The following is a 43477-nucleotide window of genomic DNA, read 5'->3' as shown; positions in this document are numbered from 1 at the left end:
ACGAAGCGGCGCCGCTCATGGCGCATCGCCACGATCATGTGCGTCAGGCTCGAGATGTCGTTGCCGCCGCCGGTGCCCGGCAGCCGCGTCTTCGGGTTCGCCGGGTTGCCGATGTAGGAAGAGTTCAGGTTGCCGTACTTGTCGATCTGTGCGCCCCCCATGAAGCCGACATCCACGTAGCCGCGCTGCAGCAGCAGCAGCACCTCGGTGCTGCTCAGCACCATGTTGGCCCGCTTGGTGCAACGCTGTTCGTTGGTCGACGGCGGCAGCTTGCCGGGCTCGATGATCGGACCCACCACGCCGCCCTCGAACAGAATGGTCAGGCCCGGGCAACGCAGGCCCTGGGCCAGCGTCGCGGCCAGGAGCGGCACGCCCACGCCGGCGAACACGATCTGCCCCTCGTTGAGCAGGCGAGAGCTCATGACGGCCAGGATCTCGCTGGCGGTGCAATCGACGGTCTCAGTCATTCAGCATGCTCCTTCCGCGGCGCGCCGCGTCCAGCAATTCGTCCAGTCCCAGCAGGTTCAGGTAGTCGTTCCACGACTTCGGCTGACGGATGTAGCGCTCGATGTAGTCCTGCATCGCGGCCACCGGGTCGGCGTTGACCAGCGAGGTGTAGTAGTCCATGTGCTTGAACAGCGGCTCATAGACGTTGCTGCATTCGTGCGGCGCGCAGCCGTAGGGCACCTCGACCACGGCATCGACGGCAAAGAACGGAATCTTGGTCTGGTCCGGGGAACGGCGGATCTGGTCGTTCGAGACGATCCGTTCGGTCGTCAGGATCACCCGGTTGGCGGCCATGGCCAGGTCGATGTCCATGAACTGCAGGCCGTCCATCTGGGCATTGCCGTAGGCGTCGCAGCGCTGCACGTGGATGATCGCCACGTCGGGGTTCAGGGCCGGCACCAGCAGCACGTCCTCCTGGGTGAAGGGGCAGGCGATGGTTCGGGCTTCGGGCCGCAGCTCCAGCACGTCCGAGCCGAGCATCGAGCGCATCGGCAGAAAGGGGACGCCCATCGCTCCGGCGCGAAAGCGCATGCCCATGGCCAGGTGGCTCCACTCGTCGTAGCGCGCCTGCTTGCTCTCCACGTAGTGGCGCATCACCTTCGAGATGCCCCAGACGATGCCCTGGCTGAACCAGCTGGTGATGATGTGGTCCGAGACCCCCGAAGCGAACAACAGGTCGCCCTCGCTCGAGACGATGCTGCGCGAGACCTGCAGATGCTTCTTGCGCTCGCGGATCAGCTGCCAGATCATCGCCGTCGGCGTGCGCGACAGCGTGCTGCCGCCGATGCCGACCTTGTCGCCGTCGTTGACCAGCGCGGCTGCATCCTCGAGCGACATGACTTTCTCTCGCAAGCTGCGGTCGCGCTGCGCGAGCTTGGCCCTGAGTTCGAGATAAGGTGTACCTTCCATATTGCCTCCTGCTTTCCCCACAGATGCTGTGGATGTGTTGACTACCGCTTAGCCCCTGTCTTTCCGTTGAACGCCTCGACCAGCGCGTCCCAGGCCGGTACCGACGCCTGCAGCCGGCCCCAGAAGGCCTGGTCCCTTCGAGCGTCGAACTGGTCCACGGAAATGCCTTGTTGCTCCACCCAGGTGAAATAGCCGAGGTTGAAAATCCTCTTGCGCTGCGAATGCGTGAGTTCGAGCAGGTGGTCGGCCTCGATGCCGCCCAGATGGCGCGCGAAGAGCTCGCCGGCATGGACCTCGTCGAAGCCCTGCGCATAGTGGCGCTGCACATAGCGCTGCCGTTCGCTGGCGTACATCCGCGCGCTGTCGGTGGCCACGGTGACGATGACGTCGTCGGCGCCGAGGTCGAAGTGCTTCGCCACCTTGATCGCCGCGACCACGTTGGCCCAGCCCGAGATGCCGATGGCCGCCAGCGCCTCGACGCACGCCGGGTCGAGCTTCTGGCGCTGCACCAGGTAGCGCTTGCCGACATCCGAATTGAACAGCTGGTTCAGTGCGTCCGAACTGCGATCCGACACGCCGACAGCGACGTCGGTGTTCATCACGTTGTGGATCAGCGGGATGTGCTTGTCGCCGATGCCCTGGATGTTGTGCTCGCCATAGCCGTTCTCGAGCAGGGTCGGGCACTCGCTGGCCTCGACGGCGACGATGCGCGCGCCGTGGCGCTGCTTGAGGTAGTCGCCGGCGGCAAGGGTGCCGGCCGACCCGGTGGCCGACACGAAGGCCGCCAGCCGCAATGCGGGGGTCTCGACCTGCAGAGCGGCGAACACGCGCTCCATCGCGCGCCCGGTGCAGTGGTGGTGCACGAGGTAGTTCCCGAACTCGGAGAACTGGTTCAGGATCACGTTGTCCGGCACCGCCGCGAGCGCGGCGCAGCGATCGTAGATCTCCTTGACGTTGCTTTCCGTTCCCGGCGTGCGAACGATGTCTTCCGGCGCCGCGACCCAGCGTTCCAGCCAGTCGAAGCGCTCCCTGCTCATGCCGGCGGGCAGCACCGCGATGCCGCGGCAACCGAGGATGCGCGAGATGGCGACGCCGCCGCGGCAGTAGTTGCCGGTCGACGGCCACACGGCCTTGTGCCGGCCTGGATCGAATCGCCCCGTGACCAGGCGCGGCACCAGGCAGCCGTAGGCGGCCAGCACCTTGTGCGCGCCGATCATCGGAAAGCGGTCGCCCAGCGCAATGACGATCCTGGTCTTCACGCCGGTCAACGCCTCGGGCAGCACCAGGTGGCCCGGCACGCCGGTCGGGTGGGTGCCGACGGCATCGTTGAACCAGTGGACCCGCCACAGATTGGCCGGGTGCGGCTGTCCGGGATCGACCTGCGCCAGCGCGGCGAGGCGCTCCGGCGGAATCGTCTGCGGGTCGGCCAGCTGGCTCAAGGTCGGCAGCGCCACGCCGGCCTCACGCAGGCAGGCGTGCGCCTTCGAGAGCGTCTGCTCATCGACCACCTCCGGCGAAATATTCAACTGGCTCATGGCGCTCCTGGGCTGGTTCTGGCGATCGGCTCTTCGGCATCGTATGATGCCATCAGCTGGTCGTCCTATTATTAGTATCTTATCAGCGAGTGTGGACCCAGGCAAACGACGGCTTGTCGGTGAAAACCATGAGTCGGCGCGCGACTCAGCGATATACAGTAGTCCTATTGTTAGATAGATAGTTTGAGTGATTATGCGATAGCTCGAATGCGACGGCATCCCGCCGGACGATTCGCCCCCTACCCCTCTAGGAGCGGAAGATGAAGCAAACCTGGCTGAGACCGAGCCTGGTCGCCGCGGCAGCGTGTTTTGCCGTCGCTGCGGCAGCCCAGTCCAACGTCATCAAGATCGGCGTCAACCAGCCGCTCACCGGGGCGGTGGCGGCGTCCGGCAACTTCGTGACCAGCGGCGCGAAGATCGCCGCCGACGAGATCAATGCCAAGGGCGGCATCAACGGCGCGAAGATCGAACTGATCATCGAGGACAGCAAGAGCAATCCGACCGAGGCGGCCAACGCCACCGAGAAGTTGATCGTGCGCGACAAGGTCCCGGTCATCATGGGCGCCTGGAGCTCGACCTACACGCTGGCCGCGATGCCCAAGCTGATGGAATACAAGGTGCCGATGGTGGTCGAGACTTCGGGGGCCGACAAGATCACGACCTCGGGCAACCCCTATGTGTTTCGCATTTGCCCGACCAACGACATGGAGGCCAAGAGCTTTGCCCGCCATGTCGAGCCGCTGAAGATCAAGAAGGCCGATCTGCTGGTCGTGAACAACGATTGGGGCCGCGGCTCGGCCGAATCCTTCCAGCGCATGCTGGAGGCCAAGGGCGTGAAGGTGGGCCGCGTGCTGACCATGGACGCCTCGGCGCAGGACATGACCTCCCAGTTGTCCCAGCTCAAGGGCACGGATGCGGACACGCTCTTCGTCACCACGGCGGTCGAGCAGCTCACGCTGGTGCTCAAGCAAGTGCAGTCGCTGGGCCTGAAGCGCCAGATCATCACGCTGGGCGGCTCGCAGAGTCCGGACCAGTTGATCGAGCACGCAGGCTCCGCGGCCGCGGGCACCATGCACAACATGATGTTCGCGCCGTGGGCGCCCGACGCCTCGGCCGATCCGGCCACCGCCAGGGCCTTCATCGCGGAGTGGAACAAGCGCAAGTACGACAAGTCCGGCCTGACCGAAGGCTTCCGCGGCTATGACGGCATCCGCACCATCGCCGCGGCCGTCGCCAAGGCCGGCGCCGCCGATCCGGAAAAGATCCGCGCGGCCCTGTGGGACACCGAGCTGACCGGCCTGGCCGGCAAGATCAAGTTCGAGAAGGTCGGCCCCCAAGGGCGCGAGAGCGGCCAAAGCACGCCGAACACCTATCTCGTGAAGATCGACAACGACAAGATCAGCATCGTCAACTAGCCGACTGAATCGCCGTATCGCGTCCGGGTGGACCGTCGCATCGACGACGGTGCGGTCCGGGCGTGGCCCCGTCCGTCGTGGAATCAGCGCTTTCCACGATCGTTTCGTTCTTCCAGCGCGTGCGAGAAACCAAGTGGACCAACTCATCCAGCACATAGCCAATGCGCTGATCCTCGGAGGCACCTACGCGCTCCTGGGGATCGGCCTCACCTTGATCCTCGGGATCATGAAAGTCGTCAACTTCACGCATGGCGAGCTCTATGCGTTCGGCGGCTTCATGGCCTACTACTTCGTGTCCAGCCTCGGATGGAACTTCTTCCTCGCGATGGGCATGGCCATCATGCTGGGCATCCTGCTTGGCGCGCTGATCGAGCGCGTCTTCCTGCGCCGCATGCGCAGCGCCGACATCGACTCGACCATGGTGGTCATGATCGGCTGCTGGATCGCCATGCAGAACATCGCGCTGCTGGTCTGGGGCGGCGTCGCCAAGTCGGTGCCGACGCCCTTTCCGACCGAGCCGCTGGTCATCGGCCCGGTGTCGATCTCCTGGCTGCGCCTGTTCGTGCTGGCCGCAGCGCTGTTGCTCATTCTCGCCACCTACGTGCTGATCCATCGCAGCCCGCTGGGCAAGGCGATGCGCGCCACCTTCCAGGACCGTGACACCGCTTCGCTGATGGGCGTCAACATCAACGCCATCTACACCGCCACCTTCGCACTCGGCTCGGGGCTGGCCGCCGCCGCCGGCGCGCTGCTCGGGCCGGTCTTCGTGGTCACCACCACGATGGGCAACACCGCCGCCCTGAAGGCCTTCGCCATCGTCATCCTGGGCGGCCTCGGCAGCATCCAGGGCGCGGCGATCGGCGGCTTCATCCTGGCCTTCGCGGAAGAGCTGGGCTCGGGCTACGTCTCGTCGGGCTACCGGGATGCGATGGGCTTCATCCTCATCATCCTGGTGCTCATGTTCAAACCCACCGGCCTGTTCTACGTACGCGGGGAGCGCATCGGATGAAAAACCTCAGAATCAGCCTGCTGCTCGTGGCGCTGCTCAGCGTGCCCCTCTGGGTCACGGACCAGTACTACCTGCACATCGTCATCACGACCGGCATCTTCATCATCGGGGCGATGAGCCTCAATCTGCTGCTCGGCTACACCGGCCAGCTGAGCCTGGGCCATATCGCCTTCTTCGGCATCGGCGCCTACACGAGCGCCCTGACCTCGCTGGGCTTCGACATCCCGGTCTTCTGGGGCGACGGACGCATCGTCCACGCCCCCTGGCATCCAGCCATCGGCATCCTGCTGGGGACTTTCGTGGCCGGGGTCTGCGGCTACATCGTGGGCAAGCTGTCGTTCAAGATCCGCGGCGCCTACTTCGTGATCGTGACAATCAGCTTCGCCGAGGTGGTGCGACTGGTGGCACTGAACTGGGTCGACCTGACGCAAGGGCCACTGGCATTGAGCAACATCCCTCCGCTCGGCTACAACCTGCCGCTGCTGGGCGAAAACGTGTTCTGGAGCAAGCTGCCGAACTACTACCTGGTGCTGGCGCTGGCCGTGCTCGCCTACGTGCTGATCCGCCGGGTGGTTCATTCCCGCATGGGCAGGGCGATGATTGCACTGCGCGAGAACGAGTCGCTGGCGACCTCGGTCGGCATCGACGTGACGCGCTACCTGGTGTTCGCCGCCGTGATGTCGGCGGCCCTCGCGGGCGCGGCAGGCAGCCTCTATGCGCACTACATCCGCATCATCGACCCGGACATCTTCCTGTTCATCTACACGGTGACGATGGTGATCATGGTCGTGACGGGTGGCAAAGGCACCCTGGCCGGACCGATCGTCGGCGGCGTCATCTTCGGCGTGCTGCCGGTCGGGCTGCGCGCGGTGGCCGCGCCCGAGGTGCAATGGGTGGTCTACGGCATCGTGATGGTGCTGATCGTCTTCTTTCTGCCGCGCGGCATCGTGCCGGCCGTGTGCGACTTCTGGGCCCGCAGGACCGGGGGCATCCAGCGCCACCAGCGCACCACACCGGCAGCGCCGGCGGAAGCGCCGCCGCCCGAGCCGACGGCCAAACTGAACGGCGCAGCCGGCTGACCATGCAAGCAACCATGAACCCCTCGACCCGACCCGCCACGCCCGCCACCCGCAGCGGCAGGAAGATCCTGTCGATCGACCATGTCGCCGTGCATTTCGGCGGCCTGGTGGCCATCTCCGACATGAGTTTCCACGTCGACGAAGGCGAGCTGGTCAGCCTGATCGGCCCCAACGGCGCCGGCAAGACCACCGCCTTCAACGTGGTGACCGGCTTCCTGCGCCCGACCAAGGGCGAGGTGCACTTCCGCGACATCGCGCTGCACAAGCTCAAGCCGCACGAAGTGGCCGGCGTGGGCCTGGTCCGCACCTTCCAGAAGACCAGCCTGTTCACCACCAACACGGTGTTCGAGAACGTGCTCACCGGCCTGCACCGCCACGGCAGCGCCTCGGCCTGGTCCACGCTGCTGGCGCTGCCGGGCATGCGCCGCGAAGAGGCCAGGCTGCGCGAGGCCGTCTGGGAGACGCTCGACTTCGTCGGCATCGGGCACCGGGCCAACGAACTCGGCGGCTCGCTGCCCTACGGCGAACAGCGCCTGCTGGGCGTGGCCGTGGCACTGGCGGCCAACCCGACGCTGCTGCTGCTCGACGAGCCGGCCGCCGGCATGAACCCTTCGGAGACCGGCGACTTCATGGCGCTGCTGGCCCGGATCCGCAAGCGCGGCATCTCGATCCTGCTGGTCGAACACGACATGCCGCTGGTGATGGGCGTCTCCGACCGCATCGTGGTGCTCAACTACGGCAAGATCATCGCCGACGGGTCGCCCGCCGAGATCCAGGCCAATCCGGAAGTCATTCGCGCCTACCTCGGCCAGGGGATCAAGCATGCTTGAGATCGACAACATCGTCTGCCGCTACGGCAAGGTCGAGGCCATCAAGGGCGTCTCGCTGAAGGTCCGCAAGGGCGAACTGGTGACGGTGATCGGCGCCAACGGCGCCGGCAAGTCGTCCACCCTGAAAGCCATCTCGGGCCTGTTGCCGCCGGCCAGCGGCACCATTCGCTTCGAGGGCGTGGACATCACGCGGGCCACGCCGCAGCGCATCCTGTCGATGGGCATCGCCCACTGCCCGGAAGGCCGGCGCGTCTTTCCGCAGATGACCATCCAGGAGAACCTCGAGATGGGCGCCTACCGCCGCAAGGACAAGGCGGGCATCACGGCCGACATGGCGCGCATGTTCGACAACTTTCCGAAGCTCGCCGAACGGCGCTACCAGATGGCCGGCACGCTGTCCGGTGGCGAGCAGCAGATGCTCGCCATCGGCCGCGCGCTGATGTCCCGGCCCAGGCTGGTGATGTTCGACGAGCCGTCGCTGGGCCTGGCGCCGAACATCGTCGAGAAGACCTTCGAGATCATCCAGAAGGTGCGCGCCGACGGCGCCACGGTGCTGATGGTCGAGCAGAACGCCTACGCGGCACTGGACATGTGCGACCGCGCCTACCTGTACGAGTCGGGCTCGTTGGCGCTGGAGGGGACGGGCAAGGACATGATCCACGACCCCCACGTGCGCAAGGCCTACCTGGGCGGCTGATCCGGGGCCGGGCTCGGCCGGCGCACACGGACGCCGGCCGCTTGGCGGACATCAATCGGGCAACGCGAAGTCCACGAAGATGTCCTGGCCGACGATCTTCACGGGGAAGACCGCGATCGCCTCGGTCGCGGGCCGGCAGGTGGCCCGGCCGGTGCGGATGTCGAAGCGCGCCTGGTGCAGCGGGCACTCGATCTCGCAACCATCGAGATAGCCTTCGGAGAGATGCGCGCGCTCGTGCGAACAGATGTCGTGCGTGGCGTACACCTCGCCATCGACCTTGTAGAGGGCGATCGGGCGGCCGCCCGCGTGGACGCCCTTCACCTCGCCCTCCGTCACCTCGTCGACGCCGGCGGCGCGCTCCCAGCCCGGGCTTGCTCGTTGCTCGTCCATGTCGGGCCTCAGATCGGGTAGACGATCGAATTCGGAACCAGTTCGCTGTCGAAGACGCAGATGCGCTCCCTGAACTTCAGCCGGCCCTCCTCGCTGACGATGGTGTCGACGTAGCGCCCGGTATTGAACACCTCGGAAAAGGCATCGAGCTTGGTACGCAGCACGATATAGTTGGCCTCGGCACGGATCACGCCGTCCTTGCTGCCGAGGATCCTCGGTGCGCCCACCACGTGGCGCTGCATGTAGGGCGCGTGGAAGATGGTCTCGTTCATGCCGTAGACGCGGTCCTTCAGCATGGCCTTGCTTTCGAGCGCCAGCGCCGACATCTGCAGGCCGGCGTCGAAGTTCTCGCGCGAGACGATGCGGTACATGCATTCGTCGGTAAAGAAATCGGGCCACTCGTGGTACTGGGTGTCGTCCACGCAGCGGACATAGTCGGTGTAGAGGTCCTGCACCGCGAATCGGGTCGTCGCATCCATTGTCAGATCTCCATCACTTTGCGGTAGTACTCGTACATGCCCCGGATCAAGGTCTCCGAGATATGGGTGTCGGTGTCGGCGACCTCGCGCCCGCCCAGCTCGCACAGCGACTCCGCCTCCGCGTTCTGCGATACGCCCTCCTCCACCAGCCCGATGATCTCGCTGTCGTCCACCGAGACGAAGCCCGCCGGACCGAACAGGTTGGCCTGGCGCAGCCGGCGCTGCGTCATCTCCGGCGAGTCGTCGGCGAAGCCCAGGTGGGTCCAGATGTAGTCGAAACTGCGCGGGCCGCGCGGAATCACCTGGCGCACGGCGACCGAGTTGATCTGCTGCTGCATGATCACGCTCGGGAAGATGCTCTGGATGACGGCGGTCGGGCCGTTCCACCACCCCTCGGTCTCGACGTCGAGGAAGCGGCCGTCGTTGAGCGTCATGTTCTCGCGGTAGCTGCTGACGCCGGAGGTCGCCTCGCCCTTGCCGCCTTCATTTCGCACCGTGACCATGGCCGAGTGCCGATGCTGGTCGTCCATGACATTGGCCGATTCATTGTCGGCACGCCACAGGCCGTAGTTGACGAACCAGGTGTGCAGCAACCCCGGGTGGTAGCAGTCCTTGAGGTTCTCGTGGATCAGCTTCCAGTTGCCCGGTACGCGCTGGCGGTTGTAGCCCAGCACCTTCAGTTCGCGGCCGTCGAACACGCGGTCGAAGTACTTGAGCATGGTGGTGCCGAGAAACTCCTCGAAGCTCGGCACCTCCGGATGGAAGCTCGCGAAGATCACGCCGTTGCGCACCGCGACCTGCAGCTTCGTCAGGCCATGGCTTTCGCGCTTGAAATCGGAGGGCATTCCGCCCTTGCCCTTGATGCCGCGCATGAACGGCACGCCGAGCAGGTTGCCCTTCAGGTCGTAGCTCCACTGGTGGTAGGGACAGACGAAGTCCTTGCGATTGCCCGTGTGCGCCTGGCAAAACTGCGCCCCGCGGTGGGCGCAGCGGTTCTCGACCACGTTGACGCTGCCGTCCTCGTCGCGCACCACGATCACCGAACGCTCGCCGATCCAGCTGCGCTTGTAGTCACCCGCGCGCGGAATCTCGGACGTGAGCGCCACGTAGCTCCAGTGCGGACCGTTGAAGATCCGCTCCTGCTCGCGACGATAGATCTCCGGGTCGGTGTAGAGCCAGAACGGCATGCGCGACGAGCCGGTCTGGTGCCAGCGGCGTACGAAGGAAATGGGTTGAGGACTGTTCATCGTCTGCTCCTTGGAATGCGTCGGCGCCTCGCGGCACCACAGGTGGGCGAAGGGGTGTCGGGAACTCAGGCCAGCCACATCGGCATCGCCTGTGCCAGCGCGCCGGCGCACTCGGTGCGGGCACCGTTCAGCGCGAAGCCGCGCAACTGTCCGGCTTCGTCGCGAAACAGGGACTGCACGCCGCTGGCATCGGATTCGGTGTGCCACTCGCCCGACACGTCGATCGGCGGCGGGCACACCACGGACGGACAGGCCGGCGTCTTGACCACCACCGGCATCGGCGCATAGCGAACGGTCGCGGCCTCGCCCGCCAGGTTGGCGGCAACCACCTTGGCGGCCGCCCCGATGGGCGCGATGTAGGGCAGCCACAGGCCATCCACCTGCGCGCAGTCGCCCAGTGCGTAGACCTGCGGATCGCTGGTGCGCAGGCCGGCATCGACGCTGATGCCGTGCGCCACGGCGAGCCCGGCCGCACGCGCCAGCGCGGTGCGCGGGCGCAGGCCGATGGCGGACAGCACGAGGTCGGCGTCGAACGCATCTCCGTTGGTGCAGAGAATGCGTACGCCCTCGCCTTTCGCCTCGATGCGCTCGACGCCGGTGCCGAGGTGCCAGTCGACGCCGGCCCGCTGCAGCGCGTCGTGCATGCAACGGGCGTTCGCGGCCGGAAGCAGGCGGTTGAGCGGCAGGCCGGCGATATCAATCACCTTGACCGCGAAGCCGGCATGCACCAGATCGTTGGCGAATTCGCAGCCGATCAGTCCGGCGCCGAGGATGGCGACCACCTTGCGGCCCCGTGCCGCGGCGCGAAAACGACGGTAGTCGCAGAGGTCGTTGACGCTGAGCACTCGCGCCAGCGACGCAGCATCCAACGGAAGACGCACCGGCTCGGCGCCCAGGGCCAGAACCAGGCGGTCGTAGCCGAGCCGGCCTCTGGAGGTTTCAAGCACGTGGTCGGCCAGGTCAAGTTGCGTGACCCGCGTATCGCTCCATACCTCGCCCTTGATCTGTGCGGCCATCGCCTCGGCGCTGCGCGAACTCAGTTCGGCCACGGGCGCGCCGAGACGAAAGGCTTCGGACAGCGCGGGCTTGGAATAGAAGTGGCCGTCGTCTGCCGAGACCACGACCAGGCGGGCCGTCTTGTCGCGCTTGCGGACCTCGCGCGCCACCGAGTAGCCGGCGAGCCCGCTCCCTACGATCACGATGGACTGCATGCGACTTCCTCCGGCCACTGCCTCGATGTCTTGCGCGTCGGACGGCATCGCTGCGCCGTCCTTGGCAAAAATGTAGGCGGCCGCATACCATACGTAAATCGCACGAGGTCGATTCATGGTATTCAAGAAAACAGATATTGCAGATCTCGACCTGAAGCTGCTGGTGGCCTTCGAGGCGGTGCTGACGCAGCGCAGCGTCACGTCCGCGGCAGACCGCATCGGGCTCAGCCAGCCGGCCATGAGCACCTGCCTGGGCAAGCTGCGCAAGGTGTTGAACGACCCGCTGTTCGTGCGCACATCGCGCGGCATGGAGCCGACGCCCTTCGCCACGGAACTGGCGGAGCCGATCCGCCACGCCTTGCATCTGATCCGCCAGACCCTGAACCGCGACAAGCATTTCGACGCGGCGACGTCGACGCGCACCTTCCGGATCATCATGACCGACATCGGCGAACGGGTCTTCCTGCCGGCGCTGCTGCAGCGGCTCAGCGAAATCGCGCCGGGCGTCAACCTGCACACGGTGCAGTTGCCGATGAAGGAGATGCGCGCGGCGCTGGAATCGGGCGAGATGGACCTGGCGGTCGGCTTCATTCCGGACCTGGCCGCCGGCTACTACCAGCAGCGGCTGTACAACCGCTCCTATGTCTGCGTGGCCCGCAGCGACCATCCGGCCATCGGCCGCACCCTGAGCCTCAAGCAGTACCTGGCGGCGTCGCACGCCATCGTGTCGGCGCCCGGCACCGGCCATGACGTGGTGGAGCGGGTGCTGAGCGAGAAGGGCTACACGCGCAGGGTGGCGCTTCACGTCACGCATTTCCTGGCCATCCCGCTGATCGTGGCCAACACCGACCTGGTCGTGACGATTCCGACCATGCTGGCCGAGTCCTATCTGCCGACCAGCAACATCAAGCTGCTGACCCCGCCGCTGAAGATGCCGGTCTACGCCATCAAGCAGTACTGGCACGAGCGTTTCCACGAAGACCCGGCCAACCGCTGGCTGCGCGAGCTGTTCAGCCAGTTGTTCACGGATTGAAGGGCCGTGCCGGCTCGCCTTCGCCGCATCATGGTGTTAAGATTCTATTGATAGAACCTTTACATCGGACTGCGACGGAGAAAGCACGCATGGTCAGCATCACCTACATCGAACCGTCAGGCCAGGCGCTGACGCTTGAACTGTCCGAGGGCTGGAGCCTCATGCAGGGCGCGGTGGCCCACGGGGTCGACGGCATCATCGGCGAGTGCGGCGGCTCCTGCGTCTGTGCGACCTGCCATTGCTACGTGGAGACGGATCGCCTGGCGCAGCTGGCGCCGCCGAGCGCCGAGGAAGGCGAGCTCCTGGACTGCGTGGCCGCGGAACGCAAGGCCAACAGCCGGCTGGCGTGCCAGATCAAGGCCAGCCCCGCGCTGGAGGGACTGGTCGTGACCATCGCGCCCTTGCAGGGCCTGGGCGTGTGATGAAGCACATCGTGATCGTCGGCGCCGGCCAGGCCGGGCTCCAGGCCGCGGAGACGCTGCGCGCAGGTGGCTTCGACGCACCGATCACCCTGCTGGGCGAAGAGGCGCATCTGCCCTACCACCGCCCGCCGCTCTCCAAGGCCTGGCTGGCCGGCAGCCTGGGCGCGGACCAGTTGGCGATGCGCACCGCCGCCGCGCTGGAGCGCAAGCAGATCGCCGTGCGGACCGGCACCAAGGTCGTCTCCATCGATACGGCGGGACAGTCCGTCGCCCTGGCCGACGGCAGCCGCCTGGGCTATTCGGGCCTGCTGCTGGCCACCGGCGCCACGCCCCGGACCCTGCCCTGCGCCGCAGCGGCGACCGGCGCCGTGCGCGTGCTGCGCTCGCGCGACGATGCCGATGCGATTTCGGCACGCCTTGCGCACTGTGCGCAACGGGGCCTTCCGCTGATCGTGGTCGGTGGCGGTTTCATCGGCCTCGAAGTCGCCGCGACCGCGCGCCAGCTCGGCGTGGCAGTGACCATCCTCGAAGCCGCGCCGCGCCTGCTCGAACGGGTGCTCGCCCAGTCCTTGTCCGACTGGTATGCACGGTTGCACCTGGGCCATGGCGCGCGGGTGGTGCTGAATGCCCGCATCAGCGGCATCGAGGCCGCGGCCGACGACACCGTCGAAGTGCACCTCGCCGACGGGCGTGTCTTTCCCGCCGGGCTGGTCCTGGTCGGCATCGGCGTCGATGCCAACGACGCCCTGGCGCGCGACGCGGGCATCGAATGCGCTTCGGGCATCGTCGTCGACGCGCACGGCCGCACCTCGGCGCCGGGCGTCACGGCCGCGGGCGACTGCACGATCCGTCGACTCGACAACGGCGAGCTGCTGCGTCTCGAGTCGGTGCAGAACGCGGTCGAGCAAGGCCGCGCCGCCGCCTCCACCTTGCTGGGGTTGGACCGCCCCTTCTCGGGCACGCCCTGGTTCTGGTCGGACCAGCACGGCAGGAAGCTGCAGATCGCCGGCCTGTCACGCGGCGCCGACGGCTGGACGGTGCGCGGCGACATGCAGGGCGACGGCTTCTCAGTCTTCCACTTCCGCGGCGCGCGCCTGATCGCGGTGGATTCGATCGACGCCGCGCGCGACCACCTGGTGGCGCGCAAGCTGCTGGCGGCCGGCGCATCGCCGACCCCGGCGCAGGCCGCCGACCTCACGCTCGACCTCGCGACGCTGATCGACGGCGCCTGACAGGCGCCACGCAAGAAGAAGGGCCTTCGCTCCCGAAGGCCCTGCGGCTTCAGCGATCGGCTCCGGCCGACTCGCGCTCGATCAGGCGGTCCACCATGCGCCGCATCTTGCGCGGCGCTGCGTCGATGCCCAGCACGATGCGCTTGTAGTCCGCGTTGCGCTCCTCCTCGCGCTGAATCCGCTCGAGAATGACCTTGTCCTCCTGGAAGGCCTTGTCCAGGTCGGCCGTGAGTTCGGCGTCGATGTCGTGTTCGTCGATGCGGAAGTTGCGCACATGGAACCAATGCTGCAGCACGGTCCGCTCGTCCACCGGGGTGAGCAGATGGCAGGCATGCATCTGGATGCCTTCGTGGCGATCGGCGGCGTCGGGGATGGTGCCGCTGACGCAGGAGCCCATGTCGATCGCGAAGAAGCACGGCGTCGTGTAGTTGTAGTAGTGCCAGCGGTCGACCGCGCCGCTGAGCTTGCCGTACTTGGCGAACAACGGGATCGCCTGCGCCCCGCGGATCCAGCGCCAGACCGTGATGGCGTCGTCGCCGTACTCGTTGTTCACAGGGACCGTCGCGCCCGCGGGCGTGCCCAGCGTGGTGGTGTGCACGAAGGTCACGTGCGCCGGGTCCAGCAGGTTGTCGCACAGGCTCAGGTAGTTGCATTCGATGCGCAGCGTCTGGCCCTGCACCGCATGCCATCCTTCAGCGCCGTACTGGTCGAGCTGGAAGATCTTCGCCGCGTCGGCCGCGGCGGCATCGCCCATCCAGACCCAGACCAGGCCGTACTTCACTTCCAGCGGATAGGCGGCGACGGTCGCATTGGCCGGGATGATCTCCTGCCCGGGGATGCGCACGCACTTGCCGGCGCAGTCGAAGGTCATGCCGTGATAGCCGCATTCGACGGTGTCGCCCTTGAGCTTGCCGAGCGACAACGGCGCGAGCCGGTGCGGGCAGGCGTCCTGCAGCGCGACGATGCGGCCGTCCTCGCGGCGGAACAGGACAAGCGGCTGTTCGAGCACCACGTGGCGCGACAGTTCCCTGCCGATCCGGTCGGCCCACACCACGGGGTACCAAGCGTCCTTGACGTATTTCACTCTGTCTCCTTTCGGTTTGTTGCAAGAGTCGATCGGACTACCGCGCCTGCGGCGTGCGCGGGCGGCAGGCCGATGTCGGGGGTCAGTGGTAGTAGGCGCCGCCGTCCACGACCAGCGTCTGTCCGGTGATGAACGCCGAGTGCGGGCCCGCGAAGAAACCCACCGCGCCCACCACGTCGCCCGGCAGCATGTCGCGCTTCAGCGCACGGTTCTGGACCGAGAAGCCGGCCACGGTGCTGGCAAGCTCCGGGTTCTTGTGGACGCCGTCGCTGAGCGTGAAGCCCGGCGCGACGCTGTTGACCAGCACGCCGTGCGGACCGAGTTCGCTCGCCAGGGTGCGGGTCATCGAGACGATCGCGCCCTTGGACGCCACGTAGTGCAGCATGCCCGGGTTGCCCTTGAAGGCGACCCCCGAAGAGATGTTGATGATGCGGCCGCCGCCCTGGGCCTTGAAGGCCGGCAAGGCGGCGCGGCAGCAGAGGAACTGCCCGATGACGTTGACGTCCAGCATCTTGCGCCAGTCGGCCACCGTCAGCTGCTCGAAGGGCTTCAACTGCAGCGTGGAGTAGATGGCGGCGTTGTTCACCAGGATGTCAACGCGCCCGAAGGCCTCCAGCGCCGCCGCGGCCATGCGCGCGGTGTCTTCCTCGCTCGACACGTCGGCATCCACGGCGATCGCCCGGGCGCCGCCTTGACGCAGCTTGTCCGCCGCGGCCTTGCCGCCGGCCAGATCGGCGATGACGATCGAGGCGCCGCGCTGCGCCAGCGCCTCGCAGATCGCATAGCCGATGCCCATCGCGCCGCCCGTGACGATCGCAACCTTGTCTGCTAGTTCCATTCGTGGTCTCCTTGTTGAAACAATGTGATCGGCGGGCAATAGACGCCCCTGCCGATGGGCCCGGGGCCGCCCGCCCGGTCGAGGATCGCGAGATGGACCATCGGCGCCGTTCGGCTCGCGCGGATGCGTTCGAGATCGACGAGCCCCGAGGCCGGGTCGACGATGCGCGTGCGGCGCTCCAGGGCATCGGCCGGCAACACGGCGGCCCACTCCTCGCGCAACGCCGGCGCATGCTGCAGGGCCTGCCCGCCGAAGCCGCAGGCGTCGACCAGGGCGCTGTCGCCGATGGCGCCCAGCGCCTGCGCGGCCAATTCGGGACGGAAGTACTTGCCGAGCGGTGGCGTGGCGGTGGTGACTCTCCAGGCGGTCTGGCCGCGCGGGCGCCATCCGAACTCGATGCCGTTGCCGCCTATCGCCGCAATCCCGCCGCCCTCCGTGTGGATCTTCCAGGCGCTCCAGGCCATCCAGATGCCGAGCACGAAACCCGGATTGGCCAACAGCAGGGCCTTCGCCGTGGGGCTGAGGCCGGGCAGCGCATCGACGAAGAGCACGTTGCCGGCCGAGGTCAGGGCGTGGCAATCGTCGCCGCGCTCCAGCGCGGCGCGCATCAGAGCTTCCGGGTCGGGCAACGGCCCCAGCATGGGATTGATGGCCGCGGCGGTCTGTTCGCAGCCCTCGCGCGCGCGCTGGACGCAGCCCGGATCGCTCGAGCCGAAGCGCAGCGCAGGCGGCACGCCCTCGCTGACCGGCGCGTAGGCGCGATGCCCCTCGTCGCCGACTTCGAAGCACCACATCGAAGGCGCCAGCACCTGCGCCAGCGGCGCGGCGATGCCGAAGTCCTGCGCCGGACGCAGTGCGATGCGCCGCGTGGCGACCATCTCGTGCGCCTCGGCCGTGTCGCCGGCCAGGCCGCCGATCACCGCGGCCTGCGCGGCTGCTGCCGCGACGGCCGCCGGCGGCGCGCCGCGATAGGGCGGCCCGGCATGGAACAGCGTGAGGGCAGGAAGCTGCGGCAGCGCCTCGTCGAGGCGAACCAGCCGGATCAGTCGCGCACGCCGCTTCATTGCCTGGCAAGTCCGGCCGGACGGCTGTGCAGTGCGAGCGCGTGCGCAAGCCTTTCCAGCAGGACAGGTCTCCAAAGGTGAGCGCCCAGAGCCATCATCGTTCTCCGAATGGATTTAACGTTCTATTTATAGCACGATAGAACTCCACTCGAACAGTAAAAACCATGACCCCGCTGTCGACACATTGGTATTTAAATATCGTCATCCTATTGTTAGGCCAATAGGGTGACTCGCTCGGGATGCGCCGGCACTCCGCCGGTGCGCCAAGCAAGGACAACAGGAGACGACGAGATGAGAAAGACATCGACAAGAATCGCATTGGCTGCGGCCGTTGCGTGCTTGGGGGCGAATGCCGCGGCCCAGGACGTCATCAAGATCGGGGTCAACCAGCCCCTGACGGGCGTGGTCGCCGCATCGGGCAACTACGTGACGACCGGCGCGAAGATCGCCGCCGACGAAATCAATGCCGGCGGCGGGATCAACGGCAAGAAGATCGAGCTCGTGATCGAGGACAACAAGAGCAATCCGACCGAGGCCGCGAACGCCGCCGAGAAGCTCATCGTGCGCGACAAGGTGCCGGTGATGATGGGCGCCTGGAGCTCCACCTACACGCTGGCCGTGATGCCCAAGCTGATGGAATACAAGGTGCCGATGGTGGTCGAGACCTCGAGCGCGGACAAGATCACGACCTCGGGCAATCCCTACGTGTTCCGCATCAGCCCCACGAACGGGATGGAGGCCGTCAACTTCGCCCGCTTCGTTGCGCCGCTGAACATCAAGAAGGTCGACTTCCTGGTCGTCAACAACGACTGGGGTCTGGGTGCGGCCTCCGAGTTCGGCAAGATGCTCAAGGAGAAGGGCGTCACGGTGAACCGCACGCTGCACATGGACGCCTCTGCGCAGGACATGTCGGCGCAGCTCTCGACCATCAAGGGCTCCGACAGCGAGACGCTGTTCATCACCACCGGCCCCGAGCAGATGACGCTGCTGCTCAAGCAGGCCCAGGCGCTCGGCCTCAAGCGACAGATCGTCACCACCGGCGGAACGGTGCCGGACCAGCTGATCGAGCAGGCGGGCGCCGCCGCCAACGACTCGCTGCACGATGCGATGTTCGCCCCGTGGTTCCCGGAGACCGCGCCGAACCCGGCGGCCGCGAGGCGCTTTGTGACCGAGTGGGCCAAACGCGGCGTGCCAGCCGCGGGCATGCCCGAAGGGGCCAGAGGCTATGACGCCATCCACACCATCGCCGCGGCCATCGCCAAGGCCGGCAGCGCCGACTCCGAGAAGATCCGGGCCGCGCTTTGGGATGTGAAGGTCAACGGCCTCACGGGCAACATCTCGTTCAACAAGGTGGGACCGACTGGCAAGGAAAGCGGCCAGAGCCCGGCAACGACCCACCTCGTGAAGATCGAGAACGGGAAGATCATTCTGGTCAGCAAGTAGCTTGCTCGAAAGCGCGGCGACCGGCAGTGCCGGCGCCGCGAATCGGGCGATCGCGATCTCCCGCCGCCCGCGTCATGCGGGCGTTTTTCTATCTGCCGCCGAAGACCGAGCGGAAGAAGCCGAGGATGCGGTCGCGCAGCACCGAGAACACCAGCGCACCGGCGTTCAACTCGGCCGCGGGCTGCGGCGGTGCCGCGCCGCCGCCCGCGTCGCCGCCTTCGTGGCCGAGGCGCGCTCGCAGGTTGGCGGCGAAGGCGTCGGTCATGCGCTGGGCGATGTCCTTGACGATGCTGGAGCGGCTGAACTGCGCGAGCGAGCCCGTCAGTGCGAAGCCCACCTGCACATCGACGCGGGTGGCGGCGCCGTCCTTCTCCTCGTTCAGCACGTAGCGGATCTCACCGCGCGTGGCCGAGCTGGACTTGGTGTCGCGGGCGCTGCCGAAGATGGTGCCGGTGAAGTGGGCCGGATCGCGCACGACATCGGCCGCGCCCTCGAAGTCGGCCACGATCGGGCCCACCTTGATGCGCAGCTTCGGCTCGACATGGGTGTCGGTCGGTGGCGCCAGCAGCGATGCGCCGGGCAGGCAGGTGGTCACGTCGGCCAGGCGGCCGAAGAATTCCCAGACCTTGTCGCGCGGAAAGTCGACGTTGAAGCTCTGGTTCAGCGTGGTCATCGGCTTGCTGCTGTCGACCGCCGGGCGGACCGCGGGGGCCTTGCCGGCTGCGACTGGATCGGGAGCCTTGGCGACAGGCACGGCCTTGGCCGCCGCCGCGGCGCCCGCGCTGCCCGCGCTGCCCGTGCTGCCCGCAGCCATCGGCTGCGCATGGCCCGAACCGACCGGACCCAGCGTCTCGCGCGCGCTGACCGCGGCGATGATCCCGGCCGCCTTGCGTTCCGCGATGACGCTCTGCACCGCCCGCACGATGCCGACATAGCCGGTGCAGCGGCAGAGGTTGCCGCTCATCGCATAGCGGATGTCCTGCTCGGTGGCGTCGGGCATGCGCAGCACCACGTCGTGGGCCGAGGCCAGCATGCCGGGCGTGCAGTAGCCGCACTGCAGCGCATGTTCGCGCGAGAAGGCCGCGCGCAGGGCGCGCATCACGACATCGTCGTCCATGCCTTCGATGGTGGTGATGCGGGCGCCGTCGCAGGCCACCGCCAGCGTGATGCAGGAGCGCGCCGGCACGCCGTCGATCATCAGCGTGCAGGCGCCGCAGACGCCATGCTCGCAGCCCAGGTGGGTGCCGGTCAGGTCGAGCGAGTCGCGCAGGAAATCGGCGAGCTGGGTGCGCGGTTCGACGGCCGTCGCGCAGACGGCCTTTCCATTGACGGTCAGCTGAATCGTTTTCATGGATGTTCGGCCCGGTCGACGGCGCGCTTCAGCGCGGCGAGGTGAATCTGGTTGTCCAAGGCGTCGGCATGGCCGGCATCGGTCAGGAGCTTGCGGGCGGCATCGATGTCGAGGCGGCGGCCGTCGCGAAACAGCGGCCGTGCATCGCGCATCACGATGGGCCTCGATTCGGTCGCGCCGAGCACGACGCGGCACACGGCGCGCTCGGGATCGTGCAGCACCACGCCGATCGCATGAGCGAACTCGCCGGTCTTGCGGCACAGCTTGTGGTAGCCCCAGCGGGCACTGCGCGACAGGCGCGGGATGCGCACCGCCTCCAGCATCTCGCCCGGGCCGAGGTCGACCTCGAAGACGCTGGTCATGAAGGCGTCGATCTGCATGCGTCGCTGGCCCGAAGGCCCGGCAATGAGCACTTCGGCGCCGATGGCGGCCAGGCTGGAGATCCAGTCGGCCGAGGGGTCGGCATGCACCAGGCTCCCGCCCAGCGTGCCGCGGTTGCGCACCGCGCGGTAGGCGATGCCGCGCGCCACGTGGGACAGTGCACCGCCGGTCACGTCGGGCACGCGGCCATCTTCGATGTCGGCATGCGTCACGCAGGCGCCGATGACGATCGCATCGTCGCTGACCTCGACCCGCTTGAGTTCGGGGATGCCGGTGATGTCGACCAGCAGGTCGGGCTGGACCAGCCGCAGGTTGAGCATCGGGCCGAGCGACTGGCTGCCGGCGATGATCTTCACGACGATGTCGTCGCGCTGGATCAGGCGAATCACCTCGGCGAGGCTGGCGGGTCGTTCGTAGTCGAAACGGGACGGCTTCACAGCACCTCCGCCACTGGCATGCGCGCCGGCGCCGAAGCGCTTCGCTCGCGCTTCAACGCCGCTTCGGCGATGGCTTCGAGGACGCGGCGCGGCGTGACCGGCGACACGTAGATCTCGGCGCCGAGCGGGCGCAGCGCGTCGTTGACGGCATTGCCGATCGCGGCGGGCGGCGGAATGGCGCCGCTTTCGCCGACACCCTTGACGCCGAACTCGGTGTAGGGCGAAAGCGTTTCCATGTGGATCAGGCGCGGCTCAGGGACTTCGGTCGGGCCCGGCAACAGGTAGTCGGCAAAGGTCGACGCCAGCGGCTGGCCCGAGGCATCGAAGGGCATTTCCTCGTACAGCGCGGTGCCGATGCCCTGCGCCGTGCCGCCGTAGATCTGGCCGTCGACCACCATCGGGTTGACCAGCTTGCCGCCGTCTTCGACGATCACGTAGTCGAGGATCTCGACATCGCCGGTTTCGGGGTCGACCGCCACCAGGGCCGCATGGGCGCCATAGCCGAAGGTGCCCGAATCGCGCTGCGGCTTGTAGCCCTCGGTCACTTCCAGGCCGCCGCCATTGACTTCCGGCGGCAGGTCTTGCGGCCGGCGAAACCAGACATGGGCCACCTCGCCGATGGTCACGCTGCGCTCCGGCCCCGCCACGATGCCGTCGCGCACCGTCACCTGGTCCACCTCGGTGCCGAGCATGAAGGCGCCGATCAAAGCCACCCGCTTGGCCAACGTCTGGCAGGCGCGCGAGACGGCGCCGCCCGACATCACCATGCAGCGCGAGCCCCAGGTGCCGGTGGAATACGGCGTGAAGGCGGTGTCGCCGTGGATCAGCTTCACCTTCGAGATGTCGATGCCGAGGATCTCGTGGGCCACTTGCGCCAAGGTGGTTTCCAGGCCCTGGCCATGCGAGTGGGCGCCGATGCGCAGCTCGAGGCCGCCGTCCGGCGTCAGCCGCACGGTCGCCTGTTCGTAGCCCGGCACCATCGGGATGCCCCAGCCCGCATACACGGAGGTGCCGTGCGCCGCCTGTTCGCAGTAGATCGCCAAGCCGACACCGATCAGCCGGCCGTCGGCTTCGCCGCGCTGCTGCCGCTTTCGCACCGCCGCAACGTCGATGGCATCGACGGCCTGGCGCAGCGCGGCCGGATAGTCGCCACTGTCGAAGTGCTTCTTGGTGATGTTGTCGAACGGCATCTGCTCCGGCCGCACCAGCGATTGCCGCCGCACCTCGTACGGCTCGACGCCGCATTCGTGCGCCACCGCGTCGAGGATCAATTCCATCGCGAAGCACACGCCGGTGCGCGCCACGCCGCGGTACGGCAGGATCGGACACTTGTTGGTGGCGACCGAATAGGTCTTGCAGCGGTAGCCCGGGAAGTCGTACGGGCCCGGCAGGATGCTCGCGACCTGGGCCGCCTCCAGGCAGGCCGAGAAGGGGTAGGACGAATAGGCGCCGGAGTCGACGGTGGCTTCGCAGTCGATTCCCAGCAGCCGGCCTCCGCGGTCGGCATAGGCGGTGATGCGGTAGTGGTGCTCGCGGCAGTTGGCCCCGGCCGTCAGGTGCTCGCGCCGGTCCTCGATCCAGCGCACGGGATGGCCCCGGTGGATGGCCAGCCAGGCGATCGCCACTTCCTCGGTCAGCAGGATGCCCTTGTAGCCGAAGCCGCCGCCGACGTCGGGCGAGATCACCCGAACCTGGCCCTCGTCCAGCCCCAGGCATTCGGCCAGGCCGGTGCGAACGATGTGCGGGATCTGGGTCGAGGTGTAGACCACCAGCTGCTCGAGCCGGCTGTCCCAGTGAGCCACGACGCCGCGCCCTTCCATCGGCGCCATCGCCTGGCGCGAAGTCCTCAGCTCGCGCGAGACCTTGATCGGCGCGTCGAGCACCTGCTCGATGCCGACGTTGACGTTGGCTTCGAGGAAGACGTTGTCGGACCAGGCCTCATGGAGACGGGCGGACTCCGGCTCGCGGCCGAGCAACATGTCGTGCACCACCGGCATTTCGTCCAGGTCGAGCCGGACCGCGGCTGCGATGTCCTCGGCCTCGGCGCGCGTGCGCGCCACGCACATCGCCACGGTCTCGCCCACATGCCGGACCTTGCCCTGGGCCAGGATCGGCTGTTCGGAAATCTTGAACCCCGGCAGGCCCGAGACGGCGCGCACCGGCTTGACCGAGCCCAGGTGCGCCACCGTGTACACGCGGTCCTCGAATTCAGCCGGGACGTCGATGCCGACGATGCGCGCATGCGCGAGCGGGCTGCGCACGAAGGCCACATCCTGCATGCCTGCCAGGCGGATGTCCGCCACGAACTGCCCGCGTCCGCGCATCAGGCGGTCGTCCTCCTTGCGAAGAACCCGGGCTCCAACTCCTTGACCTGCCATGGACTTGCTCCTCCAGCCACTGGCGCGCCGTCGTCGTCGACAACGGTCGTTTTGAGAACGACCCCGACGGAGCAACCGAAGATGAAACGATGGCGACGAAAATTTCGCCGCTTAATCAGGCTAACATACTATTTATAGTATGTTAGTCATTTAAAGCATCCTGACAGTAGGGAAATCCAGAATGGGCGGTCAGGCGGCCTTGCGCGCGATGGCCGCCGGGGCGGCGTTCTCGAAGAAGTCGATGGACATCTTCACGCAGTCGGCGCGGTAGGTGATGTCGGCCACGTAGATCGCCGTGTCGGTGTCGTCGCGCACCACCCAGCGCACTTCTGCCGTCGGCGCGCTCAGCGAGACCTGCAGCAGCTCGGCGATCTCCGGGTCGGCGGTGCCGATCACCAGCGTCTGGTGCGCGTGCCGGATCTTCAGGTTCATGCCGGCCAGGATCGGCAACGCCGTGTGCTTCAGGAACTTTTCGCGCCGGCGATCGAAGACGGACTTGGCGATGTGCAGGTTGGCGACGGCGTAGGGCACGTTGTCCTTCAACTGGACGCTGCGCAGGAACACGTACTTGTCGGCCAGCACGCCATCGCCCTCGCGCAGCCGCGGTGCGGCCGGCGGCGCATCGACCTTGATGAACTTCGGCACGTTGTCCTTGATCGACGCAAGCACCGAGTCCCACGAGGTCTCGAGTGTGAGCCAGCGCTTGTCGTTGACCGTGGCATTGACGAAGGTGCCGCGCCCCTGCTGGCGTGTGACCAGACCCTCGCGCTCCAGCAGGTCGACCGCCTGCCGGACGGTCACGCGCGCGACCTGGAATTCCTCCTCGAGTTCCTCCAGCGTCGCGATCTTCTCGCTCGGCTGCCAGTCGCCGGTCTCGATGCGGCGCCGCAATGCGGCTGCGACCTGGATATAGGCGGGAATCTTTCCGCGTCGATCGGAACTATGTATTGTTGGCATTTCTACGATCCCGTCGTACTGACTATAGGTCCACAGAATAATACATGGGCCTGCACCTCCGAACGGCCTCGGATGCCGCTGCCGGGCTCAATCTGTAGCACTGGCGACACCGCTGATCAGGCTCTGCGTGTACAGCGACGCGACATCGATCACCGCTGCGGCATCCACCGTGCGCAGGGTCGCCAGGCTGCGGTCCAGCGCCGCCTCCTGCGCGCGGCGCAGGCTTTCGGCCTCGCTCACGCTCACGGCCGCAAAACGCAGCGCACGCCCCGGCCGGCGCCGCCCGAGCACCGGGATGTCGGCGGAGATCACGGTGGCGATCTTGGGATAGCCGCCGGTCGTCTGCGCATCGGCCATCAGCACGATCGGCAGTCCCGAGCCCGGCACCTGGATCGAGCCGCAGACGATACCGTCCGAGACGATGTTGTAACCCTTCGCATGTGCAAGCGGCGCGCCGTCGAGGCGGAAGCCCATGCGGTCCGATTGCGCCGACACCACATACTCGCCGGCCAGGAAGCGCGCCTGCTCGGCCTCGGAGAAGAAGTCGTCCTGCGGCCCCAGCACCACGCGGATCGGCTGATCGAGCGCGAGGTCGAAGCGCTGGGGCAGCATCTTCTCGGCCCGTTGCGCCGCACTGTCCAGCCGCAGCGGCAGGCGGTCGCCGCGCTGCAGCGCCCTGCCGCCGAATCCGCCGAGGCGCGCCCGCACGTAGGTGGAGGCACTGCCCAGGCACATCGGCAGTTCGATGCCGCCTTCGATGGCCAGGTAGGCACAGCCGGCGTCGCCCAGGTGCGCCACGCGAAAGCGGTCGCCGCGCAACAGCCGCGCGCTGCGGCCGGCCGCGATGCTTCGCGCGTGAGGGCCGCTCACCTCGATCACGCCGTTGCAGCCGGCCAGTGCGACGCGCAGCGCATCCGCCGCCACCTCGAAACCGGGCCCCTGCAGGATCAGCTCCAGTGCGGGCGTCTCGGGCGCATTGCCGACCAGCGCGTTGGCCAGCCGGAGGCCGATGCGGTCGAGCGGGCCGGACACCGGCACGCCCGCGTCCTGAAAGCCGCGGCGGCCGCCGTCCTGCACTGTCGTGTGGATGCCTGGTGTGACCACCTCGAGTGCCGCGGTCATGATTCGAGGCCTTCGCAAGAGAGTTGGTAGCTGCCATCGACGCTGGCCTGGCGGATCTGCTCGAAGCGCGCGCCATCGACAGGTTCGAAGCGAAGCTTGTCGCCGGGGCTGAACAGCGCGGGGCGCGGCAGCAACGGGTCGAAGATCCGCACCGGCGTGCTGCCGATCAGGTGCCAGCCGCCGGGGCTTTCCAGCGGATAGATCGCCGTCATGGTCGACGCGATGGCGATCGAGCCCGCCGGGACGCGGATGCGCGGATCGGCGCGGCGCGGCAGCACCAGCGCCTCGGGCAGGTCGCCCATGTAGGGGTAGCCCGGCACGAAGCCGATCATGTAGACGTGGAACAGCGTCTCGGTATGCAGCCGCACCACCTCGTCCACGGAGAGGCCGGTGCGCAGCGCCACGTCCTCCAGGTCCGGTGCATGTGGGCCTTCATAGCAAGCCGGCACGCGCCACAGCCGCCCTCCCGTATCGGCGCCCGACGCGTCGTCCTCCAGCAACGCGGCGAGCCCGCGCTCGAGGCTGTCGTGGTCGGTGCGCAAGGGGTCGTAGTGGACCATCAGGGATCGATAGGTCGGCACCGTCTCGACCACGCCCGGCAACAGCGCAGCGCGCAACCTTGCCGCCAGCCGCAGCACGCGGTCGCTCAGCGCCCGGTCGATGCGCTCGCCGAATTCGACCACCAGCGCGGTGTCGCCCGCGCAGAGAAATCGCACATCCATTCCTGCTCCTTGTTCTTGTCGCCGAGCGACGTCCGAATTCGTATTGTCTTTCTATCTTTGGTACCATATACTAACTCGGACCGGCAGCAGACCTCAACCGGAATCCCACGCAAGGACCAAGGAACAGCAAATGTCACTCTCGATCAATCTCAACGCGGACATGGGCGAAGGATTCGGCGCCTACGACATCGGCAACGACGACGCCATCCTCAAGATCATTCGTTCGGCCAACATCGCCTGCGGCTTTCACGCCGGCGACCCGATCACGATGCGCCGCGTGGTCGAGCACGCCAAGGCCGAAGGCGTCAGCATCGGCGCGCATCCGGGCTTCAACGACCTCTGGGGCTTCGGGCGCCGCCGCATCGACATGCGGGCGGACGAACTGGAGAACATGATTGCCTACCAGATCGGCGCGCTGCAGGCGATGGCCGCCTTCTGCGGCGAGAAGGTGACGCACGTGAAGCCGCACGGCGCGCTGAACAACATGGCCGCCGAGAACGCCGACTACGCGCTGGCCATCGGGCGGGCGATCAAGGCGGTCGACCGCGACCTGATCTATGTCGCGCTGTCGGGCTCCGAGATGGAGAAGGCGGCGCAGAAGCTGGAACTGCGCCTGGCGCGCGAGGGCTTCTGCGACCGCCAGTACGAGGACGACGGCAACCTGACCTCGCGCAAGATTCCCGGCTCCGTGATCAAGGACCCCGCCGTCGCGACGCAGCAGGTGGTGCACATGGTGCTCGAGGGCGAGATCGTCTCGCGCAACGGCAAGCGCATCAAGCGCCGGGTCGACTCGCTGTGCGTGCATGGCGACGAGCCGACCGCACTGGCCTTGTCGGCCGCGGTCCGCGCCGGCCTCGAAGCCGCCGGCGTCAAGGTGGTTCCGCTCACCGAGATGAAGCTGGATTGATAGCCCCCACGCTCCCCCACTTCGTGTGGGTCGCTGCCCCCCGAGGGGGCCGCAGGCCGCCTTGGAGCGGCCCGGCGCCGGCCTGAACCAGCGCCGCTTCGCAACTTCCTAGCATCCACCACACACCCCAAGGAGTCACGCCATGCAAAGTCGCCCCACCCTGGCCATCATCGGTGGCACCGGTGCCCTCGGATCCGGCATGGCCAAGCGCTGGGCCGCGGCCGGCTATCCGGTCATCGTCGGCTCGCGTTCGGCAGAGAAGGCGCAGGAAGCGGCGCTGAAGATCGAGAACGGCAACGGCGCGCCGCCGGTGCGCGGCGACAGCAATACCGGTGCCGCGGCAGCCGCAGACATCGTGATCCTGGCGATCCCGTTCTCCAACCACGACGCGACGCTCGACGAACTCAAGGACGTGGTGGGCGGCAAGATCGTGGTCGACGCCGTGGTGCCGCTGGTGCCGCCGAAGGTCGCCCAGGTGCAGCTGCCGCCGCAGGGCTCGGCCGGCCAGATCGCGCAGCAGCGCATCGGCGAAACCGCGCGCGTGGTCTCGGCCTTCCAGAACGTCGGCGCCGCCAAGCTGCAGGGCGGCGGGCCGATCGCCTGCGACGTGCTGGTCTGCGGCAACGACAAGGAAGCGCGCGAGGCCGTGATCGAGCTCGCGGTGGCCGCGGGCATGCGCGGCATCGATGCCGGTCCGATCGCCAACGCGGCCGCCGCCGAGGCGCTGACCTCGATCCTGATCGGCATCAACAAGCGCTACAAGGTGGATTGCGCAGGCATCCAGATCACCGGCATTCCCGCCTAGGCAAGAGGCCGAGAGGAAGCCTCGACATGCAAAGCGCAGCCGTCACGCTGACCCCGCTGCCCGACTTCCCGCTGGTGGCGCCGGGCGACGACCTGGCCGGCCTGATGGCCGCGAGCCTGCGGCGCGCCGCCATCGCGCCGCAGCAGGCCGATGTGCTGGTGCTGGCCCAGAAGATCGTCTCGAAGGCCGAGGGCCGCTACGTCAGCCTGCGCGACATCGTGCCCTCGCACCGTGCCATCGGCCTGGCGGCCGAGACCGGCAAGGATGCGCGCATGGTCGAGCTGATCCTGTCCGAGAGCCGTGCCGTCGTGAAGTACGGGCCCGGCGTGCTGATCGTCGAGCACCGGCTGGGCCTGGTGATGGCCAACGCCGGCATCGACCAGTCCAACATCGATCACCCCGACGGCGACGAACGCGCACTGCTGCTGCCGGCCGACCCCGATGCCAGCTGCGAAAGGCTGAAGGCGCAACTCGACGCCGCCTTCGGCGTCGCACTCGCGGTGGTCGTCAACGACAGCTTCGGGCGTCCGTGGCGCCGCGGCGTGACCGGCGTGGCGATCGGCGTCGCCGGCCTCCCCGCGCTGCTGGACATGGTCGGCGCGCCCGACCTGTTCGGCCGCGCCATGCGCGTGACCGAGATCGCGCTGGCCGACGAGATCGCGGCTGCCGCCTCGCTGGTCATGGGCCAGACCGACGCCGGGCGGCCCGTCGTGCACCTTCGCGGCCTGCCCTGGAGCGCGCCCGCGCGACCCGCGGCCGACCTGCTGCGCCCCAAACACCAGGACATGTTCAGATGAGCGCTTCCTCCGATCCGTCCTCTACGTCGGCGCCACCGTCGCAGCCCGGCCGCGTGGTGGCCTTGTGCGGCGGCGTCGGCGGCGCCAAGCTCGCGCTGGGCCTCGAAGACACGCTCGAGGCCGGCCGCCTGACCGTGGCCGTGAACACCGGCGACGACTTCGATTTCCTCGGCCTGCGCATCTCGCCCGACCTCGACACGGTGCTCTACACCCTGGGCGGACTCAGCGACACGGCGCGCGGCTGGGGCCGCGCCGACGAGAGCTGGAACTTCATGGCGGCACTCGCGCAATGGGGCGGCGAAGCCTGGTTCTCGCTCGGCGACCGCGACCTGGCCCTGCACGTGGAGCGCACGCGCCGCCTGGGTGCCGGCGAGACGCTGACCGGCGTCATGGCCGACATGGCACGCCGCGCCGGCATCCGCGCCGAGCTGCTGCCCATGAGCGATGAAGCGGTTCGCACCATCGTCCACAGCACCGAGGGCGACCTGCCCTTCCAGCATTACTTCGTCAAGCATCGCTGCGCACCGGTCGTCACCGGGATCTCCTTCGAGGGCGCCGACGATGCCTCGGCCAATCCCGCGCTGACGCGCGCACTGGCCGATCCGCAGTTGAGCGCGGTGGTGATCTGCCCGTCGAATCCCTTCCTGAGCATCGATCCGATCCTCTCGGTGCCCGGGGTGCGCGCGGCGCTGCGGCGCACCGCCGCGCCGATCGTCGTCGTCTCGCCGATCGTCGGCGGGCAGGCCGTCAAGKGGCCGACCGCCAAGATCATGGGCGAGCTCGGCCACCGCGTGGACTCGGCCACCATCGCGGCGCACTACGCAGGCCTGATCGACGGCCTGGTGATCGACAGCAGCGACGCGGCCGACGCCGACGCGCTCGACATCCCGACGCACGTCACCCGTACGCTGATGCACGACGTCGACGACAAGCGTGCGCTTGCGCGTGCGGTGCTGGCCTTCGCGGCCTCCCTGAGCCAAGGGCCTGCCGCCGTACGCGCACGCCGGATCGCACGATGAACGCCCCGCTCTTGTGGGCCGTCATCCCGGTCAAGCGCTTCACCCAGGCCAAGCAGCGCCTGGCGCCGCTGCTGGACGCGCACGAGCGTGCCGGGCTGGCGCGCGCGATGTTCGAAGACGTGCTCCATGTGCTGGCAGGCTGCCCCTTCGTCGCTGGCACGCTGGTCGTCACGCAAGATCCCGAGGCGGCGGCGATCGCACGCCGCGCCGGCGCCGAGGTGTTGGCCGATCCGCCCGAAGCCGGGCTCGCCGCCGCCCTGCGGCACGCGGCGCACGCCCTCTGCGCCGCGCGCTGCGCCGGCATGCTGGTGGTGCCGGCCGACCTGCCCCAGATCACCTCGGCCGACATCGAGCTGATCGCGCTCGGCCATCGGCGTTCGCCGGCCGTGACGCTGGTGGCCGCCAGCAGCGACGGCGGCACCAATGCGCTGGCCTGCTCGCCGCCCGACGCCATGCCGCTGCTCTTCGGCGAAGACAGCTTCCGGCGCCACCGGGACGCCGCGCTGGCGCGGGGCCTCGTGCCGAAGCTGCTGACCCTGCCGCGCTTCGGCCGCGACATCGACCGCCCCGACGATCTTCTCGCCTGCCTCGATGACCGGTCGAGCATGCGCACCCACGCCTATCTGGCCGGCAGCGGCATCGCCCGCCGGCTGCGCGAAAACGCTCACGCCCATCCGCACGGCGGCGCATCCGCCCACTCCACCCGAAGGGACCCGACTCCATGACCACGCCTCCGCTTGCTCCCCACCGCACCATGTCGCGCGAAGAGGCCTACCAGTTGGTGGACATGGGCCTGGACCTGCTGATGCCGGCCGCCGCCGAGCGCCGCGATGCGGCGCATGGCATGGTCGTCAGCTATTCACGCAAGGTCTTCGTTCCGCTGACCCAGCTGTGCCGCGACGTCTGCCACTACTGCACCTTCGCCCATGCGCCGCGCAAGGGCGAAGCCGCCTTCCTGTCGATCGACAAGGTGCTGGAGATCGCCCGCGCGGGCGCGGCGGCGAATTGCAAGGAAGCGCTTTTCACGCTCGGCGACAAGCCCGAGCTTCGCTACCACGCGGCGCGCGAGGCGCTGGCCGAGATGGGCTACGACAGCACGCTGGCCTATCTCGCCGCAGCCGCGCGCGCGGTCTACGCCGAGACCGGCCTGCTGCCGCACCTGAACCCCGGCCTGCTCGACCTCGACGATCTGCGCGCGCTGCGCCAGGTGTCGATCTCGCAGGGCATCATGCTCGAGAGCAGCTCGGAGCGGCTCTGCGAGCGCGGCGGCCCGCACCACGGGTCGCCGGACAAGAAGCCGGCCGCGCGCCTGGAAACCATCCGCCTGGCCGGCGAAGCCGGCGTGCCCTTCACCACCGGCATCCTGATCGGCATCGGCGAGACGCGAACCGAGCGCATCGATGCGTTGCTGGCCCTGCGCGAGCTGCACGAACGCTACGGCCACATCCAGGAAATCATCATCCAGAATTTCCGTCCCAAGGCCGGTACCTTGATGGTCAACGCGCCCATTCCCACGCTCGAAGACCACCTGTGGACCATCGCCGCGGCGCGCCTGATCTTCGATCCGTCGATGAACATCCAGGCGCCGCCGAACCTGCGCCCGGGCGCGCTGCGCCCGCTGGTCGATGCCGGCATCAACGACTGGGGCGGCGTGTCGCCGGTCACGCCGGACCACGTCAACCCCGAGGCGCCCTGGCCGCATCTGGATGCGCTGGCCAAGGCCACGAAGGCCGCCGGCAAGGAACTGACCGAGCGCCTCGCGCTCTACCCGGCGCACGCACGCGATCTCGAACGCTGGGTCGACCCGGCATTTCGCACGCCGCTGCTGCATCGGCTCGACAGCGACGGCTTCCCGCGCACCGACAGCTGGTCGCCGGGCGCCCATGAAGATCCTCCGGCAGCCGATCTGCAGCTGATTGCCACCCCCGCTGCCCCCCGACCCGGCGCGGAGGTCGAACGCATCCTCGCGCGCGCCCAGGCCGGCGAGACGCTCGGCGAAGCCGAGATCGTGCGGCTCTTCCGTGCCCGCGGCGACGAGTTCACCGCCGTCTGCGCCGCCGCCGATGCCTTGCGCCGCAAGATGAACGGCGAGGTCGTGAGCTTCGTCGTCAACCGCAACATCAACTACACCAACATCTGCGCCTACCGCTGCCAGTTCTGCGCCTTTGCCAAGGGCAAGACCACCGAGGACCTGCGCGGCAAGCCCTACGACCTGCCGCTGGAAGAGATCCAGCGCCGCGTGCGCGAGGCCTGGGACCGCGGCGCCACCGAGGTCTGCATGCAGGGCGGCATCCACCCCGCCTACACCGGCGCCACCTACCTGGAGATCTGCCGGGCGGTCAAGGCCGAGGCGCCCGGCATGCACGTGCACGCCTTCTCGCCGCTCGAGGTATGGCAGGGCGCCAAGACGCTGGGCCTTCCGCTGCGCGACTACCTGGCCCAGCTGAAGGACGCGGGCCTCGGCACGCTGCCGGGCACCGCCGCCGAGATCCTCGACGACGAGGTCCGGCAGGTGATCTGCCACGACAAGGTCGACACCGCGCAGTGGCTCGAGGTGATGCGGACCGCGCACGGGCTGGGCCTGCGCAGCACCTCGACCATCATGTTCGGCCACATGGAGAAATTCGAGCACTGGGCGCGCCATCTGCTGCACCTGCGCGCACTCCAGTTGGAGACCGGCGGCATCACAGAATTCGTGCCACTGCCCTTCGTCCACATGGAGTCGCCGATCTACCGCAAGGGCAAGGCGCGGCGCGGCCCCTCGTTCCGCGAGACGGTGCTGATGCATGCCGTGGGCCGGCTGGCGCTGCATCCCGTGATTCCGAACATCCAGGCCTCCTGGGTCAAGCTCGGCGCCGAAGGCGTGAAGGCGTGCCTGCGCGCCGGCGTCAACGACATGGGCGGCACGCTGATGAACGAAACCATCTCGCGCGCCGCAGGCGCCTCGCACGGCCAGGAGATGACCGCGATGGACATGGAGGCGATGCTGCGTTCGATGGGCCGCGTGCCGCTGCAGCGCACCACCGCCTACGGAACGCCGCCGGCCGACGCCAAGGCCAAGGCGCGCGCGGTGACCACGCCGGTGTCGCCGGTGCGCATCGACTTCCGCCAGCGCGAGCCGGCCGCGGCGACTGCCACCCACGGCGGCTGCGCGGCCTGAGCCGCAGCCCCGCACGAGGCGGACCATGGAACCTGAACTCGGCATCGCCACGGTCGCCGCCGCGCCGCTTGGCAGCACCCGGCTGCAATGGATGGCACGCCGCTCGGTGCGGCGCTACCTGTCGACGCCGATCCCGCCGGAGCTGGTCGACCAGCTGCTCGAAGCCGCCGCCACCGCGCCGTCGGCGCACAACCGCCAGCCCTGGCGCTTCGCCATCCTGGACACCAGCCGGCACAAGATCGCACTGGCCTGCGCCATGGGCGAACAGCTGCGCCAGGACCGGCGCGGCGACCGAGATCCCAACGCCGACATCGAGGCCGATGTCGCGCGCTCCTTCGCGCGAATCACTGGCGCAGCGACGGTGATCGTCGTCTGTCTCAGCATGGAGCACATGGACGTCTATCCCGATGCCGTGCGCAATCGCAAGGAGCACCAGATGGCCGTTCAGAGCACCGCGATGGCAGGCCAGAACCTGCTGCTGACCGCCCACGCCGCCGGCCTCGGCGCCTGCTGGCTGTGCGCACCGATGTTCTGCCCGGATGCCGTTCGCGGCGCGCTCGGCCTGCCTCGCCACTGGGAGCCGCAGGGCATGGTCACACTCGGCTATCCGGCCGACGCGGGCAAGCCTTTCGTGCGCAGGCCGATGGCCGACGTGGCGATGCGCCTGCGCGATATGCCCTGAGCATTCGTCGCTCCAATACCGAATACGCTTGATCTCTTTCAAAGGAAAAAAGATGCTGGTTCACAACCGTTTCGCCACCCGGGCACCCTATCCCGACGCACTGCGAGCCGTCATGAGCATCGGCGGCGCGCACGAAAGCCGCGAGTGGCTGTCGCACTGGCCCGAGCTCACGCGCGAGGCCACGCCGCTGCTGTCGCTGGCCGGATTGGCCCGGTCGCTGGGCGTGGCGCGGATCGATCTCAAGGACGAATCGAAGCGGGCATCGCTCGGCAGCTTCAAGGCGCTGGGCGCGCCGATCGCGCTGGTTCGCCTGATCCAGCGCCAATGGCCGCAGAAGAACTACGCCGCCAAGGACCTGTTCCTCGGCAGGCAGGCGCGGGAGTTGCAGGACTTCACCGTGATCAGCGCCACCGACGGCAACCACGGCCGAGCGCTGGCCGCGGCGGCGCACGACATCGGTTGCCGCTGCGTGATCGTGCTGCACAAGAACGTCAGCGTCGAGCGCGAGCGCTCGATCGCCTCGCACGGCGCCACCATCGTGCGCATCGCCGGCAACTATGACGCCTCGGTCGAGGAAGCGGCGCGCCTGGCTGGCGAGAACGGCTGGTTCGTCGTCTCCGACACCTCGTACGACGGCTACGAGGAGATCCCGCGCGACGTGATGCAGGGCTACGGCACCATCCCGGCGGAGATCCTCGAGCAGCGCGGTACCGAAGCCCGCGACGTTTGCCCCTACACCCACGTGTTCCTGCAGGGCGGCGTGGGCGGCATGGCCGCAGGGGTTGCCAGCTACCTGTGGGAGCGGTACGGCGCGCGTCGGCCGACCTTCGTCGTGGTCGAGCCGCAGCAGGCCGACTGCCTCTATCAAAGCGCGATCCGCGGCCAGGCCGCCAACGCCACGGGCTCGGTGGACTCCGTGATGGCCGGCCTCGCCTGCGGCGAGACCTCGCCGCTGGCGTGGCGCTTCCTGCAGCCGTCGATGGACTTCTTCCTGACCATCGAGGACGACGAGGCCATCGAAGCCATGCGCACCCTCGCGGCCGGCAACGAGGCCGACATGCCGCTGGTCAGCGGCGAGTCGGGCGTGGCCGGCCTCGCCGGCCTGACGCACCTGGTGCGCGATGCCGAGTTGCGCCGCCAGACCGGCCTCGGAGTCGACGCGAGCGTGCTGCTGCTGTCCACCGAAGGCGCCACCGCGCCGAGCGTCTACCAGCAGCTGGTCGGCAAGGCGCCACAGCAGGTCTGGGCAGCCGGCGAGCAGCACCGCGAGGCCGGCCGGCTGGCCCGGCAATAGACCCGGAGGTGCGGCGCGCTCAGGCCGCGGTCCCGCCCACGCCGCCGAAGCGCGAGCTGCGGCGGCGCAGCGCCAGCGTCCCCACGACCACCGCCAGCGCCAGGCCCCACAGCGGCCAGAGCCCGAAGCGCGACACCCAGACCGCGTAGGGCGTGCGCCCGGCCCGGCCTTCCACCTCCGCCTTCAGCACACCGCGCGTGAGCCGCGGCAGTTCGTGCGTCACGCGGCCGCGATGGTCGATGACCACGGTGGCCCCGGTGTTGGTGGCGCGCACCATCGGCCGCTGGAACTCCAGCGCGCGCATGCGCGAGATCGCCAGGTGCTGGTCGATCGCGATCGAGTCGCCGAACCAGGCGATGTTGCTGACGTTGAGCAGCACCGTGGGCGCATCGTCCGCGCTGCGGAAGTTGGCACCGATCTCGTCGCCGAACAGATCCTCGTAGCAGATGTTCGGCGCGATGCGCTGACCCTGCCAGACGAAGGGCGCCTGTGCCAGCCCGCCGCTCGCGAAGTCGCCGAGCGGGATGTTCATCATGTCTGTGAACCAGCGGAACAGCCCCGGGATGAATTCGCCGAAGGGCACCAGGTGATGTTTCTCGTAGCGATAGGGCGTGCCCTCGCCGGGCCGGAAACCGATCACCGCATTGCTGTAGGAGCGCCCGTCGCCCATCGGCAGGCCGACGATGGCCGCCTGGGTGCCGCTCGCATAGCGCGCCGCGATTGCATCCAGATAGCCCGGCGGCAGTTGCGAGGGCAGCAGGGGCAGGGCCGTCTCGGGCGTGATGACCAGCGATGCGCGCGCGTCGCGCAGTTGCTCTCCGTACCACTGCAGCGCGGTCGCGATGCCGCCGCCCGGAATGAACTTCTCGTCCTGAGGAATGTTCCCTTGCAGCAGTTCGAGGCCGATGCGCCCGCGCGAGCGCGCAGCGTCGTCCGCGGGCATGCCGCGCGCCAGGCCGACCAGCGCCGGCACGCACAGCAGCACCAGCGCCAGCCCCACAGGCAGCGCGAAAGTGCGCCCGCGCGCATGGCGGAAGGCCAGCGGCACCAGGGTCGCGAGACCCGCGGCAATCGCTCCGATGCCGTAGACGCCTACCCACGGCGCATAGACCGCCAGCGGACCGTCCACATGCGCATAGCCGCCCGCCCCCCACGGGAAGCCCGTGAACCAGCTGCCGCGCAGCAGTTCGGCCAGCGTCCACAGCGCGGCGAAGAAGGCGGCCGAGCGCAGCGGGCTCGCGGGCGCGAAGGCCACGTACAGGGCGCAAGCGAGCGTGTAGTAGAGCGAGAGCGCTGCAGCCAGTGCGAACACCGCCACGGCGGCCAGCGGCGCTGCCAGCCCGCCATAGGTGTGCATCGAGATGAAGAGCCACCAGAAGGTGCCGCAGAGCCAGGCGGTGGCGAACACCCAGCCCTGGAACGCGGCGGCGCGCCATGGCCGCGGACCGTCGCGAGCGGCAGCGTCGGCGGGACGCAGCGCGTCGAGCTGCCAGACCAGCGCGGCCAGCGACAGCAACTGAAGCCACCACAGCGGCTGGCCGTTCCAGGGCGCGGCGATCGAGACCGCCTGGGCCAGCCCCGCGAACCCGAAGCCCAGCGCGCGAACCGGCGTTTTCAATCGGCCGCGTCGTCGCCGCGCGCCGGCGAGACCTTGAACCAGCGCACCGCGCCACCCTTGGTGTGCAGCACGACGAAATCGAAGGCACCGATGGCGTAGTGTTCGCCGCGCTTGGGCACATGGCCCATCTCGTGCGCGATCAGGCCGCCGATGGTGTCGAACTCCTCGCTCAGCGCCTTGTCGTCGAAGCGGATGCCGAAGGCCTCGGCCACGCGCTCGATCGGCGTGTCGCCCGAGACCCGGTAGGTGTGGTCCGCGAGGCCGAAGATGTCGCCTTCATCCTCGGCGATGTCGAACTCGTCCTCGATCTCGCCGACGATCTGCTCCAGCACATCCTCGATGGTGATCAGGCCGGCCACGCGGCCGAACTCGTCGATCACGATCGCCAGGTGGTTGCGGTTGCCGCGGAACTCGCGCAGCAGGTCGTTCAGCCCCTTGCTCTCGGGCACGAAGGTCGGCGGGCGCAGCAGCGCGCGGATGTTCAGGCCCGGCGCGCGCTGCAGCTTGAGCAGGTCCTTCGCGAGCAGGATGCCGATGATGTTTTCCTTCTCGCCCTCGTAGACCGGAAAGCGCGAGTGGGCGGTATCGATCACCAGGTGCAGCAGCGCGTCGTAGGGCGCGTCGATGTTGACCAGGTCCATCCGCGGCGCCGCCACCATCACGTCGCCGGCGGTCATGTCGGCCATGCGCAGCACGCCTTCGAGCATCACGCGCGACTCGGCGCCGATCACGTCGTTGTCCTCGGCGTCGGCGAGGGTCTCGATCAGCTCGTCGCGGGAATCGGGCCCGGGGTGGATGAATTCGGCGAGCTTCTGAAGAAAGCTGCGCTTGTCTTCGCGTTCGACGGGCGCGCGATCAGGGTGAGGGTCGGCCACTGCGGGAGGGCGGAGTTGGGGAAACGCAAGGATAACCCAGCCCCGGATCGCCCACCCCCGAATGCTCCCCCTTGAAGGGGGCGCCGCCGGCGGCCCACGATGCACCGGCGCGCTGCGCGGCCGGCCCCCGGAGGGGACCCTCTCAGGGGGCGGACTTTTCTCGGGCGGCGCGGACGCCGCTGCGGATTTCCTGCAGTTCGCCCAGGAAGGACCAGAACTGCTTGGCGCGCGTCTTGAGCTGGTAGTCCACCTGCGCGAAGTGCTGCAGTGCGATCTCGCTCATGCGGCTGTCGAAGGTCGCGGCGGGCAGTTCGAGATGGGCTTCGGACTCGGAGCCGCTGCGCACCACGGTGGCGCCGGCATTGCGCGCGATCTTCAGCATGGCGGCGTTCTCGCTCAGCGCGTGGATGAACAGCATGCCCACGCCCTCGTTGCGCGCCACGACCACCGCGCGCTCGAACAGGCGGGCGCCGTAGCCGCGCCCGCGTGCGTGCACGGACACCGAGACGCCGAACTCGGCGCAGTCCTGCTGCTGTTCGGCCGGCGCGAAGGCCAGATGGGCCATCGCGATCAGGTCGAGCCGGCGGTTGTAGATGCCGAACAGTTCGTCGCGCTCGAAATCGAGCCCGTCGACATAGCGTTGAATCTGCTCGTCGGATGCCGCGTAGCCGAAGCGCAGGTAACGGTCGTGCGGGGGCAGGGCGAGCAGGTGTTGCGCGATGCGGTCACGCTCGCGCGGGCCGATCGAGCGGATCGGCACCATCACGGGATGCGGCGCGGCGGCGCGCGGTTGCGCCTCAACCATCGGCGCTTTCAGGAACGAGCCGAGGCCGAGTGAGGCTATGAGGAGGGCCTTGGCGGTGAGCATGCATCGAATATAAGGGTTTTCCCTAAACCTACAAGTGAACGGGGATTGGCGGACCCGCCATTCGGGAACAAATGCCCGTCCAGTCGGATGATCTTTCGAATCTGGTTGTTACAGCGGCACTGCGGTCGTCGCCTTGACCCGGTCGAGCACGAAGCTGGTCTTGCAATCCTGGACGCTGGGATGCTTGAGCAGGGTGTTCATGATGAATCGGCTGTAGTGCGCCATGTCGGCCACCACCACGCGCAGCAGATAGTCCATTTCGCCCGTCAGCGCCGCGCATTCGACGACCTCGGGCCAAGTCTGCACGCTGGCGCGAAACAAGTCCATGGGGTTTCGCTTGTGGCTCTCGGTGAGCTTCTCGAGCCGCACGTTGAGGTAGGCCGTGAGCCCCAAACCGACCGCCTCGGGCTTGACCAGGGCGACATAGCGGTCGATCACCCGGTTTTCCTCCAATCGCTTGACCCGTCGCAGCACCGCGCTGGGCGACAGGCTGACCTGTTCGGCCAATTGGTCGTAGGTGGCGCGGCCATCGGACTGCAGCGTGCGCAGAATGTGGCGATCGATCTTGTCAAGTGCATCCATTCTTTGAATTTTGCACTTTTCCTGCGTGAAATGGCGAATCGAGGCCCAACAACGCCGAAATCATGAGGGCTCGCGCTTTTACAGTTCCCCATGGACGCCGCCCGGCCCGCGGCGGCACACTGAATCCACCCCGCCCCCACGGAGAGCAACCATGACGAGCACCACCGACACCCCCGCCTTCACGCCCTGGGAGAACCCGATGGGCACCGACGGCTTCGAGTTCATCGAATACGCGGCACCCGATCCGGCCGCCATGGGCCGCGTCTTCGAGCAGATGGGCTTCAAGCCGATCGCCAAGCACCGCCACAAGAACGTGGTGCTCTACCGCCAGGGCACGATCAACTTCATCATCAACTCCGAGCCCGATTCCTTCGCCCAGCGCTTCGCGCGCCAGCACGGCCCGAGCATCTGCGCGATCGCCTTTCGCGTGCAGGACGCCAAGGCCGCCTACGAGCGCGCGATCGGTCTCGGCGCCTGGGGCTTCGCGCCGGGCGCCGGCCCGGGCGAACTCAACATCCCGGCCATCAAGGGCATCGGCGACAGCCTGATCTACTTCGTCGACCGCTGGCGCGGCAAGAACGGCGCGGCGCCGGGCGACATCGGCAACATCGGCTTCTACGACGTCGACTTCGAGGCGCTGCCCGGCCTCTCGGCGGTCGAGGCGCTGGCACCCGAAGGCCATGGCCTCACCTATATCGACCATCTGACGCACAACGTGCACCGGGGCCGGCTGAAGGAATGGGCCGACTTCTACGAGCGCCTGTTCAACTTCCGCGAGATCCGCTACTTCGACATCGAGGGCCAGGTCACGGGCGTGAAGAGCAAGGCCATGACCAGCCCCTGCGGCAAGATCCGCATCCCGATCAACGAGGAAGGCAACGAGAAGGCCGGCCAGATCCAGGAGTACCTGGACAGCTACCGCGGCGAAGGCATCCAGCACATCGCCATGGGCTCGCGCGACCTGGCGCACTCGGTCGACGCGCTGCGCGCCTCGGGCGTGAAGCTGCTCGACACCATCGACACCTACTACGAGCTGATCGACAAGCGCATCCCGGGCCACGGCGAGAACGTGGCCGAGCTCAAGAAGCGCAAGATCCTGGTGGACGGCAAGAAGGGCGCGCTGCTGTTGCAGATCTTCAGCGAGAACCAGCTCGGTCCGATCTTCTTCGAGTTCATCCAGCGCAAGGGCGACGACGGTTTCGGCGAAGGCAACTTCAAGGCGCTGTTCGAGAGCATCGAGCTCGACCAGATTCGCCGCGGCGTGCTGGCCGCCGCCCAGTAGGTCCGTCGGGCGACGCACGCACGAAGCGAGAGGGCGCGGGGGCTATCAGCCGTCGAGCAGCGCCAGGGACTCCCGCCTGATCGGATCGTCGAAGGCCATCTGCACATGGCCCCGCCCTGCCGCGAGCCGGTTGTCCGCACCCGGCAGCGTGGCCACCGAGGTGGGAAAGACGATGTTGTCGCAGTTCGAGTGCCAGCAGGTGAAAGGCACCTGCTGCGCGCTGGCCCGCTCGCAATCGATCCGCTGCAGCCACTCGCCGCCCATGCGCATCTGCCGACCGTTGACGGTGCGGCCGAAGCGCGCCAGCCAGGTGCCGCGATGCGGCGTGCCGATGGTCACGATGCGGTGCACGCGCGCACCATCGGCGTCGCGCAGCCAGGCACGGGCCGCAAGCCCGCCCATGCTGTGGCAGATCAGCAGCGGCGGCTGGCCGGTCGCCGCCGTCACGCGCACGATGGCGGCCTCGATGGTCTGCACATAGCGATCGATCGAACCGAAGACCGGCTCGAGGTCGACCGCCACGAAGGCACGGTCGGCCGCGCGCAGTTCGCGCAGCCACGGGCTCCAGAACGCGCGATTGCCGACGAACCCGTGGATCAGCACCACACCCCGGCGCTGCCCCAACGGCAGGTGGTCGGGGATCGCTCGCCAGCGAAAGGGCTGGTACCAGCCGAACACACGCGGCGCCGCCACGCATTCCGCGAGCCATGCCTTGAAGTACTGCCAGGCGCTGGCCCGAGGCACGGCGTCGTGCGCGCCGACCCGGTAGCTCAGCACGAACTCGAGCGCGAGGAAGATTGCGTGGGAACAACTCAGCACCAGCAGCCCGGCGATCGCGGCCGCGAGCGACCGGTCCCACCAGAAGCCCGTCCATGCCAGCGCGAGGACCAGCCAACCGAATACCAACCATCGCTGAGCACGTGCAACCATGCGCCGACTATCGCACGCGCGACAGGAGCGAACTCCACCCTAGGACAAGCCCGCTGGCGGCAAGCCTTCACTCGCTCCGACAATCCGCGCCAAAGGAGACCGAATGCAGACCTCAGTGCTTCAGAACTACCCGGCCGGCGTGCCGCACGAAGTCCACCCCGAACAGTACCGCTCGCTGGGCCAGCTCTTCGACGAATCGTTCAAGCGCTACGCCGAGCGGCCCTTCTCGGTCTGCATGGAGCAATGGATGTCCTATGGCGAACTCGACACGCTGTCGAACGCCATGGGCGTCTGGTTGCAGTCCCTCGGGCTCGAGCCCGGTGCGCGCGTCGCGGTGATGCTTCCCAACGTGCCGCAGTTCGCGGTCACGATCTGCGGCGTGCTGCGCGCGGGCTACACCTGCGTCAACGTCAACCCGCTGTACACGGCGCGCGAACTCGAACACCAGCTCAGGGACTCGGGCGCCACCGCGATCGTGATCCTCGAGAACTTCGCCTCCACGCTGGAGCAGGTGATCGATCGCACCGCCATCAAGCACGTCGTGGTGACCGCGATGGGCGACCTGCTGGGCGGCCTCTACGGCGCCTGGATCACGGTGGCCGTGCGGCACCTCGCCAAGATGGTGCCGCCGTACAAGATCGCGCTGACCGACGGCCGCACGGTCACGCCCTTTCCCAAGGCGATCGCCGCGGGCCGCGGCCGCGCGCTGGCGGCCGACCCGAGCACGCTCGACTCGATCGCCTTCCTGCAATACACCGGGGGCACGACCGGCCTCTCGAAAGGCGCGGTGCTCACGCATCGCAACATCGTGGCGGCGACGCTCCAGGCCGAGGCCTGGTTCACGCCGGCGCTCGCGCGTGCCGGCGACCTCTCCAAGGTCAACAGCATCGCCGCGTTGCCGCTGTATCACATCTTCGCGCTGACCCTGTGTCTGCTCGCGATCCGCCAGGGCTCGCATCTCACGCTGATCCCCAACCCGCGCGACACGGCCAAGTTCATTGCGGTGCTGAAGAAGCGGCCCTTCCACATGTTCCCGGCGGTGAACACCCTGTTCAATGCGCTGCTGGTCCAGCCCGAGTTCAAGACGCTCGATTTCTCGAAGCTGTTCGTCTCGCAGGCCGGCGGCATGGCGGCGTCCGAGGGCACCGCGCGCAAATGGGCCGAAGTCACGGGCTGTCCGATGATCGAGGGCTGGGGCATGAGCGAGACCTGCGCGATCGGCACCAACAATCCGGTGACCAACACCGCCTACACGGGCAACATCGGCCTGCCCCTGCCTGGCATCGAGATCGCGATCAAGAACGACGAAGGCCGGTCGCTTCCCGCGGGCGAGGCCGGCGAGCTGTGCATCAAGGGCCCGAACGTGATGGTCGGCTACTACAACCAGCCCGCCGAGACCGCGGCAGCATTCACCGCGGATGGCTTCATGCGCACTGGCGACATCGCGGTGATGCAGGAGGACGGCTACAGCCGGATCGTGGACCGCAAGAAGGACATGATCATCGTCAGCGGCTTCAACGTCTACCCGAACGAACTCGAGAACGTGATCTCGCTGTGCCCCGGCGTGGTCGAATGCGCCGCGATCGGTGTTCCCGACGAGAAGCAGGGCGAAGCCATCAAGGTCTTCGTGGTCCGCAAGGACCCGGCGCTGACCGAGGATGCCGTCATGCGCTACTGCCACGACCAGCTCACCGGCTACAAGCGCCCGAAGCAGATTGAATTCCGCGACGCGCTGCCGAAGACGAACGTCGGGAAGATCCTGCGCCGGCAGTTGCGGCCGGGCGCTCCGTCTTGATGCCCGCAGACGGCCTTCCGGCGCAGCTCCAGGTCTTCGAGCGGGGCTGGCTGTCGGCGAACAACATCCTGTTCACGGGCCGAGAGCAGACGGCCCTGGTCGACACCGGCTATGTGACCCACTCGAAGCAGACGGTGGCGCTGATCGAGAGCGCGCTGGCCGGGCGGCCGCTCGACCTTCTGCTGAACACGCACCTGCACAGCGACCACTGCGGCGGCAACGCCGCCCTGCAGCGACGCTATCCGACAGTGCGCAGCCTGATCCCGCCGGGCGAGGCCGCGTCGGTGCGGCGCTGGGACGAGGACGCCTTGAGTTTTCGCCCGACCGGCCAGTGCTGTGACCGCTTCCGCTTCGACGGGCTGCTGGAGCCGGGCCGGCAGATGCAGCTGGGCGAAGTCGCATGGGAGATTCATGCCGCCAAAGGCCACGATCCGCACTCGATCATCCTCTTCGAACCTGCATCGAAGACCCTGATCTCGGCCGATGCGCTCTGGGAGAACGGCTTCGGGGTGGTTTTTCCCGAGCTGCTCGGCGAAGCGTCGTTCGAGGAAGTCGCCGCAACGCTGGATCTGATCGAGGCGCTCGGGCCGTTGCGCGTGATCCCCGGGCACGGGAGCGTGTTTCATGATGCGCCGGGCGCACTGAGGAAGGCCCGCAGCAGGCTCGACGGGTTTGCGCGCGACCCGGTCAAGCATGCGCGGCATGCGCTCAAGGTCTTGTTGAAGTTCAAGCTGCTCGAGCTGCAGGCGATCGGCCAGGCCGAATGGAGTGCCTGGCTCGCGCAGACCCCCTATTTCGAGAGGATCCGGGCACGCTTTTTTGACGCACTCACACTGAACGAGCTCACGTCAGGAGTCCTGGACGAGCTCGTCGCGGTCGGCGCCGCATCGGTAGAGGGCCCGAAAATTCTGAATCGCTGAGCGAGCGTCGCCAATCCAAACGCCAAACGCAAAAAGCCCAGCCTTTTGAGGGGCTGGGCTATTTGGGGCTGTAAGAGCCTGACGATGACCTACTTTCACACGGGAACCCGCACTATCATCGGCGCTGAGTCGTTTCACTGTCCTGTTCGGGATGGGAAGGAGTGGGACCAA

The 43477-nt window shown here is 67.9% G+C and carries 41 protein-coding genes and 1 rRNA gene; 20 read left to right on the top strand and 22 right to left on the bottom strand.

Translation table 11 applies throughout. The features are described from left to right. The 3 genes from AB4Z46_RS31805 to AB4Z46_RS31795 form a co-directional block, all read right to left on the bottom strand. The coding region (locus AB4Z46_RS31805; RefSeq protein ID WP_442287556.1) for a CoA-transferase at nt 1-467 on the bottom strand (467 nt) is incomplete at its 3' end. Next, complete coding sequence (locus AB4Z46_RS31800; RefSeq protein ID WP_442287555.1) at nt 460-1416, bottom strand: CoA transferase subunit A; 957 nt, start codon at nt 1414-1416, stop codon at nt 460-462. The genes AB4Z46_RS31800 and AB4Z46_RS31805, both read right to left, overlap by 8 nt. A gap of 41 nt (nt 1417-1457) precedes the next feature. Next, the gene (locus tag AB4Z46_RS31795; RefSeq protein WP_442287554.1) at nt 1458-2951 is read right to left on the bottom strand and encodes a pyridoxal-phosphate dependent enzyme; all 1494 of its coding nucleotides are present in this window, start codon (nt 2949-2951) and stop codon (nt 1458-1460) included. 260 nt (nt 2952-3211) lie between these two features. Between AB4Z46_RS31795 and AB4Z46_RS31790 the strand changes: the two genes are divergently transcribed. From AB4Z46_RS31790 to AB4Z46_RS31770, 5 genes are all read left to right on the top strand, one after another. Then, nucleotides 3212-4366, top strand: a complete 1155-nt coding sequence (locus AB4Z46_RS31790; RefSeq protein ID WP_442287553.1) for an ABC transporter substrate-binding protein — start codon at nt 3212-3214, stop codon at nt 4364-4366. A 133-nt stretch (nt 4367-4499) separates the two neighbouring features. After that, entirely contained in the window at nt 4500-5375 is an 876-nt protein-coding gene (locus AB4Z46_RS31785; RefSeq protein WP_442287552.1) for a branched-chain amino acid ABC transporter permease, read from the top strand. Beyond that, complete coding sequence (locus AB4Z46_RS31780; RefSeq protein WP_442287551.1) at nt 5372-6454, top strand: branched-chain amino acid ABC transporter permease; 1083 nt, start codon at nt 5372-5374, stop codon at nt 6452-6454. Before AB4Z46_RS31785 ends, AB4Z46_RS31780 begins: the two co-directional genes overlap by 4 nt. 14 nt (nt 6455-6468) lie before the next feature. Beyond that, nucleotides 6469-7284, top strand: coding sequence for an ABC transporter ATP-binding protein (locus tag AB4Z46_RS31775; protein WP_442287550.1), 816 nt, complete (start codon nt 6469-6471; stop codon nt 7282-7284). Next, nucleotides 7277-7981, top strand: a complete 705-nt coding sequence (locus tag AB4Z46_RS31770; protein ID WP_442287549.1) for an ABC transporter ATP-binding protein — start codon at nt 7277-7279, stop codon at nt 7979-7981. The genes AB4Z46_RS31775 and AB4Z46_RS31770 overlap by 8 nt, the downstream gene beginning before the upstream one ends. A 51-nt stretch (nt 7982-8032) precedes the next feature. Here AB4Z46_RS31770 and AB4Z46_RS31765 read toward each other — a convergent pair whose 3' ends face one another. The 4 genes from AB4Z46_RS31765 to AB4Z46_RS31750 all read right to left on the bottom strand — a co-directional run bounded on the left by AB4Z46_RS31765 (nt 8033) and on the right by AB4Z46_RS31750 (nt 11308). Next, a complete protein-coding gene (locus AB4Z46_RS31765; protein ID WP_442287548.1) occupies nt 8033-8371 on the bottom strand; it encodes a non-heme iron oxygenase ferredoxin subunit in 339 nt (112 codons plus the stop codon). A gap of 8 nt (nt 8372-8379) precedes the next feature. Further along, nucleotides 8380-8850 carry an aromatic-ring-hydroxylating dioxygenase subunit beta gene (locus AB4Z46_RS31760; RefSeq protein WP_442287547.1) on the bottom strand — a complete coding sequence of 157 codons (471 nt, stop codon included), beginning with the start codon at nt 8848-8850 and terminating at the stop codon, nt 8380-8382. A gap of 2 nt (nt 8851-8852) precedes the next feature. Then, nucleotides 8853-10097 (bottom strand): aromatic ring-hydroxylating dioxygenase subunit alpha, encoded by a 1245-nt coding sequence (locus AB4Z46_RS31755; RefSeq protein ID WP_442287546.1) that lies wholly within the window; start codon nt 10095-10097, stop codon nt 8853-8855. Between the two features lie 65 nt (nt 10098-10162). After that, the gene (locus tag AB4Z46_RS31750) at nt 10163-11308 is read right to left on the bottom strand and encodes an NAD(P)/FAD-dependent oxidoreductase (RefSeq protein ID WP_442287545.1); all 1146 of its coding nucleotides are present in this window, start codon (nt 11306-11308) and stop codon (nt 10163-10165) included. A 115-nt stretch (nt 11309-11423) separates the two neighbouring features. Between AB4Z46_RS31750 and AB4Z46_RS31745 the strand changes: the two genes are divergently transcribed. The 3 genes from AB4Z46_RS31745 (at nt 11424) to AB4Z46_RS31735 (ending at nt 13995) form a co-directional block, all read left to right on the top strand. Beyond that, the gene (locus tag AB4Z46_RS31745; RefSeq protein WP_442287544.1) at nt 11424-12341 is read left to right on the top strand and encodes a LysR family transcriptional regulator; all 918 of its coding nucleotides are present in this window, start codon (nt 11424-11426) and stop codon (nt 12339-12341) included. An 89-nt stretch (nt 12342-12430) separates the two neighbouring features. Continuing rightward, nucleotides 12431-12763, top strand: a complete 333-nt coding sequence (locus tag AB4Z46_RS31740; RefSeq protein WP_442287543.1) for a 2Fe-2S iron-sulfur cluster-binding protein — start codon at nt 12431-12433, stop codon at nt 12761-12763. Continuing rightward, on the top strand, nt 12763-13995 hold the full coding sequence (locus AB4Z46_RS31735; protein ID WP_442287542.1) for an NAD(P)/FAD-dependent oxidoreductase: 1233 nt from the start codon (nt 12763-12765) through the stop codon (nt 13993-13995). Before AB4Z46_RS31740 ends, AB4Z46_RS31735 begins: the two co-directional genes overlap by 1 nt. 49 nt (nt 13996-14044) lie before the next feature. On the opposite strand, the gene AB4Z46_RS31730 is transcribed toward AB4Z46_RS31735, so the two are convergent. The 3 genes from AB4Z46_RS31730 to AB4Z46_RS31720 all read right to left on the bottom strand — a co-directional run bounded on the left by AB4Z46_RS31730 (nt 14045) and on the right by AB4Z46_RS31720 (nt 16981). After that, nucleotides 14045-15079 (bottom strand): aromatic ring-hydroxylating dioxygenase subunit alpha, encoded by a 1035-nt coding sequence (locus AB4Z46_RS31730; protein WP_442287541.1) that lies wholly within the window; start codon nt 15077-15079, stop codon nt 14045-14047. 82 nt (nt 15080-15161) lie between these two features. Then, nucleotides 15162-15917: an SDR family NAD(P)-dependent oxidoreductase gene (locus AB4Z46_RS31725; protein WP_442287540.1), complete on the bottom strand. Its 756-nt coding sequence runs from the start codon at nt 15915-15917 to the stop codon at nt 15162-15164. Continuing rightward, on the bottom strand, nt 15908-16981 hold the full coding sequence (locus tag AB4Z46_RS31720) for an oxamate carbamoyltransferase subunit AllG family protein (protein WP_442287539.1): 1074 nt from the start codon (nt 16979-16981) through the stop codon (nt 15908-15910). The genes AB4Z46_RS31725 and AB4Z46_RS31720 overlap by 10 nt, the downstream gene beginning before the upstream one ends. A 291-nt stretch (nt 16982-17272) precedes the next feature. On the opposite strand from AB4Z46_RS31720, the gene AB4Z46_RS31715 reads away from it, so the two are divergent. Continuing rightward, on the top strand, nt 17273-18424 hold the full coding sequence (locus AB4Z46_RS31715) for an ABC transporter substrate-binding protein (RefSeq protein ID WP_442287538.1): 1152 nt from the start codon (nt 17273-17275) through the stop codon (nt 18422-18424). A gap of 88 nt (nt 18425-18512) precedes the next feature. Here the strand turns inward: AB4Z46_RS31715 and AB4Z46_RS31710 are convergent, their stop codons facing one another. The 6 genes from AB4Z46_RS31710 to pxpB form a co-directional block, all read right to left on the bottom strand. Further along, complete coding sequence (locus AB4Z46_RS31710) at nt 18513-19775, bottom strand: xanthine dehydrogenase family Fe-S subunit (protein WP_442287537.1); 1263 nt, start codon at nt 19773-19775, stop codon at nt 18513-18515. Further along, entirely contained in the window at nt 19772-20593 is an 822-nt protein-coding gene (locus tag AB4Z46_RS31705) for an FAD binding domain-containing protein (protein WP_442287536.1), read from the bottom strand. Before AB4Z46_RS31705 ends, AB4Z46_RS31710 begins: the two co-directional genes overlap by 4 nt. Continuing rightward, entirely contained in the window at nt 20590-22971 is a 2382-nt protein-coding gene (locus AB4Z46_RS31700; RefSeq protein ID WP_442287535.1) for a xanthine dehydrogenase family protein molybdopterin-binding subunit, read from the bottom strand. The genes AB4Z46_RS31705 and AB4Z46_RS31700 overlap by 4 nt, the downstream gene beginning before the upstream one ends. Before the next feature lie 189 nt (nt 22972-23160). Beyond that, on the bottom strand, nt 23161-23928 hold the full coding sequence (locus tag AB4Z46_RS31695; protein WP_442287534.1) for a GntR family transcriptional regulator: 768 nt from the start codon (nt 23926-23928) through the stop codon (nt 23161-23163). Between the two features lie 87 nt (nt 23929-24015). Next, nucleotides 24016-25050, bottom strand: a complete 1035-nt coding sequence (locus AB4Z46_RS31690) for a biotin-dependent carboxyltransferase family protein (RefSeq protein ID WP_442287533.1) — start codon at nt 25048-25050, stop codon at nt 24016-24018. Continuing rightward, nucleotides 25047-25772, bottom strand: a complete 726-nt coding sequence (pxpB, locus tag AB4Z46_RS31685) for a 5-oxoprolinase subunit PxpB (RefSeq protein ID WP_442287532.1) — start codon at nt 25770-25772, stop codon at nt 25047-25049. Before pxpB ends, AB4Z46_RS31690 begins: the two co-directional genes overlap by 4 nt. Before the next feature lie 130 nt (nt 25773-25902). On the opposite strand from pxpB, the gene AB4Z46_RS31680 reads away from it, so the two are divergent. From AB4Z46_RS31680 to AB4Z46_RS31645, 8 genes are all read left to right on the top strand, one after another. Then, a complete protein-coding gene (locus tag AB4Z46_RS31680; RefSeq protein WP_442287531.1) occupies nt 25903-26679 on the top strand; it encodes a LamB/YcsF family protein in 777 nt (258 codons plus the stop codon). A gap of 142 nt (nt 26680-26821) precedes the next feature. Beyond that, nucleotides 26822-27484: an NADPH-dependent F420 reductase gene (gene npdG, locus AB4Z46_RS31675; RefSeq protein ID WP_442287530.1), complete on the top strand. Its 663-nt coding sequence runs from the start codon at nt 26822-26824 to the stop codon at nt 27482-27484. A gap of 26 nt (nt 27485-27510) precedes the next feature. Continuing rightward, nucleotides 27511-28281, top strand: coding sequence for a coenzyme F420-0:L-glutamate ligase (cofE, locus tag AB4Z46_RS31670; RefSeq protein ID WP_442287529.1), 771 nt, complete (start codon nt 27511-27513; stop codon nt 28279-28281). Beyond that, nucleotides 28278-29300, top strand: a complete 1023-nt coding sequence (cofD, locus tag AB4Z46_RS31665) for a 2-phospho-L-lactate transferase (protein WP_442287528.1) — start codon at nt 28278-28280, stop codon at nt 29298-29300. Before cofE ends, cofD begins: the two co-directional genes overlap by 4 nt. Beyond that, nucleotides 29297-30025, top strand: a complete 729-nt coding sequence (gene cofC / locus AB4Z46_RS31660; protein WP_442287527.1) for a 2-phospho-L-lactate guanylyltransferase — start codon at nt 29297-29299, stop codon at nt 30023-30025. Before cofD ends, cofC begins: the two co-directional genes overlap by 4 nt. Continuing rightward, nucleotides 30022-32460, top strand: a complete 2439-nt coding sequence (gene cofH / locus AB4Z46_RS31655; RefSeq protein WP_442287526.1) for a 5-amino-6-(D-ribitylamino)uracil--L-tyrosine 4-hydroxyphenyl transferase CofH — start codon at nt 30022-30024, stop codon at nt 32458-32460. The genes cofC and cofH overlap by 4 nt, the downstream gene beginning before the upstream one ends. 25 nt (nt 32461-32485) lie before the next feature. Next, nucleotides 32486-33142 (top strand): nitroreductase family protein, encoded by a 657-nt coding sequence (locus tag AB4Z46_RS31650; RefSeq protein ID WP_442287525.1) that lies wholly within the window; start codon nt 32486-32488, stop codon nt 33140-33142. A 52-nt stretch (nt 33143-33194) separates the two neighbouring features. Then, nucleotides 33195-34436: a diaminopropionate ammonia-lyase gene (locus tag AB4Z46_RS31645; protein ID WP_442287524.1), complete on the top strand. Its 1242-nt coding sequence runs from the start codon at nt 33195-33197 to the stop codon at nt 34434-34436. Between the two features lie 19 nt (nt 34437-34455). Here the strand turns inward: AB4Z46_RS31645 and lnt are convergent, their stop codons facing one another. From lnt to AB4Z46_RS31625, 4 genes are all read right to left on the bottom strand, one after another. Next, the gene (gene lnt / locus AB4Z46_RS31640; protein ID WP_442287523.1) at nt 34456-36054 is read right to left on the bottom strand and encodes an apolipoprotein N-acyltransferase; all 1599 of its coding nucleotides are present in this window, start codon (nt 36052-36054) and stop codon (nt 34456-34458) included. Next, nucleotides 36051-36929, bottom strand: coding sequence for an HlyC/CorC family transporter (locus tag AB4Z46_RS31635; RefSeq protein ID WP_442287522.1), 879 nt, complete (start codon nt 36927-36929; stop codon nt 36051-36053). The genes lnt and AB4Z46_RS31635 overlap by 4 nt, the downstream gene beginning before the upstream one ends. Nucleotides 36930-37071: 142 nt before the next feature. Continuing rightward, the gene (locus tag AB4Z46_RS31630; RefSeq protein WP_442287521.1) at nt 37072-37797 is read right to left on the bottom strand and encodes a GNAT family N-acetyltransferase; all 726 of its coding nucleotides are present in this window, start codon (nt 37795-37797) and stop codon (nt 37072-37074) included. Nucleotides 37798-37905: 108 nt separating this feature from the next. Continuing rightward, nucleotides 37906-38379, bottom strand: coding sequence for an Lrp/AsnC family transcriptional regulator (locus AB4Z46_RS31625; protein ID WP_442287520.1), 474 nt, complete (start codon nt 38377-38379; stop codon nt 37906-37908). A gap of 151 nt (nt 38380-38530) precedes the next feature. Between AB4Z46_RS31625 and hppD the strand changes: the two genes are divergently transcribed. Next, nucleotides 38531-39661 (top strand): 4-hydroxyphenylpyruvate dioxygenase, encoded by a 1131-nt coding sequence (hppD, locus tag AB4Z46_RS31620; RefSeq protein ID WP_442287519.1) that lies wholly within the window; start codon nt 38531-38533, stop codon nt 39659-39661. 45 nt (nt 39662-39706) lie between these two features. Here hppD and AB4Z46_RS31615 read toward each other — a convergent pair whose 3' ends face one another. Beyond that, complete coding sequence (locus AB4Z46_RS31615; RefSeq protein ID WP_442287518.1) at nt 39707-40591, bottom strand: esterase/lipase family protein; 885 nt, start codon at nt 40589-40591, stop codon at nt 39707-39709. A gap of 103 nt (nt 40592-40694) precedes the next feature. Here AB4Z46_RS31615 and AB4Z46_RS31610 point away from each other — a divergent pair, with 103 nt between their 5' ends. Continuing rightward, complete coding sequence (locus AB4Z46_RS31610; RefSeq protein ID WP_442287517.1) at nt 40695-42386, top strand: AMP-binding protein; 1692 nt, start codon at nt 40695-40697, stop codon at nt 42384-42386. After that, nucleotides 42386-43306 (top strand): MBL fold metallo-hydrolase, encoded by a 921-nt coding sequence (locus AB4Z46_RS31605; protein WP_442287516.1) that lies wholly within the window; start codon nt 42386-42388, stop codon nt 43304-43306. The genes AB4Z46_RS31610 and AB4Z46_RS31605 overlap by 1 nt, the downstream gene beginning before the upstream one ends. Before the next feature lie 76 nt (nt 43307-43382). Here AB4Z46_RS31605 and rrf read toward each other — a convergent pair. After that, a 5S ribosomal RNA gene (gene rrf / locus AB4Z46_RS31600) occupies nt 43383-43477 on the bottom strand; the annotation flags it as partial.

This window comes from Variovorax sp. M-6, from assembly GCF_052114385.1.
In the GTDB taxonomy this organism is placed as follows: domain Bacteria; phylum Pseudomonadota; class Gammaproteobacteria; order Burkholderiales; family Burkholderiaceae_C; genus Variovorax.
This window is presented reverse-complemented; position numbering and strand designations above follow the sequence as displayed.

What these genes read in the sequence shown, in the direction of transcription:
- AB4Z46_RS31800 (WP_442287555.1), bottom strand. Translation starts at nt 1,416, where the DNA reads ATGGAAGGTACACCTTATCTCGAACTCAGGGCCAAGCTCGCGCAGCGC.
- AB4Z46_RS31795 (WP_442287554.1), bottom strand. Translation starts at nt 2,951, where the DNA reads ATGAGCCAGTTGAATATTTCGCCGGAGGTGGTCGATGAGCAGACGCTC.
- AB4Z46_RS31790 (WP_442287553.1), top strand. Translation starts at nt 3,212, where the DNA reads ATGAAGCAAACCTGGCTGAGACCGAGCCTGGTCGCCGCGGCAGCGTGT.
- AB4Z46_RS31780 (WP_442287551.1), top strand. Translation starts at nt 5,372, where the DNA reads ATGAAAAACCTCAGAATCAGCCTGCTGCTCGTGGCGCTGCTCAGCGTG.
- AB4Z46_RS31775 (WP_442287550.1), top strand. Translation starts at nt 6,469, where the DNA reads ATGAACCCCTCGACCCGACCCGCCACGCCCGCCACCCGCAGCGGCAGG.
- AB4Z46_RS31770 (WP_442287549.1), top strand. Translation starts at nt 7,277, where the DNA reads ATGCTTGAGATCGACAACATCGTCTGCCGCTACGGCAAGGTCGAGGCC.
- AB4Z46_RS31765 (WP_442287548.1), bottom strand. Translation starts at nt 8,371, where the DNA reads ATGGACGAGCAACGAGCAAGCCCGGGCTGGGAGCGCGCCGCCGGCGTC.
- AB4Z46_RS31760 (WP_442287547.1), bottom strand. Translation starts at nt 8,850, where the DNA reads ATGGATGCGACGACCCGATTCGCGGTGCAGGACCTCTACACCGACTAT.
- AB4Z46_RS31755 (WP_442287546.1), bottom strand. Translation starts at nt 10,097, where the DNA reads ATGAACAGTCCTCAACCCATTTCCTTCGTACGCCGCTGGCACCAGACC.
- AB4Z46_RS31750 (WP_442287545.1), bottom strand. Translation starts at nt 11,308, where the DNA reads ATGCAGTCCATCGTGATCGTAGGGAGCGGGCTCGCCGGCTACTCGGTG.
- AB4Z46_RS31745 (WP_442287544.1), top strand. Translation starts at nt 11,424, where the DNA reads ATGGTATTCAAGAAAACAGATATTGCAGATCTCGACCTGAAGCTGCTG.
- AB4Z46_RS31740 (WP_442287543.1), top strand. Translation starts at nt 12,431, where the DNA reads ATGGTCAGCATCACCTACATCGAACCGTCAGGCCAGGCGCTGACGCTT.
- AB4Z46_RS31735 (WP_442287542.1), top strand. Translation starts at nt 12,763, where the DNA reads ATGAAGCACATCGTGATCGTCGGCGCCGGCCAGGCCGGGCTCCAGGCC.
- AB4Z46_RS31725 (WP_442287540.1), bottom strand. Translation starts at nt 15,917, where the DNA reads ATGGAACTAGCAGACAAGGTTGCGATCGTCACGGGCGGCGCGATGGGC.
- AB4Z46_RS31720 (WP_442287539.1), bottom strand. Translation starts at nt 16,981, where the DNA reads ATGAAGCGGCGTGCGCGACTGATCCGGCTGGTTCGCCTCGACGAGGCG.
- AB4Z46_RS31715 (WP_442287538.1), top strand. Translation starts at nt 17,273, where the DNA reads ATGAGAAAGACATCGACAAGAATCGCATTGGCTGCGGCCGTTGCGTGC.
- AB4Z46_RS31710 (WP_442287537.1), bottom strand. Translation starts at nt 19,775, where the DNA reads ATGAAAACGATTCAGCTGACCGTCAATGGAAAGGCCGTCTGCGCGACG.
- AB4Z46_RS31700 (WP_442287535.1), bottom strand. Translation starts at nt 22,971, where the DNA reads ATGGCAGGTCAAGGAGTTGGAGCCCGGGTTCTTCGCAAGGAGGACGAC.
- AB4Z46_RS31695 (WP_442287534.1), bottom strand. Translation starts at nt 23,928, where the DNA reads ATGCCAACAATACATAGTTCCGATCGACGCGGAAAGATTCCCGCCTAT.
- AB4Z46_RS31690 (WP_442287533.1), bottom strand. Translation starts at nt 25,050, where the DNA reads ATGACCGCGGCACTCGAGGTGGTCACACCAGGCATCCACACGACAGTG.
- pxpB (WP_442287532.1), bottom strand. Translation starts at nt 25,772, where the DNA reads ATGGATGTGCGATTTCTCTGCGCGGGCGACACCGCGCTGGTGGTCGAA.
- AB4Z46_RS31680 (WP_442287531.1), top strand. Translation starts at nt 25,903, where the DNA reads ATGTCACTCTCGATCAATCTCAACGCGGACATGGGCGAAGGATTCGGC.
- npdG (WP_442287530.1), top strand. Translation starts at nt 26,822, where the DNA reads ATGCAAAGTCGCCCCACCCTGGCCATCATCGGTGGCACCGGTGCCCTC.
- cofE (WP_442287529.1), top strand. Translation starts at nt 27,511, where the DNA reads ATGCAAAGCGCAGCCGTCACGCTGACCCCGCTGCCCGACTTCCCGCTG.
- cofC (WP_442287527.1), top strand. Translation starts at nt 29,297, where the DNA reads ATGAACGCCCCGCTCTTGTGGGCCGTCATCCCGGTCAAGCGCTTCACC.
- cofH (WP_442287526.1), top strand. Translation starts at nt 30,022, where the DNA reads ATGACCACGCCTCCGCTTGCTCCCCACCGCACCATGTCGCGCGAAGAG.
- AB4Z46_RS31650 (WP_442287525.1), top strand. Translation starts at nt 32,486, where the DNA reads ATGGAACCTGAACTCGGCATCGCCACGGTCGCCGCCGCGCCGCTTGGC.
- AB4Z46_RS31645 (WP_442287524.1), top strand. Translation starts at nt 33,195, where the DNA reads ATGCTGGTTCACAACCGTTTCGCCACCCGGGCACCCTATCCCGACGCA.
- AB4Z46_RS31630 (WP_442287521.1), bottom strand. Translation starts at nt 37,797, where the DNA reads ATGCTCACCGCCAAGGCCCTCCTCATAGCCTCACTCGGCCTCGGCTCG.
- AB4Z46_RS31625 (WP_442287520.1), bottom strand. Translation starts at nt 38,379, where the DNA reads ATGGATGCACTTGACAAGATCGATCGCCACATTCTGCGCACGCTGCAG.
- hppD (WP_442287519.1), top strand. Translation starts at nt 38,531, where the DNA reads ATGACGAGCACCACCGACACCCCCGCCTTCACGCCCTGGGAGAACCCG.
- AB4Z46_RS31615 (WP_442287518.1), bottom strand. Translation starts at nt 40,591, where the DNA reads ATGGTTGCACGTGCTCAGCGATGGTTGGTATTCGGTTGGCTGGTCCTC.
- AB4Z46_RS31610 (WP_442287517.1), top strand. Translation starts at nt 40,695, where the DNA reads ATGCAGACCTCAGTGCTTCAGAACTACCCGGCCGGCGTGCCGCACGAA.
- AB4Z46_RS31605 (WP_442287516.1), top strand. Translation starts at nt 42,386, where the DNA reads ATGCCCGCAGACGGCCTTCCGGCGCAGCTCCAGGTCTTCGAGCGGGGC.